Raw genomic sequence first — 57,671 nt, forward strand, 5'->3', positions numbered from 1 at the left:
TAGGGATAGGTGGGGCGTTGATGAGACTTTCATCCGATGCGGGAGAAGGCAGGTTGCGCGCGTCAGAGTTGCTGACAGGTGAGCGTCGAGCGTGCCCCAAGAAGCCAACCTTTGGCGCTGCGATCCGTCACACCACCCTCTGGCCTGCCGGCTATCTCCCCCATAAGGAGGGAGATTAGTCACGTCGCCGGCGGCGCTCGTCCTGAGAAGTTGCAAGGACTGCCCGTGCTGTCGGCTATGTTGGTGATTGGTTGCAGGGCAGATGACGCCCTGATCTCCGCCCTTGTGGGGGAGATGCCCGGCAGGGCAGAGGGGGGGGGGGGGGGGGGGGGGGGGGGGGGTGTGAGAGGATCGCGGCTAGGCGTTCTGCGGGAGTTCCGCTTGGCGATTGGTGTTCAAAGAGCGAGCGAGGAGAACCTCGCCACGCTCTCACCTGGTCAAACCGACGGTGTCACCTGCCCGTCAAGTTCCTCCAACCGCCCGCCCCTCACGCCTCCGGCGTAATGTCGTGCGCGCCTGAAGTCGCGCCCTTGCCGAGGCTGATGACCGGTTCCATGGCGTCGAAGGCGCTGGGCGGGAGGTGGCACTTGATCTGGTGGCCGTCGCCGAACTCGCGCACCGGCGGCACCTGGGTTTCGCAGAGATTGCCCGGCACCTGGCTCTTGTAGCGGCAGCGGGTCTGGAACGGGCAGCCGGACGGCGGGTTCATCGCCGAGGGGATGTCGCCTTCGAGCACGATGTGCTTCTTCACCACCGACGTGTCGGCGATCGGGATCGCCGAAAGCAGTGCCTCGGTGTAGGGGTGATAGGGCGGGGAAAATATCTGGTCGGTGGTGCCCTGCTCGACGATGTGGCCGAGATACATGACCACGACGCGGTCGGCGATATAGCGCACGACGCTGAGATCGTGGCTGATGAACAGCATCGTTGTCTTCGACTTGCGCTGGATGTCCATCAGAAGTTCGGTCACGGCCGCCTGAACGGAGACGTCGAGTGCAGAAACCGGCTCGTCGGCGACGACGACCCTGGCTTGGCCCGCGAAGGCGCGGGCGACGCCGATACGCTGCTTCTGCCCGCCCGACAGCTGGCGCGGCATGCGTTCGGCGAAAGCGCGTGGAAGCTTGACGAGGTCGAGCAGCTCCAGCATGCGCTGCTTGCGGTCGCCGGCGGTCTTGCCGACCTTGAACTTCTCCAGCGTGCGCACGATCTGCGAGCCCACCGAATGGCTGGGGTTGAGCGTGTCGAACGGGTTCTGGAACACCATCTGGATCGACGCGACGGTGGCGACGTCGCGGTCCTCGATGCCGGTAGACTGGATCTCCTTGTTGCCGAGCAGCACCTTGCCGGAACTCGCGGTCTCAAGGCCGAGCAGCACCTTGGCGAGCGTCGACTTTCCGCAGCCGCTTTCGCCGACGATGGCGACGGTTTCGGATTCGCGCGCCTCGAAACTGATGGTCTCGTTGGCCTTGACAACCCTGCCCTCGGCTCCGCCGAAGACCTCGTTGCCGCCGACGCGGTAATATTTTTTGAGGTCATCGATCTTGAGCACCGGCGCGCCCGGCTTGACCGGCTCGTGCTTCTTTTCGGCGCCCGGCGGCATCGCAGCCCAGTCGATCTCGTTGAAGCGCACACAGCGGCTGAAATGGCCGTCATGGCCGGCCACAGGGATCATCGGGATCTCGGCGGCGTTGCAGACGCCTTCGACGAAATGGTGGCAGCGCGGGCCGAAATTGCAGCCCTTGGGACGCTGGTGCGGCAAGGGCAGCTGGCCGGGAATGGCAACCAGCGGGCGCGAGTTCTTGTCGGCGCCGGGCAGCGGGATCGAGCGGAACAGCCCTTGCGTATAGGGGTGGCGCATCCGGTCGAAGACGTCCTTGATCGAGCCGGTTTCCACCGCCTCGCCCGAATACATCACCGTGATGCGGTCGCAGGTCTCGAGGATCAGGCCGAGATTGTGCGACACGAAGATCATCGAGGTGCCGAACTGCTTGCCCAACCCCTTGACCAGTTGGACGATGCCGGCCTCAACGGTGACGTCGAGCGCTGTCGTCGGCTCATCGAGCAAAAGCAACGCCGGATTGGACAGCAGCGCCATGGCAATGACGATGCGCTGCTGCTGGCCGCCGGAGAGCTGGTGCGGGAAAGAGCGCATCATGCGCTCGGGGTCGGGCAGCTTGACGGAGCGGACCATTTCGAGTGCGCGTTTGTAGGCCTCCTCCTTCGACACCTTGTCGTGGATCATCGGCACTTCCATCAGCTGCTGGCCGACCTTCATCGCCGGGTTCAGGCTGGCCATCGGCTCCTGGTAGATCATGGCGATCTTGTTGCCACGGATGGAGCGCAGCTCGTCCTCGGACATGTCGCCCATGTCCTTGCCTTGGAACTTGATGCGGCCGCCGACGATCTTTCCGATGTTGGAGAGGTCGCGCATGATGCCGAGCGACACTGTCGACTTGCCGCAGCCGCTTTCACCGACGATGCCCATCGCCTCGCCCGGCATGACGGTGCAGGAGAAGTCCATAACGGCGGGGATCTCGCCGCGACGGGTGAAGAACGAGATCGACAGGTTTTCGATCTCGATGATCGGTTCCTGGGCGGTGGCGTTTCTGACGGTCTCGTTCATGACGCTCTCCTTCAGTCCTTCATCGATTGTTCGCGCAGCGCATCGGCAAGAAGGTTGAGGCCGAGCACGAAGGACATCAGCGCGATTGTCGGCGGCAATGCCGGGTGGATGAAGGAGCGCAGCAGGCGGCTGGCGTCCTTGATCGCGGTACCCCAGTCCGGGCTTTCGGGTGCCAAGCCGAGGCCGAAATAGCCGAGCGTGCCGAGCAGGATGGTGGTGTAGCCGATGCGCAGGCAGGCATCGACGATCAGCGGCCCACGCGCGTTGGGCAGGATCTCCCACAGCATGATGTACCAGGGCGTCTCGCCGCGGGTCTGTGCGGCGGCGACGTAGTCGCGCGTCTTGATGTCCATGGTCAGGCCGCGGACGATGCGAAACACGCCCGGGCTGGAAGCGAAGACGACGGCCACGAAGATGTTGAGCTGGTTGGGATCGATCGAGATGATGCCGAGCGGGTCTGCGTTGAAGACCAGTCCGACATAGACCCAGCCGCCGAGCAGCAGGGTGAGCCCGAGCAGCAGGTAGATACGTTCGGGCCGGCTCTTGAAGCGGGTGTAGAACAGCACAGAAAAGAAGATGATCGGGAACAGGAAGAACACGCCGGCCATGGCATAGGGAATCGGCGTGTCCATGATGCCGGGGGTGACCAGCAGGTAGAACAGAAGGATCACCGGGAAGGCGAGCACGAGGTTGGCGAGGAAGGACAGGAACGAGTCGATCCGTCCACCATAATAACCGGCCGGCAGGCCGAGCGTGATGCCGACCATCAGCGCGAAGGCGGTCGCGGCAGGTGCGATGATCAGCACGATCTGGCTGCCAAATACCATGCGCGAGAACACGTCGCGGGCGAGCTTGTCGCCGCCGAACAGATAGACCTGCTTCGACGCGGGTTCGATGGCACCGGGCAGCGCGTCCTTCATGACAGGGATCTGGCTGAGCGGATCGAAGGGCGCAACCTTGGCGGCGAAGATCGCCGTGAACAGCCAGAAGAAGCAGATGCCGACGCCGGCGATACCGACGCCCGAATCGAAGAGCTGACCGTAGAGGCCGAGATGCTTGCGGAAGTTGAAGCTAGCGACCAGCACGATGGCCATCGCCAACCACACCGGCCAGAAGCGGGCGAGCACGCCGAGGACAACCTGGAAGGCGCCGATATATTCGAGCTGCATGCGGCTGTCTCCCTACTGAACGCGGATGCGTGGATTGAGGTAGGCGTAGCCGACATCCGAGATCAGCTGGGTGATCAGCACGATGAAGACCGAGACCAGCGAGCAGCCGAGCAACAGGTCGATGTCGTTGTTGCCGGCGGCTTCGACCAGCGTGTAGCCGAACCCCTGGTAGCGGAACATCACCTCGACGATGACGACGCCAGTGAGCAGCCAGGGGAACTGCAGCATGATCACGGTGAACGGCGCGATCAGCGCGTTGCGCAGCGCGTGCTTGACCACGACATTGCCGAAGGACAGACCCTTGAGCCGGGCGGTGCGGATATATTGCTGGGTCATCACCTCGACCATCGAGGCGCGCGTCATGCGGGCGATGTAGCCGATGCCGTAGATGGCGAGCGTCATGACGGGCAAGGTGAAGTTGTAGAAGGTGATACCCTGGCTGGCGGAGGCCGCCGAGCCGTTGAGCCAGCCCAGCCACGAGGCGAAGATGACGGTGAAGATGACGCCCGAGACATATTCAGGCGTCGCGGTCGTGGCGATCGAGGCGACCGACAGCGTCCTGTCGGTGCGCGAGCCCTCGCGCATGCCGGCGAGGATGCCGATCAACAGCGATATCGGCACCATGGTGACGAGCACCCAGAACATCAGGATGCCGGTGGCGCCGAGTGCGGGGAACAGCTTGGTCGCAACCGGCGTCTTGAATTTGGTCGAGCAGCCGAAATCGCCCTGCAGGATGCCGGAATAGGTCGGCTCCGCCGCCTCGTTGCAGAAGCGGAAACGCGGCACCGCCTGGCCGGTGGCCGGGTCGATATTGGGCTGTTTCTGGACGACGCCGAGCCACTGGCCGTAGCGGACGAAGAAGTTCTGGCGGTAGCCGTTGCGCTGCAGCCAGCTTTCGAGCTGTTCGGCCGTCGTGCGCATTTCGGTCTGGCTGATCGCCAGCTTCTTCAGGTTGGGCTCGAGATTGATGAGAAAGAACACCACGAGGGTCAGGCACAGCATGGTCAGTGCCATGGTGCCGAGGCGGCGCGAGATGAAGGATAGCATTGGCGTCCCCTGCCTTTGTGGGTTTGGGGTCCGTGGCGATCAACCCGGTTGCGGAAGGCGGGAGGGGTGCAGGACACCCCTCCCTGAATTGCGGCCCGGCTCAGGCCTCGTCGAGCCACACCTTGCCGTAATCGTGCTCGAAGGTCGGATGCATGCCGCCACCCTTCACCGCAGCGACCGAGTGGTTGTAGAGCTTGCGCCAGAACGGCTGGATGATGATGCCGGAATCCTGCAGGGTCTGTTCGATGTCCTTCATCATTTCCTTGCGCTTGGCGACGTCGGCGACGGCAAGTGCGGCGTTCAGCTTCTTGTCCCACTCAGGGTTCGACCAGGCGCTTTCGTTCCAGGCTTCACCGGTGCGGTAGGCCAGCGCCAGGACCTGCACGCCGAGCGGGCGCATGTTCCAGTTGGTCATCGAGAACGGGTACTTCGTCCAGTCGTTCCAGAAGGTCGAGCCGGGCAGAACGGTGCGCTTGACCTTGATGCCAGCCTCGCGCAGCTGGGCGGCGATGGCGTCGCCGGTGTTCTTGTGCCAGTCCTCGTCGACGGTGATCAGCTCATGCTCGAAGTCGGCCTGGCCGGCTTCCGCCATCATCGCCTTGGCCGCCGCCGGATCGCGGGCCTGCTTGGGCAGCTCGAAATATTCCGGATGGATCGGCGCGACGTGGTGATTTTCGGCGACGGCACCCGCATTGCCATAGCCGAGCTGCAGCACGACCGCGTTGTCGACGGCCTTGTGCAGCGCCTGGCGCACCTTCTGGTCGTCATAGGGCTTGTTGGCGACGTTGGTGCGGGCGACGATGGTCGCCGCGGTCACGACTTCCGACTTGACCAGACCGAGGCCGTCAAGGATCGACACGTAGTCGGCCGAGGTTTCGAAGTTGGTGTGGACTTCGTTGGCCTCGAAGGCGCTGACCATGGCGGCCGGGTCGGTGCCGTAGTCGATCAGCTCGACGCCGTCGAGATAGACCTCGCCGTTCCACCACTTGTTGTCCTCGCGGCGCTTGTAGACCACCTTCGAGCCGACGTCATAGGAGACGAGCTCGAACGGGCCGGTGCCGATCGGGCAGGCTTTGAAGTCGCCGCCCTTCTCATCGAAGGTCTTGTGGACGATGAGGCCGGGATAATCGCAGAGATTCGGGATGATCGAGATGTCGGAGGTGGTCAGCTTGAGCTTGACCGTCATGTCGTCGACCTTCTCAACCGAGCCCTCGCGCAGCTTGCCGGTCTTCTCGTCGACCAGCGTGCCGAGGCGGCCTGGCATCGAATTGCCTTCTGCGCTCTTGTCGGCCCAACGCGTGAAGTTGAAAATCACGTCGTCGGCGTTGAACGCATCGCCGTTCGACCAGGTCACGCCCGGACGGACATGCAGGACATATTCGGTGGCGTCGTCATTCACTTCCCAGCTGGCCAGCAGATAAGGCTCGAAGGTGTATTTGTCGGTGTACTTGACCAGTGGCTCGATCGCCTGGCGCTCGGCATTGGCGATCTCGGACCAGTCCGCCTTGCGCGGATCCTTGGGGTCCTTGATCCACTGTGCGACCTTCAGGACGCCGCCTTTCTTGGCTTCCTGCGCCTGGGCTTCGACAGGCATGGCAAGACCGATCATGCCATAGGCCATGGCTGCGGATGCGCCGAAGGTCGTTGCCATCGCGAGGAACTCGCGACGGTCCATCTTGCCGTCGACGACAGCACTTGCCAGCTCACGGATGTGGCCGGGAACAAGATCAGAGTTGCTCTTGTAGAATGTCATTTCCGTCTCCCATTGCAGCTGTAACGTTACCATTTCGCATCCGATTGCCGTTGTCAAAACGGTCGGACGTCATCGTTCCCATAGGTAAGTCTGCAATTTTGAACGGAGAGCAGTTCGCGTGATAGCGACAGAGTTGGCGCAAAAATGGTAATGCGTTGCGGATTCGTCGGAATCTTCGCCCCAAGCTAATATGCCCGGGTTCCGACAATCGCCGGCAGTGCCACGACACATCGCCTGATATGTCAGTGCAGGGGTTACCCGAGCGGCAGCCCGCTCAGTATTCCTTCTCGTAGAAGATGCCGCCCTTGGCCTCGCCGGAGTCCGTCGCCTGGCCGCGCAGCTTGACGCCGCGGCCGACATTCAGGTCGATCGTCGCCTTGCCCGAGCCAGGCTGGTCGCCGGCCTCGATCGACAGATAGGTACGGTCGTTCAGATACTTGCCGACGGCAACCGAAGTATCACCTTGCTCGTTGGTCTTGATGTCGAGGTCGTCGACGCCGAGCGTCGCACGCAGGCTCGACAGCAGCGACGTGGAACCACCGATGCCGGCCATTTGGGCAGCGGCGTCGGCAAGCTGGGCGATCTGCAGCGGCGACAGGTTGGACATCGAACGGCCGAAGATCAGCCGCGCCAGCACTTCGTCCTCCGGCAAAGCCGGCACCGAGGAGAAGGCGAATTTCGGATTGTTGGCCTCGCCCGAGATGCCGATGGTGACGGTGGCGTCGCCGGCTGTCGTCTCGGCGGCGAAGTTGATCGTCGGCACGAGTGAGCCCGAAAAACCGACCGAACCCTGGGTGAAGTTGAGTCGCTTGCCCAGAATGGACAGGCGGCCACGGCGCAGCGTGAACTCACCCACCGCCTGCGGCGATGCCGACGAGCCCGACAGACGCAGAGAACCGCCAAGCTCGGCGTCAAGACCACGGCCCTGGACAAAGATCTGGTTGGGCGCGTTGACGGTGACGTCGAGCATCAGCGCGCCGCTGCCGCCGCTGGCCTTCGCCGGCGGACGCATCGCGTCCTGCTGGGCGACGACCGCCTTGGGCGCGTTTTTGTGCTTGACGTCGACGGCGGTCAGCGCGCCGGGGAACTTTTCCGGAATGCTGATGACGGTGCGTGCCAGATTGATTGTGCCCGACAGCACCGGCGCCGAAACCAGCGGTCCTTTGATCGCGATGTCGCCGCCAAGATTGGCGGTGACGACGCGGCCGTCGGTGTAGCGACCGTCGGTCAGCTTGATGGAGATGTCGGCCGGGAACCCCTGCGCCGCATTGGTGCCGACAGTACCGCTCGCGGTGAGCTGGCCGCCCGTCGACAGCGCGCCGGTCAGGCGGTTGATGCGGGCAACGCCGGCGGCAATGCCGATGTCGAGATTGATGTCGTTGATGGCGATGCCCGACTGGGCAATCAGAAGCCGCGCACCGGAAGCGCGGATGCTGCCGCCGATGACAGGTGACGTGGCGGGGCCGCGCACCTGGACGTTGACGTCGGCGGAACCGTTCAGCGCCATGCCCTGGGCGGCCAGCGTGCGGCCAAGGAACTGGAATGGCACGGGCCCCTGGAAATTGAGGTCGAGCGCCACCGGCTTGGCAGTGGTGACGACACTGCCGCCCCCCTTGATCGCGAGGCCCGACCCTTCGCTGATCGTCGACTGGAAGGTGAGCTTGCCACCGGCGAAAGTGCCGGTCGAGCCGATGTTCATGGCACCGAAGCCGGCCCCCGTTGTCTGTGCGGTCGCGGCACCCGCGACCTTGAGGTCGTAGCCGACTGTCGGATTGGCGGCAGCGCCCGAGACCTTGACCGTACCCGAGATCGAACCGGCGGCACCAAGACCAGACGCAAAGGAATTGGCAAGCGAAGCCGGCACATTGGCCAGCGTGGCGTTGAGGTTGAGCGCCGAGCCCGCCGTGCCGGAGACAGTCGCCGTGCCGCCGCCGAGATTGAGCGCAAGCTTGTCGAGGCTCGTCGTACCGCCTGATATCGAAACCGTCGTCGGCCGCGCGATGGCGGCCTTGATGCCACGCATGACGGCTTCGCCCGAGGCGAGCTCGATGGTGGTGGTGCCGCCAGCGAGCTTGACGCGACCGGCGGCCTTGGCCGGAATGTCGGCAACGGTGGCGCCACCGGAGAAGCCTGTCCATTCGCCATCACGCTTGAGGTCGACATCGATGCCGGAAATGACCGTCTTGCCCGAGGTCACCGACTTGGCCTTGATCGTACCAGAGATCGCCGGCGCCTTGAGGTAGTTGAGGATGTCGGCGTTGATGGAAACGCCATTGGCGGCGAGATCGCCACGCTTGAGCGAAGCGGTGCCCAGTTCAAGGCGCGCCTGCGGGACATCGGCTGAACGCGTGAAGTCGATCTTGCCGCGCAGATCGCCTTCGGCCTTTTCGAGCGCAAGTGCTGCAAGTGGGCCGATATCGGGCATGTTGATGGTGACGGTGCCGAGCGGCGCGAAATCCTGGTCGAGGACCAGGTCGCCCGACAGCTTGTTCTCGCCCAGCGACAGCGACAGGCCCTTGATCTCGCGCTTGCCGTCTGATGTGGCGAGCACGGCACTGCCCTGGAGTGGTTGACCGGCGACGTTGCCCGAAAGTGCCACATTGGCGGCCGGGTTGGCCGGGTCGACCTTGCCTGTTGCCTTCAGGCTGAGCCCGGTGATTTCGCGCGCCGCCGCTTCGATGCGGTCGCTGGTGACGGTCAGTGAGATGTCGGGGGCGGTGCGCGCGCCCTTGGCGGTCAGGGCGAAATCCACCGCACCCTTGGCATCCTTGGACAGAAGCGAGATGTCGGCGAAGGAACCCTTGAGGTCGGCATCGACATCGGTACCTTTCATGCGGGCCGTGCCGCTGGCGGTGAGCGCGCCCGAGGTGAATTCGATGGCGTTGGCGGCGAAGCTGCCTTCGGCATCGCGGCTCGCGGTGGCCGAAAACTGCGTGCGCTCGGCGAGCGCAATACGGACGCCTGCCGGCAGCGCGCTGGAAGCTACGTCGGCCCTGACGCCGAGTTCGAGCGACAGGTCAGCCAGGTTGAGCTTGGCGTTCAGCGCGCCGTTGAGCGTGTCGCTGCGGATCGTGCCTTCGTCGACGGCGACCTGATCCTTGCTGATGGAGCCCGCCATGTCGACCGCGACACGGCCGGCGACCAACGGTGCAAGCGTGGCGACATCGGTCTTGAGTTCGGCGACGCCGAGCTTGATCGACAGCGGGCCGCTGCGGTTGGCAATGTCGAAGCCTTCGGAATGGGCGGAGGCGGCGATGTCGCGCAGCTCGGTATTGCCGGCGATGACCGACAGCAGCGAGGCGCTGAAATCGACCCCCGGCTCCTTGCCGTCGCCGAAGGCGCGCAGGCTGGCGGCGTTGATGGCAACCGTGACCGGCTGGGCATCGCTGCCGAGGCTGAGCACGATCGGCCCCTCATTGGCCTTGACGTCGAGCGACAGGTCAGCGGCACCTTCCGGATCGAGCGAACCGGCTGCTGTGGCCGTCAGCGCGCTGCTGGCGACGGTGGCGCGTTCGATGTCGAGGCCGCCCGTCGTCGTGCGCGTGCCGGCGACGTCGAAAGTGGTGTTGCCGGCGAGCAGCGGCTTGAGCGCTGCGGGCAGGAAATCCTCGAAGGCGCCGTCGCCCTTGGCCGAAATGACGTTGCCGTTGTCGGTCAGCTGATGGGTGCCGGAAATCCGGGTGACGACCTTGCCATCGACGGCGAAGGTGCCGTTGCCGCTCCAGTTGGCAGCAGGCCCCTCACCCGCAACGACGAGTTCGACCGCCGGCTGGTTGGGCAGCTTGAGGATATTGGCGATGATGCCGCCAGCGGGCTCAGAGGCGCGAATGTTGAGCGCGATGCGGTTGTCGGCGGGCGCAAAGGCGATGTCGGCGTCGACGACGCCCTGCTTCCCGTCGCTGCGCGAAACGTTGAGCTTGGTCTCGATGCCCAGCGGCGAACGGTCGGCGCGCAGCATGCCCTTGGCGGCAAGCTCGGCGATGCCGGTTCCAGCCAGCGCTTCGCCGAGCGCGATCTCGGGCAACTCGATCGCCTTGATGTCGACGGAAACCGGCAACGACAGGCCGCCACCGCTGCTATCCTTCTTCGTGCCGCCCTGCGGCAGGCGGGCAAGCTCGATGCGGTCGGCGGCGATCCTGCCGGCGCGGAAGGTGCGCGACAGAAGCGCCAGCGGCGACCAGTCCACAGAGACGCCGCGCAGAGCGAGCCATGCGCCCTGGGCGTCTTCGATGACCACGTTGTCGAGCCGGAGATTGCCCGACCAGATGCCGTTTAGTCCGCTCAGCCTGATCTTTTGGTCGGGCGTCGAGGCGACGCTGGAGATCAACCCAGCGAGGTTTTCGCGGCCCTTCGAGGTCAGCGTGAAGACGGCGGTGGCGCCAATGACGAAGGCCAGCACGACAAGAACCGCGGTGCGGAGGATGCGCAGGATTTTCTTCAGCATAACCATCGCGGTCAGAACGCCTGGCCGACGCCGGCGTAGAAGCCATAGCTGGGGTCGCCCGGCCCCGGATTGAGCGGCACGGCGACGTCGACACGCAGCGGGCCGAATGGCGTGAGATAGCGGACGCCGATGCCGGCGCCGACCTTGACGGTTCCGAAATCGGGGAACTGCCTGGCGGAAACCGTGCCGGCGTCGATGAACGGCACGATGCCGATCTTGTCGTTGTAATTGTAGCGGATCTCGACCGAGGTCTCGGCATAGGACAGGCCGCCCGTCGGCTTGCCGTTGATCTCCGGGCCGATGCCCTGGTAGGCGTAGCCGCGCACCGAGCCGCCGCCGCCGGAATAGAAGCGCCGGTCGGCCGGCACGTCGTCGAGGCCAGCGCCGAGGATCGAACCCATGGCGACGCGGCCGGCGAGAACGAACCGGTTCTGGTCGCCAAGGCCGTAATAGGCCGAGCCCTCGCCCTTCAGCTTGACGAAGGCGTTGCCGTTCAGCGCGTCATAGGTCGGCTCGACATAGGCGAGCGCGCGGAAACCGCGTGTCGGGTTGAGCTTGTCGTCGCGATTGTCGAAGGCATATTGCAGCGGTGTCGAGACCAGCAGGTAGCGCTTGCCATCCGGATTGAGTGCGTCCTCGATGTCGGAATAGTCGACAGCGAGCGAGGCCGAGACGGTCTGCTGCCTGGTCAGCTCGTAGGAGACGCCAGCATTGCCCTTGACCGAGAAGATGTCATAGGCATCGGGGTGCTCATAGGACGCCTTGAGGTTGGCGAAGAACTTCGAGGCAGGCCCGATGACGCCAGGCTTCTCGAACATGATGCCGGCATTGTAGTTGAGCTTGCCGAGTTCGGTGGTGTCGCTGATGCGGCCGATCGAACCGCTGATGCGCAGCTTTTCGGCACGGCCGAACAGGTTGCGGTGGCCCCAGTAGCCTTCGAGCCCCGCACCTTCGGTGTTGGAATAGGTGGCGCCGGCCCCGAAGTAACGCATCTTGCGCTCGCTGACGCGGACGTCCATCGGGATGTTGCCGGTCGGATCGAGCGCCAGCGCCTCATTGATCGACACCGAGCTGAACACTTCGAGCGCCAGGAGGCGGTTGCGTGCCTCCTCGATTTCCTTGGGCGAGTATTTCCGGCCGGGTTCCAGCCCCGTCATGTAAACGGTGAAGTCGCGATCGACCGCCTCGGTGCCTTCGACCGTCGTTGCGCCGTAACCGGCGATCGGGCCTGCGGCAACGTCGAGGGTGACGTCGAGCGTGGTGGTAGCGTGATCCGCGACGATGGTCCGGCTGGTCACCTTGGCGAGCGGCCTGCCCTCTTCCTTCAGCGCGCGCACGATGCCGGCCTCGGCCTTCAGGATGGCGTCGGAGGCGGCATTGCCGCCCGCGATCAGGCCGAAATCGGCGCCCCTGATGTTGGCGGCATCGCCCTTGAGCACAATATCGCCGAGCGTGAACATCGAGCCGGGCTGGACCGTAATGCTGACCGGGACGGGCTGTGGCCCGTCGAAGACGGCGTCAGGAGCGAGGTCGTCGAGATTCTTGCCGGCGATGGAAATGGTGACGACGCCATCATAGTGCGCCTTGGAGAACAGTGCGGCGACAAGGCGCTCGCGGTCGTTGCGCGCCTTGGCGAGCAGGCCGAGCGAGCCGGAGACCGGCCGATCCTCCTCGCCCTTCAGCAGCGAGGCGTTCTCGATCGCTTCCTTCAAGTCATCGTCAGTGGTGTCGACTTCGAAGGTAACGGCATAGTCGAGCGGGTCGACAACGTCGGCGTCGTCTTCCTTCGACGAGCCCCACAGCTTGATTCCGAAGATTTCGAAGGCTGAGGCGCCCTGGGTCTCCACGGCCAGGATGCCTGAAGACAACAGCATTGCAACCGCCGCGCGCGGAAGCGCACGGGCGATCGTTGGTCTGTCGAATCCACGCAAACGCCGCACAAACATCAAGGCACCGTAACCTCCAATCCTAAAATTGGAATGAAGTTTCTGGCATTTCGTAAAGCAGCCACATTCGATATGTCAGAATTCATTGGGCAAATGAACGACAGCCGGGCCAGGGATTCGGGTGTTGTCATCGGAGCGAACCGCATGGGCGGGCAATACCATGCACGGCGTCCAAGACAAGTATTAACGTAGCAGGCGGTGCCTGCGTAGCTGCAGTATTGACTGGACTGTGGCAAGCTTAACATGTCGTCTAGAGCGACGATCAGGGTGGTGGAGGGAATTGGCGATGCGTGCGCTGCGGGCTTTTCCGGTATTCGTTCTTCTCGTTTTGGCCATGGCATTCGGGCTGGCCAACACATTCGAGGCTGCGGCGGTCGAAGCCCGGCGCGTCGTGACGACCGACAACTCCGACTATTTCGGTTTCGACCTGCGCTCGGAGCAGAATGTCAGCCTCGACCAGTGCCAGACCTCGTGCATGGGCGACCAGTCCTGCCGCGCTTTCACCTACAACACCAAGGCGAAATGGTGCTTCCTGAAATCCGACTTCGCCACGATCAAGTCGTTCACCGGCGCGGTTGCCGGAAAGGTCGTGCCGGTCAGTGGCGAGCCTGACATCGGCGCGCCGGCCGAACTTACGTTCTTCCCGGCGTCGATGGTGGACGAGGCGCGCCAGTATCGCAGTGCGCTGACCACCAATGCGACGGTCGATCCGGCGCTCGGCCTCGCCGCGCTGATCGATGCCGGCGAGCAGGCGCTCCTGGGCGGCGACGGCCGCACGGCGATGCAGAAGTTCCGCGCTGCAGCGATCATCCTGCCCGACGACGCCGCGATCTGGACGCGCCTCGCCCGCGCCACGCCGATGGTGTCGCCGATCAACGGCGAAGAGACCGCGTCGCTGCAGCGCGACACGACCTCGACCGCCTACAACGCCTATCTTTTGTCGCGCTCCGCGACCAACCGTGCCGAGACACTGGCGTTTTTGGCGCGCGGCCTCGACAAGCGCGACATGTTCCGACCCTCGCTGCAGGCTTATGAAGCGAGTCTCGCACTCGACAATTCGGCCTCCATCCGCGCCGAATATGAAGACCTCAAGGCACGAAAAGGCTTCCGCGTCGTCGAGCACACCATCGACGCCGACACGACCTCGCCGCGCGTCTGCGCTCAGTTTTCCGAGGCGCTGGTCAAGACGGGCGTCGACTACGCCCCCTTCGTCACGATAGACGACCAGGCGCCGAAGAGCGTCGAGGCCAAGGACCAGCAGATCTGCGTCGAGGGTCTGCAGCACGGCCAGCACTACCGCGTGACCTTCCGCTCCGGCCTGCCGGCAGCGCTCGGCGAGGTGCTGGAAGCACCCGTCGTGCTCTCTGTCTATGTCCAGGATCGCGGCCAGTCTGCCCGCTTCACCGGCGACAGCTTCGTTTTGCCGTCGACCGCCCGCCGGGGCATCCCCGTCGTGACGGTCAACATGGAAGCTGCCGACATGAAGCTCTCCCGCATCGGCGACCGCTCGCTGGCGCAGTTGCTTTCCGGCTATCAGTTCCTGCGCCAGCTCGACGGCTATGACCTGTCCTCGATCGCCGACCAGATGGGTGAGCCGGTGTGGGAAGGCCAGTTGGCGATCACAAACGAGCTCAACAAGGAAGTGACGACCTCCTTCCCAGTCGACGAGGCACTGCCCAACCGCAAACCCGGCGTCTATGTGCTGACCGCCCAGCCTGTCGACGACAAGAGCGACACCTGGGCGACCAAGGCGACGCAGTGGTTCGTTGTCTCCGACATCGGGCTTTCGACCTATACCGGCCAGGACGGGCTCAACGTCTTCGCCCGCTCGCTCGCCTCGGCCAAGCCTATCGCCGACGCGGAACTGACGCTGCTTGCCCGCAATAACGAAATCCTCGGCACCGGCAAGACCGACGCCGAGGGCCGCGCCACCTTCAATCCGGGCCTGACCCGCGGCAATGGCGGCCTGGCGCCGGCTGTGCTGATGGCGAGGCAAGGCGACGCCGATTTCGTCTTCCTCGACATGACCCGCGCAGGCTTCGACCTGTCCGACCGTGGCGTCACCGGACGCGCCGCACCGGCTGCGCTCGACATTTATGCCTGGACCGAGCGCGGCATCTACCGCGTCGGCGAAACCGTCCATGCGGCAGCCCTTGCCCGCGATAATGCTGCCAATGGCGTCGACAACCTGCCGCTGACCTTCATCTTCACCCGCCCCGACGGCGTCGAGGACCGGCGCGTCGTCAGCCAGGGCGGCAATTCAGGCGGCCACAGCGTCGACCTGCCGCTGTCGTCAGCCGCCATGCGCGGCACCTGGACGTTTGCCATCTACACCGACCCGAAGCAGCCGGCGGTGTCGAGCCAGATGTTCCTGGTCGAGGATTTCGTACCCGACCGCATCGAGTTCACTCTAACTTCCGACCGTAACGAGATCGCCGCTGGCGAAACCGCCGAAGCCACCGTCGACGGCCGCTTCCTCTATGGCGCACCCGCTGCGGGCCTGGCACTCGAAGGCGAGCTGACACTGTCGACCAAGCGCCAGTGGGACAGCTTCAAGGGCTACTATTTCGGCCTCGCCGACGAGCAGGAAGGCGAAGCTACACGTATTCCGCTGGCCGACCTGCCTGTCGTCGGCGATGACGGCAAAGCGACCTTCCCCATCTCCGTCGACCAACTGCCGTCGACGACGCGCCTGATCAATGCAGCACTCAGCGTGCGCATGCGCGAGACGGGCGGACGCGCCGTCGAGGAAAAGCTCGACATCGGCATCCGTCCGCAGGCAACGATGATCGGCATCCGGCCCGACTTCTCAGGCGAGGAAGTGCCGCAGGGTGGCACCGCCAAGTTCAGCCTGATCGCCGCCGAACCCGGCGGCAAGCGCACCGAGCTCAAGGGCGCGCAGTGGTCGCTGGTCAAGGTCGAGCGGAACTACCAGTGGTACCGCTCCGGCAATTCGTGGAATTACGAGCCGGTGACCTTCACCAAGTCGGTGGCATCAGGCCAGGTCGATCTCACCGCTGGCGCCGAAGCAACCGTTTCGCTGCCCGTAGACTGGGGCCGCTACCGCCTCGAAGTCGAGACGGCCGATCCGGCCGGCCCGGCGACAAGCTATGAGTTCGACGCCGGCTGGTATGTCTCGGCGACCTCGACCGAGACGCCCGACGGCCTCGAGGTCGCGCTCGACAAAGAAAAGTATGTGGCTGGTGAAGTCGCCAAGCTGCAGGTTTCGCCACGCTTTGCCGGCGAGCTCCTAGTGACCATCGGCGCCGAAAAGCTGCTCAAGACCGTGACCGCCTCGATCCCGGCGGAAGGCGGTACCGTCGACATCCCTGTCGGCGAGGACTGGGGCGCAGGCGCCTATGTGACCGCAACGCTCTACCGGCCCGGCGACGCGCAGGAATCGCGCATGCCGGCCCGCGCCATCGGCCTGAAGTGGCTGGCGGTTGATCCTGCCGACAAGAAACTCAACGTTACACTTGCACTGCCCGAGAAGACCGAACCGCGCAAGGCGCTGTCGATCCCGGTTTCGGTGACCGGCGCCGCAGCAGGCGAAAAGGCCTATGTCACGGTCGCGGCCGTCGATGTCGGCATCCTCAACCTGACCAACTACAAGGCGCCGGACCCGGAAGGCTGGTACTTCGGCCAGCGCATGCTGGGGCTTGAACTGCGTGACCTCTATGGCCGCCTGATCGACGGCTCGCTAGGTGCAATGGGCAAGCTGCGCACCGGCGGCGACGGTGCGGCACTGACCTCGCAAGGCAGCCCCCCCAAGGAAAAGCTCGTCGCCTTCTTCTCAGGTATCGTCGAGCTCGACGCCGACGGCAAGACGACTGTCGATTTCGACATTCCGCAGTTCAACGGCACGGTGCGAGTGATGAGCGTGGCCTGGACCAGAACTGCTGTCGGCCACGCCACCGGCGACGTCATCGTGCGCGATCCGATCGTGCTGACGGCGGGCATGCCACGCTTCATGGCACCGAGCGACTTCGCCGAAATGACGCTCGACATCGCCAACACCGACGCGCCGGCGGGCGATTACAGCCTGTCGGTCGCAACGACTGGTGATCTTGCGACCGGCGACGCCGCCCTGCCCGAGAAGCTGACGCTCGAACCAGGCAAGCGCCAGACGATCAGGATCCCGCTGATGCCTGTCACCGCCGGCACCGCCGGGCTGACCGTCAAGCTCGCCAATGGCGACGGCCTCGAGGTCGAGCAGGAGCTGTCGCTGCCGGTGCGCCCGGGCCAGCTGCCGGTGACCACTCGTATGGTCGTCGACCTCAAGCCCGCCACCTCACTGCGCGTCGACAAGGAACTGCTGGCGGCTAGCCTGCTCGACGACGCCCATGTCAGCGTCGGTGTGTCTCTGGCCTCTGCCTTCGACGTACCGTCGCTTTTGATGACGCTCGACCGCTACCCCTATGGTTGCGCCGAGCAGACGACGAGCCGGGCGCTGCCCCTGCTCTATGTCAGCGAGCTCAGCGCCGAAAACGGCATGGCCGAGGATCCCGAGCTGCGCGAGCGCATCCAGGGCGCGGTCTACCGCGTGCTCAACTACCAGTCCTCGTCGGGCAGCTTCGGCCTGTGGGGGCCGGGTTCGGGCGATCTGTGGCTCGACGCCTATGTCACCGACTTCCTGACCCGGGCACGCGAGAAGAATTTCGACGTGCCGCAGCAGGCGATGATGCAGGCGCTCAACAACCTGCAGAACGCGATCGGCTATGACGTCGACGTCGAGGACCGCGGCTCCGAGATCGCCTATGCGCTCTATGTGCTGGCGCGAAACAAGAAAGCCTCGGTCGGCGATTTGCGCTACTTCGCCGACACCAAGCTGGAGGCCTTCTCCAGCGCGATGGCAGTGGCCCAGCTCGGCGCGAGCCTCGCGCTCTACGGCGATGCCCAGCGTTCGGAAAGCCTGTTTGGCGCTGCGCTGCAGATCGCCAGGACGACCACCGAACACGACTGGTACCGCTCCGACTATGGCTCACGCCTGCGCGACGGCGCCGCCATGCTGGCGTTGGCCGCCGAAAGCAAGCCGTTGCCTTCGGTGGTGCCGGCACTGGTCCAGATGGTGGCGGCGGATCGTGCCGCGGCACGCTGGACCAGCACCCAGGATGATGCCTGGATGCTGCTTGCGGCACGCGCGCTGAAAGCCGGCAACGAGGCGATCTCGATCGACGTCAACGGCACGGCCCATAACGGCGCCTATTCCGAGCGCGTCGACGGGGCCGAGCTTCTGACCAACCCGATCGTCATCGCCAACACCGGCAAGGACGCATTGCAGGCCGTGGTGACGACGGTCGCCGCACCAGCCCAGCCGCTGCCCGCCGGCGGCGACGGCTTCACCATCGAGCGCACCTACTACCGGCTCGACGGCAGCGAGGCCAACGTCACCGAGGTCAAGCAGAACGAGCGCTTCGTCGTCGTGCTCAAGATCAACGAGCTCAACGACTGGCCCTCGCGCGTGGTGGTGGCCGACATGCTGCCGGCAGGCTTCGAGATCGACAATCCGGGGCTGGTCAACAGCGCCAACCTGTCGAACTTCTCCTGGCTGGAACAGACGGAAGCCGCCCATCTCGAATTCCGCAACGATCGCTTCGTCGCCGCCATGAACAGCGGCGAAGGCTCGGACCAGGAATTCACGCTGGCCTATGTCGTGCGCGCCGTGACGCCCGGCACCTATGCCCATCCGGCGGCCAATGTCGAGGACATGTACCGGCCGCAATATTCGGCACGAACGGCGACCGGCATGATGGAGGTGAAGGCAGAATAGCATGCCTGCTTTCAGCCCAGCAGCGACTTCTGCGGAGGGACCGCCCCACATCCGCCTGCCGACACCGGCTCCCCGTCATGACGGGGAGAAGGAAGACGGTCGCGACGTCGACGCCCCCCTCTCCCCGTTGTTCACGGCGAGAGGGTAAGGGTGAGGGGCAGAGCCATGCTCTCCGCAAGGACCACGCGCAGGATCGCTCTCTCGGCAATAGGCGCTGCCAGCCTGGCCGCCCTCGCCTTTGGCGGCCTGTTCGCGCTCGACCGCACCTTTCCGCCGCCCTTGCCCGAAAAACTGACTGTCTCGGCCGAAGTGCTCGACCGCGACGGGCAACTGCTACGCGCCTATGCGACACCGTCGGGTCACTGGAGGCTTGGCACGGACCTCGACCAGGTCGACCCGCAGTTGCTGAAGATGCTTGTCGCCTATGAGGACAAGCGCTTCTGGGACCATGAGGGCATAGACGTGCTAGCGCTCGGGCGCGCCGCGTGGCAGTTCCTGAGCAACGGCCGCATTGTCTCCGGTGGTTCGACGCTGTCGATGCAACTGGCACGCCTGATCGAGCCGCGCGAAAGCCGCAGCCTCAGTTCCAAGCTCAAGCAATTGGCCCGCGCCGTCCAGATCGAGCGGCGGCTGCCCAAGGAAGAAATCCTCGAGCGCTACCTGACGCTGGCGCCTTATGGCGGCAATCTCGAAGGCGTGCGTGCGGCGGCGCTCGCCTATTTCGGCAAGGTGCCGAAGCGGCTGACAGTTTCCGAAGCAGCCCTTCTTGTCGCCCTGCCACAATTGCCCGAGCGCCGCCGGCCCGACCGCAACCCCGCAAATGCCCGAGCCGCGCGCGATCGCGTGCTCGACCGCATGGTGTCGGCAGGCCTGCTCGGCGAGACCGAGGCGGCGCGGGCATCCTTGGAGGCAGTCGCCGCCACCCGGCTTGCCTTGCCGCAGCTTGCGCCGCACGCCTCGGACACGGCACTTCGCAGCCAGCCAGGCCTCATCAGTCATCGCCTGACCTTGCGCAGAGACGTGCAGCAAGGGCTGGAGGTCGTGGCGCGCGAGGCCGCGACCCGGCTCGGCCCGAAAATCTCGGTCGCCATGGTTCTGGCCGACGCGATGACGGGCGAAATCCTCGGCGAGGTCGGCTCGGCCAATTTCTTCGACGCCTCGCGCTCTGGCTGGATCGACATGACGCGCACCGTGCGCTCGCCCGGCTCGACGCTGAAGCCCTTCATCTACGGCCTTGCTTTCGAACAGGGGCTGGTGGCTCAGGAGACGATGATCGAGGACCGGCCGGCCGATTTCGGCGGCTACCGGCCCAAGAATTTCGACATGAGCTACCAGGGTGACGTGTCGGCGCGCCAGGCACTGCAACTGTCGCTCAATGTGCCGGCGATACGGCTGCTCGACGCGGTCGGGCCACAGCGGCTGACGGCGCGCTTCCGCCAGGCCGGTGTCACCCCGCAACTGCCGCCGAATGAGGTGCCCGGCCTCGCCATCGGCCTCGGCGGCGTCGGTGTGACGCTCCGCGACCTCGTCCAGCTCTACACCGGGCTCGCCAATGGCGGCCGCGCCAAGATGTTGCGCGACGGAGCGGAGGCGGCCGTCCCTGCCCCGCTTGCCAATGGCACCATCCTGGAGGAGCAGGCCACCTGGCAGATCGCCGACATCCTTGCAGGCGTCAAGCCGCCCGAGGGCGCCGCGAAACGCACAATCGCCTACAAGACCGGCACCTCCTACGGCTACCGCGACGCCTGGTCGATCGGCTACGACGGTCGCTACGTTCTCGGCGTTTGGGCCGGCCGTCCCGACGCTGGTGCGGTGCCCGGACTGTCGGGCTACGTCTCGGCCGCCCCCATCCTGTTCGAGGGCTTTGCCCGTTCCAGCCTGCCATCGATGCCTTTGCCACGTCCGCCGGCCGGCACCCTGCGCACCGCACGCGCCGACCTGCCGGTGACGCTGGAGCGTTTCTCGACCGCCACCGAACTGCCGGTCGTCGCAGCCGTTATTACCGAACCGGCTCCGCAGATCGTCTTTCCGCCCGACGGCGCCCGCGTCGAACTGGGTGCCGCGACGTCAGCCGCCTCGCCGCTGGTGCTCAAGTTGCAAGGCGGCCGCGCGCCATTCCGCTGGCTCGCCAACGGCAAGCCGCTTGCCGCCCTCGCCCGCCGCCGCGAGGCGACCTGGCAGCCCGACGGCACCGGCTATTCGACGCTGACCGTCATCGACGCGGCAGGCCGCGCGGCGAGTGTCAGGGTGTTCGTGGAGTAGGCGCCGACTTTTTTGTTTGTGTGCAAATTGTCACAACCCACAACCGAGCAAGTTGATCACCCGTTCGGTTGTTGACTCGTCCATTAGCCTGCCAGCATAAACCACCTGTTAAGTTTCAGGGTTGGGGAACCATGGGTAGGGCAAAAGTACTGAAGGTCGCATTCGGCGCGGCCGCGGCGTTTATGGCGTCGCAGATCCACGCAAATGCGGATCAGGTGATTGCGGACGATCTCATCGTCCAGGGCAGCACCTGCGTCGGGTTCGATTGCGTCAACAACGAGAACTTCGGTTTCGACACCATCATCCTGAAGGAAAACAACACCCGTATCTTCTTCAACGACACCAGCACCTCGGCCGGCTTTCCGGCGAATGACTGGGCGATCGAGATCAACGATTCGGCGTCGGGCGGCAGGTCGCATTTTTCGATCGTTGACCGAACCGCGGGCCAGACCCTGCTTCGCCTCTGCGCGGTGGCCGACACCGATTGCACGCCGATCCTGCCCGGTGCGGGCCTGGACCCGCAGACCGCGATCAACACCGCCGACATCGCCACCAATACCGCCAACATCGCCTCAAACACGGCCCGCATCGGCTCGCTGGAACAGACCGTCGGCAACCTGCAGGAAGAAAACCAGACCAACAAGGAAGGCGTTGCCATGGCACTTGCCATGGGCGGCGGTGGGCTGGCTTCCGACGAGAACTACGCGCTGAACTTCAACTACGGCAATTTCGACGGCGCCAGCGCCGCCGCCATGTTCGGCAGCGCCCGCCTCGACGACCGCTGGTCGCTGAACGGCGGCATCGGCTACGGCTTCGGCAACCAGTCCGTCGGCGGACGTCTCGGCGTGCGCGTCGGCTGGTAGCTTTGTCTCGCATGCACTGGCGCACACTCACCTTGGCTTCGCTCGGCCTGTGCGCCATGCTGCCGGCGGCAGCACAGGAAAAGGCGGGGCCGGTTGCGGAGACGCCAGCGACAGCGGCATCTGCGCCGTCGGCCTCGGCTCCGGCCGGCAAGGCCGAGGACGTCAAGCCGAAGGCCGAGATCGTGACCGAGCCCAAGGCAGCATGGGACGTTTCGTGCAAGCCGGACGCCGCGGGCGTCAGGATGGCTTGCGTCATGTCGCAGGCGCTGACCCTCGCCGACACCAGCCGCCGCCTGCTGCGGGTCGAGATCGTGCCGCCGAAGACGATCGGCAACGACAACGCGTTGATCAAGCTCAGCCTGCCGCATGGAACCCTGCTCCAACCGGGTGCTGAAATTCGCGTCGATGGCAGCCAGAGCTTCCGCGTGCCGTTCCAGGTCAGCGACGCCGACGGCGTCTACACGACGCAGCCACTCGGCAGCGACCTGATCGCCACGATGAAGCGGGGCTCAAAGCTTTTCGTCACAGCAACGTTCTCGGACGGCAAGAGGCGAGAGATTCCGGCCTCGCTCGCAGGCTTCAGCCTCGCTTATGCGAAGATCGCGGAGTAGGAAGGCCGGAGCCCTGCCGCACCGGCTTCCATGGCTGTCATCGGAGCGCCGCAGGCCGGGCGGCGAGCGTCAGGGTGTTCGTGGAGTAGATGAGATGATCTCGCGGCAGGACATGTTCGACGTGCTTCTGGAAGTCGATCCGACATTCCAGCCGGTCTGGGACGCGTTTGCCGACAAATGGCGCGAGCAAATCGAACTGCCGCTTTACCTGGCCCTGGGGGATCTGGCTCGCCACGTGGTCGGCAAGCTGGAGAGCGGCCGGACCGATGAGCTTCAGCAAATCTTCGCGGTCGTCGAGCGTTGGCTCGCCGACGGCGATGAGCTGGTACAGGAAGCGGCGACCATCGGGCTGCTGGAAGACCTCCAGAACCTGAACGTTCACAAATCCACGTCGCCGGATCAGCTGAAACAATGGCTGGGCCCGCTCGCTGCGGGGCGATGGATCGAGGCCGAACGATTCTGGTCGGGGCAGATCGCCAAGGCCTGACGGCCCCCTTGCCGCCCCCAGCAACTCCCCTAGCTGTCATCGTTCGTGTCGAACGTTTCGATCGCGCCTGCGGCGCAGGACTTTTTAAGCGAGCAAAAAAATTTCCGGCACCTCGGCAGTTCGCACGAAATTTGCCCATGCGGCGCGAAATTCGGAACATTCGCCGCATCTAATTTCTACCAGTTCGATAGAATAGAACCATATTCGAACGGAGGCGGAAATGACGACTTCACGCAGAACACTCCTGCTCTCGGCCGTGCTGGCCGGCGCAGTCCAGCTCGGGGGCCTGGGCCTTGCCTATGCCGATACGACGCTCCTCAACGTCTCCTATGACCCGACGCGCGAGCTCTACAAGGACTACAACGAGGCCTTCGCCAAGCACTGGAAGGCGGAGGGCGGCGAGGCGGTGACGATCCAGCAATCGCATGGCGGCTCGGGCAAGCAGGCCCGCGCGGTGATTGACGGCCTCGACGCCGACGTGGTGACCCTGGCGCTCGAAAGCGACATCAACGCGATCGTCGAGAAGTCAAAGAAGATCAATCCCGACTGGCGCTCGAAGCTGCCCAACAATGCGTCGCCTTACACCTCGACCATCATCTTCCTGGTGCGCAAGGGCAATCCCAAGGGCATCAACGACTGGGGCGACCTGATCAAGGACGGCGTCCAGGTGATCACGCCGAACCCGAAGACCTCGGGCGGCGCGCGCTGGAACTATCTCGCTGCCTGGGCCTGGGCCAATGGCCAATTTGGCGGCGACGAGGCCAAGATCAAGGAATTCGTCGGCAACCTCTACGCCCATGTGCCGATCCTCGACACCGGTGCCCGCGGCTCGACGGTGACCTTTGCCGAGCGTGAACAGGGCGACGTGCTGCTCGCCTGGGAAAACGAGGCCTATCTCGCCCTCGACGAATTCGGCGCCGAAAAGTTCGACATCGTCTTTCCGCCGCAGTCGATCCTGGCCGAGCCGCCGGTCGCCGTGGTCGACGCCAATGTCGACGCCAAGGGCACCCGCAAGGTCGCCGAAGCCTATCTCAACTACCTCTATTCGGCGGAAGGCCAGACGATCGCCGCCAAGCATCACTACCGCCCGTCCAAGCCGGAGCTGGTTCCGGCCGGGGACCTGCAGAAGCTGCCCGATCTGAAACTGGTTTCTATCGACGACCCGATTTTCGGCGGTTGGAAGAAAGCGCAGCCCTATCACTTCGGAGATGGTGGTATATTCGACCAGATCTACAAGCCGGCCCAGTAAGCCAAGGTAAGACCAGGACGATATGACCACAGCACCCGCCAAGGCAGGGTGGCGGTTCAGACAGCCGAGCGTCATTCCGGGATTCGGATTGACGCTCGGCTTCTCGCTTGCCTACCTCACGCTCATCATCCTCATCCCGCTCTCGGGGCTCGTCTGGCGTTCGGCATCGCTGGGCTGGACCGATTTCTGGGCCATCGCCACCGACCGCCGCACAGTCAAAGCGCTGGAGATCAGCTTCGGCACGGCCTTCATTGCAGCAAGCATCAACGTGGTGTTCGGCACCATCGTTGCGTGGGTGCTGGTGCGCTACCGTTTTCCCGGCCGCCGCGTCATCGACGCGATGGTCGATTTGCCTTTTGCCCTGCCGACGGCCGTCGCCGGCATCGCGCTGACCACGCTCTATTCGCCCAAGGGCTGGATGGGCGCGCTGTTGGCGCCGCTCGGCATCAAGGTCGCCTACACCCCGCTCGGCATCGTCATAGCACTCGTCTTCATCGGCCTGCCCTTTGTCGTGCGCACGGTGCAGCCGATCATCGAGGAGATCGACAAGGAGGTTGAAGAAGCCGCAGCCACCTTGGGCGCCAACCGCTTCCAGACCATCTTCCTGGTGCTGTTTCCGGGGCTGGCGCCGGCGGTCGTGACAGGCTTCGCGCTCGCTTTCGCGCGCGGCGTCGGCGAATATGGCTCGGTCATCTTCATCGCCGGCAACCTGCCCTACATTTCGGAAATCGCACCGCTGCTGATCGTCATCCGGCTCGAGGAGTACGACTACGCGGCGGCCACCGCGATCGCCACGATCATGCTGGCGCTGTCGTTTGCGATGCTGCTCGTCATCAACCTTATCCAGTCATGGACCCGCAAACGCTATGGCTGATCCAGAGCTTTACCCCGCCGACGTCCATCACGAGCACGCCTCGCTCGCGGTTACCGAACGTCCGCTGGCGCGCGCGGCCCTGATGCTGCTCGCCTTCGGTTTCCTCGCCGTCTTCCTGCTTCTGCCGCTGGTGGTGGTGTTCGAGCAGGCGTTCTCTCGCGGCATCGGCGCCTTCCTCGACGCCATCAACGAGCATGACACGATTGCAGCGATCAGGCTGACGCTTCTGGTCGCAATCATCTCGGTGCCGCTCAACCTGGTGTTTGGCGTCGCCGCCGCCTGGGCGATCGCCAAGTTCGAGTTCAAGGGCAAAGCCTTCCTGATCACGCTGATCGACCTGCCCTTCTCGGTCTCGCCTGTTATTTCGGGCCTTGTCTATGTGCTGTTGTTCGGCGCATCGAGCCTGCTCGGGCCCTGGCTCAAGCTGCACGGCATCGTCATCCTGTTTGCCGTACCGGGCATCGTGCTCGCGACTGTCTTCGTCACCTTCCCCTTCGTTGCCCGCGAACTCATCCCGCTGATGCAGGAACAAGGCACCGGAGACGAGGAGGCAGCCCTGTCGCTCGGCGCCAATGGCTGGCAAACCTTCTGGCATGTCACCTTGCCCAACATCAAATGGGGCCTGCTCTACGGCGTGCTGCTCTGTAACGCACGCGCCATGGGCGAGTTCGGCGCGGTGTCGGTGGTCTCGGGCCACATCAGGGGCATGACCAACACCATGCCGCTGCATGTCGAGATCCTTTACAACGAATACAATGCCGTCGGCGCCTTTGCCGTGGCGTCCGTGCTCGCCGGCCTCGCGCTTGTAACGCTTGTGCTCAAAACCCTTCTCGAGCTCCGCTACGGTGCCGAGATCGCCGCCACGCGCGGACACTGACAGAGGTCGACTGATGGAAGTTCGCGTTTCAAATGTGCGCAAGGAATTCGACCGGTTTCCGGCGCTGCGCGACGTCTCGCTCGACATCAGGTCGGGCGAGCTGATCGCGCTGCTCGGCCCCTCTGGCTCCGGCAAGACCACGCTTCTGCGCCTCATCGCCGGGCTCGAGCGGCCGACGCGCGGCACGATCTTCTTCGGCGACGAGGATGCCTCGAACAGGACGATCCAGGAGCGCAATGTCGGCTTCGTGTTCCAGCACTACGCTTTGTTCCGCCACATGACGGTGGCCGACAATATCGGCTTCGGCCTCAAGGTCAGACCCTCGGCCAAACGGCCGACCAGGGCCGAGATCCGCCGCCGTGCCTCCGAACTGCTCGACCTTGTGCAACTCGGCGGACTGGAAAAACGCTATCCGGCGCAGCTGTCGGGCGGCCAGCGCCAGCGCGTCGCGCTGGCCCGCGCCATGGCTATCGAGCCCAAGGTGCTGTTGCTCGACGAGCCGTTCGGCGCGCTCGACGCCCAGGTCCGGCGCGAACTTCGACGCTGGCTGCGCGAAATCCACGACGCCACCGGCCACACCACCATATTCGTCACCCACGACCAGGAAGAGGCGCTCGAACTCGCCGACCGCGTTGTGGTGATGAGCCAGGGCCGCATCGAGCAGATCGGCACCGCCGACGAAGTCTACGACACGCCGAACTCGCCCTTCGTCTACGGCTTCATCGGCGAGTCGAGCTCGCTGCCGGTCAAGGTTGAGGACGGCCAGGTGTGGATATCGGACCGCCCGATCGGGCTGGCGACACCCGAGCTCGCCGATGGCGAGGCGACCCTCTATTTCCGCCCGCACGACATCGAACTGCTGGAGGAGTGCAATGGCTGCATTGCCGGCACGGTGGCGGCCAGCCGCCGCGTCGCCGGCACCCGCCGTGTCGAGCTGGAAGTCGGCGGCAGCCGCCAGCGCATCGAGATCGAGCTGCCGGTCGGTCACCCCGCGGCGCAGAAGAGCCGGGTCGCGTTCAGGCCAAAGCGCTGGAAGGTGTTTCCGAAACCGGTCGAAGGCTGAAAACGAGACTAAGGCCCCTCGCCCACTGGATGTGCGAGGTGTCACCGCCAGCGGCGACACCTCGATAATTGCGGGATGGGGAGAACTGAAGTCGCACGATACAGCCTGTGGATCAGGCCCGATCGGTCAGTCCATGATGTAGACGACCTTGCGCGTCTGCGGGTCGATGAGAACAGTACGGCCGTCCATCACGACATACTGATACTTGTTGTCGGCAAGTGCGCCTGGCTTCAAAATGTCCGGTATGATCGCGCCAACGACAAGTTCAAAGTTGGATGGACGTTCGACGATCACCGGATTGGTCTTCACATATTCGCGGACGACAACTTGTTCTTCGGGAGTAATGACCACAGTCTGGGCAGCGGCGAACGCGGTTCCGGCGAGCAGCATGGTTACAGCAAGTGTGCTTCGGAAAGTCATATCACTAACCTCCTCGGTTGATGGGGTAACAACTGGTGGGGAGGGAAACAGTTCCGTGCAGGGTGTGGCAAACGTCAGCCCTTGCCTGCGCCGTCCAGCGCACAGCAGTGTGGTAAGGGCGTTCTCAGGGACACCATTTTCTGCGGGAACCTTCAGCGACTTGATCCATTCCCTCCCTGCAATTTCCCGCAAGGAGCGACATCAATGAAAACGCTGAACGAAATTTTCGAGCACACGCTCGAGGACATGTACTTCGCCGAGAACGCCATCACCAAGGCACTTCCCAAGGTAGCCAAGGCAGCCAAGGACGCCAAACTGAAGAAGGCTGCCGAGGAAAGCTCGAACAGGTCTTCAAATCGATCGGCAAGAAGGCATCGGGCGAGAAATGCGACGCCATCGAAGGCCTGATCAAGGAGGCCGACGGTTTGATAGAGGAGGCATCGGGCACGGCTCTGGATGCCGGCCTGCTCGCGGCCTGCCAGGCGGTGGAGCACTACGAGATCGCGCGCTACGGCTCGCTTCGCGAATGGGCCAAGGATCTTGGCCACGACGAGGCACATACATTGCTGAGCGAAATTCTCGACCAGGAAAAAGCGACCAACAACAAACTGACGAACTTGGCTGTGACGGCTATAAACAAGGCGTCACCCGCGGCCAGGGCGGCTTAGACCGGAGCCGCCGGTTGGCCCCGCCCCTCCTCCTGCGGGCGAGGCCTTGCTGGATGGGAAATGGGACCGGCCCCTTAGCGATACGACGTGTTGAATTGCCGCTCGAGGAACCGGCTGTAAGCTCCCATCAGCGCGCTGAACAGAAAGTAGACCGCAGCGGCAAAGACATACCCCTCAAGCACGGCGATGCCTTGCCAGTCGGGGTCGCGGAGCGCGGTGCGAACTGTATCGAGAAAGTCGAGCAGGCCGATGATGGTGACAAGCGTGGTGTCCTGGAAGAAGGCGATGAACAGGCTGACCAGCGCCGGAATGACCTTCTTCAGCGCCTGCGGTAGGATGATCTTGAGCATCACCTGCCAGTAATGCAGGCCGAGCGCACGGCCGGCTTCGAACTGGCCCGACGGCACATCCTGCAGGCCGCCGCGCACGATCTCGGCGATGTAGGCGGCGGCAAACAGGATGATCGCCACCTGGGCGCGCAACAGCTTGTCGATGGTGACACCGTCCGGCATGAACAGCGGCAGCATGACGGCGGCCATGAACAGGATGCTGATCAGCGGCACGCCGCGCACGAGTTCGATTAAGCCGACACCAAGCACGCGGATAGCCGGCAGATGCGAGGCGCGCGCAAGCGCCAGGCCGATGCCGAGCGGCAAGGCGAAGGCGAGGCCGACAAAGGACAGCATGAAGGACAGCGGCAGGCCGCCCCATTTCGAGGTCGGCACGGCGGTGAGGCCGAGGACGCCGCCGGCCATGAGAACGTAGAGTCCGGGCAGGATGACGATCGCCCAAGCAAGCAGCAGCCCCCTGCCCCAGACACGTGGGACCATCGACACGCCGCAGGCGCCGAGGAACAGGCAAAAGGCCACCAGCGGGCGCCATTGCTCCTCGAACGGATAGAAGCCGAACAGCATGTATCGCAGCTTGTCGGCAAGGAACGGCCAGCAGGCGCCGGAGCTTTGCTTGCAGGCGTCGGCGCCGCCGTCGAAGACGGCATTCACGAACAGCCAGCCGAGCGCCAGCTTGGCAAGCAACAGGATGAGTGCACCGCAGACGAGCGTTGTGAGCGCGTTGCCCGGCGTGCCGAAATAGGCTTTGCGCCACTCGGAACGCCGCGCCGGGCGGGCGGTGGGGTTGACGGTTGCGGCAAGGACCTGGGTGTCGCTCATCTCAGCGCGCCTTCAGCGCGACACGCGCATTGTACCAGTTCATGAACAGCGAGATTGCCACCGACAGGCCGAGATAGATGCCCATGAAGATGGCGATGGTCTCCATCGCCTGGCCGGTCTGGTTCATGATGGTGTTGGAGACCATGACAAGGTCGGGATAACCGATGGCGATCGCAAGCGAGCTGTTCTTGAACACGGTGAGATAGGTGTTGGTCAGAGGCGGGATGATGACCCGGAGTGCCTGCGGCAACACGACGAGCCGGAGCGTGCGCGAGCGCGGCAGTCCGAGCGCCTGGGCGGCCTCCCACTGGCCCCGGCTTACCGCCTGGATGCCGGCGCGGACGATCTCGGCGACGCTGGCAGATAGATTGAGCATCAGGCCGACGAGCAGCGCGACGAATTCCGGGCGGATCTGCAACCCTCCGGTGAGGCGGAATCGCCCGGCCTCGGGCGCGCTCCAGCTCAGCGAGACCGCGCCGCTGGCCCCTACGGCAAGCACCGGCAGAACGAGGAGGACAAGGGCAAAAATCCAGCCGGCATTGGCCTTGCCGCTGACAATGCGCCGGCGCTGGCTGATGTTGCGCACGACGAGTGCGGCGACTATGCCGAATGCGAGCGCTGCGAACGTCAGCCCGAAACCGCTCTGCCATTCGAGCAATGGCATTGCGAGGCCGCTATTGGAGAGAAAAAAGCCGGGAAACAGCTGGATCGCCTGGCGCACCGGCGGGAACACCAGGATGATCAGGAAGTACCACAGGAACAGATAGAGCAGCAGCGGCACGTTGCGCAGCAGCTCGACATAGGCAAGCATCAGGCGGCTGAGCAACGGGTTGGTCGACATGCGGCCGATGCCGACAAGCACGCCGATGATGGTGCCGAAGAAGGCTGCGAGGAACGACACCTTGATGGTGTTGATGAGCCCGACGAGGATGGCGCGGGCAACCGTGTCGGTCGGACCGTAAGAAATCGAGCTTTCGCTGATGGCGATGCCGGCCTGTCGCGACAGGAAGTCGAAACCTGTGGCGATGTCCTGCTTGGCAAGGTTCGCGCTCGCGGTCGCATACATCGCCCAGGCGGCGAGCAGCACCAGCGTAATGGCAACGAATTGGTAGAAGACTGCGCGAAACCGCGCGTCGTTTAAAAAAAGCATGGGCGCGCCGACGTCAGGAAAACCGATGGGACAAGAAAAGGTCCGCGCCGGATTTCGGCGCGGACCTTGCATCTTCTTAGCGGACCGGCGGAGCGTAGAGCAGGCCGCCGGCATTCCACTGCGTGTTGGGGCCGCGCGTCATGCCGAGTTTGGTCTTTTCGCCGAGATTGCGGTCGAACACCTCGGCATAGTTGCCGACGCCCTTGATGACGTTGTAGCCCCACTTGTTGTCGAGGCCGAGCATCTTGCCGAGCTCGTCGGCACCGCCCAGCATGCGCTGGATCTCGGGGTCCTCGCTCTTGGCCATCTCGTCGACATTGGCCTGGGTGATGCCTTTCTCCTCGGCGGCCATCAGCATGTAAACCGACCAGGAGACGATGTCGCGCCAGTTGGAATCGTTCTGGCGCACGGCCGGCGCCAAAGGCTCCTTGGAGATGGTTTCGGGCAACAGCACATAGTCGTCGGGATTGTTGGCGACCGCGCGGATCGAGGCGAGGTCGGAACGGTCGGAGGAGATCGCCTCGCAGCGGCCGGAATAGAACGCGGCGCGGTTTTCGTCGGGGCTCTCGAAAACCACCAGCTCGAACTTGCCGCCGACGGTGCGGAAGAAGTCTGTCAGGTTCTGCGAGGTGGTTGTGCCAGGCAGCGTGCAGATCGCAGCGTCGGTCAGCTCCCTGGCGGAGGCGACGCCGAGCGACTTGGGCACCAGGAGGCCCTGGCCGTCATAAAACACGGTCGGGCCGAAATCGATGCCGAGCGAGGCTTCGCGCGAGAAGGTCGCAGTCGTCTGGCGCGACAGGACGTCGATCTCGCCCGACTGCAGCGCCTGGAAGCGTGTGTTGATGTTGGTCAGGACGAAGTCGACCTTGTCGGGATCGCCGAACACGGCTGCCGCGATCGAGCGGCAGCCGTCGGCATCGAACCCCTGCATGCGGCCCTTGTCGTCGGCGGCGGCGAAGCCCGGCGTGCTGAGCGAGACGCCGCAGATCAGCTTGCCGCGTGCCTTGACGGTTTCGAGCGTGGTGGCTGACTGTGCCGCGCTCGCCCCCACCATCAGCGCAGCCGTTGCGGCGCACAGCGCCAGGAATTTACGTTTCATGCTTTCCCTCCCTTGATTTGACCGCAGGCCGCCATGCCATGTCTCCCCCGGCACGGCGTCACCTCGATCTGTCGCGGGACTATGTATGCATGTATTGTGTACGATTTGGAAGATTAATGTTGGGAGATATGTATACAATTATCCGGAGGTCTGGATTGGACTTGGCCTGACTGGCAGGGCGCATTGGAAGCCGCCTAGCGAACGACAAGCACCGGCGTATGGGCGTATTGGACAACTTTGGCCGTCTGGCTGCCCAGCAGCAGGCGGCCGACCCCGCGACGACCATGAGAGGCCATCACGATCAGGTCGCATCCAAGCTTCTGAGCCTTCTCCACGATCGCTTCCGCGGCAGAATCGGCAGTAACCTGAACAAGGTCGGGGGCGATGCCGATTTCGTCGGCGACTTGTCTGGCCGATCCCAGGATTGTCTCGGCAAATTCCTTCTGGCTGGCGTCGTAGCGTTGAATGTCATTGTCCCCTGCAACCCAGCCCGTCACCGTCGTGCCCAGCAGCGGAAATGGCTTTGTCACGATGACGACAGTGGCCTTGCTTCCGATGCTCTTGGCCAGCTTGAGGCCGTGCTCGACACCCTTTTGTGAGATGATCGATCCATCGGTCGCAACAAGAATGTGGCTGTACATGCAATTCCCCTTTCTCGATGCCTTCGAGACAAGGTGTAGCACTCACAGCCGTTTCGGTTTTGACATAGGTCAAATAGCGGTGCAGGTCGCATGACCAAAGTCTGCTCCGGGCCGCGCTCTTTCGGAGGCGAGCGCGTGTAGCCTTCGACGAAGGCCTCCTTACGGCGTGTTTCCAGTGACGATGGTGTCGCCTGCCGTTGTCAGAACACCGCTGTTGCCTCGCCCGACGAGGCGATTGTCGCGTACGGCCACGCCGGAGGACCAGACATAAACGCCATGCGGACCAGTTGACGTCACGGTGTTGTTTTCCACCACCCCGTTGTGGCTGTTGAGGCCTATGGATACGCCATACGAATAGTCCGGGCTCGTGGTCGTCAGGGTATTGCCGCTGACTGTGTTGGAGGTCGACCCCACCAGGGCGACGGCCGTTGCGTTCTGGCCATTGGTCGTCACTGTGTTGCCGGAAACGGTGCTGTTTGCGCTATAGCGCAGAAGGATGCCGGTAGCGCCGCTCGCGCGCGTCGTCACAGAATTGCCGCTCACCGTCAGGTTGTCGCTTCCTTCGGTCATGATGCCGAAGGCCGCCGTGTTGAGCGACAGGTAGGTATCGTTCGTTGTGTTGGTGGCCACGGTGTTGCCGGAAATGGTGGCGCCGTCGCTGTCGATAAGGCGTATCCCGCGGCTCATGTAGTTGTTGGTGGTCACCTTGTTGCCGGCAATTGCGATGCCGGCGCTGCCAGTGACGTTGATGCCGTTGGCCAGTTCGCCATTGATGGTAATGGTGTTGTTGGCAATCGTCAGGCCGCCGCTGTTGCTGACCGACAGGCCATGGGCCGGGCGCGCCAACGAATGGGCGTCGTTGTAGCCGCTGCCATTGCCATTGGTGGTGATGGTGTTGCCCTCGATACGGCCCGCGACATTGTCGGCGACGATGCTGATGCCGCTGGTGCCATTCTGGACGATGGTGGCGCCGCCGATGCTGACCCCGGTACTGTCGGTGATGGCGATGGCGCTGCCTTTGGCGGCAGTGATGCTGCCGCCCTGAAGGGTGAAGTTCGCTGTGCCGTCGACCCTAACCCCGTTGGCAGCCGAAATGACCGACACGTCGCGCAGGCTGGCGCCGCTGGCACCTGATATGGCCCAGGAGTTGGCATTCGACGAGGTGTTCTCGACGGAGATCCCGCGCATGGCGCTGTCCGTGGCCATCCTGACCAGGGTGTCGGTGGCCGCACCGGAAATGCGGCCCGCACTGCCCGCTGCAGCATAGTCGACGGCAACGCCGCTGGTCGCGCCCTTGAGCTTGAGCACTGTGCCGCCGCCGACGAGCAACTGCTTGTCGTTGAGGGAAATGGCGCCCGTCGCAGCGAGGTTGCCGTTCAAGAGCACGATGCCTTGGGCCCCGACGCTGTCGAGCGCGGCCTGGAGGGCGGTCTGATCCTGGGTCGTGCCGTCGATCCGCACGACCGAGGTTATGGTCTTGCCGTTCCACGCGTTGACCGCATCTTCGGACGAGGTGAGCGTATCGTACTTCGACCTGGTTCCGTTGCGGGTGGTCGAGACGATATCGACGTCGCGCACCACCGTGTCGGTCATGCGCCGTTCCATGTAGGAAAGCGGCTCGCGCCCGGCGGATGAGGCTGCCTGCAGGGGAATGCGCAGCCGCGCCTGGGTGATCCACTGCTCGCCGCGGACATCGTCATGCTGGAAGGTCAGCCCGGCGGTCAGCTTCACGCCGGGAAGATCGATGAAGTCTGCGGCGGTGAATTCGAGCCGCGCGCGTGGGCCGGCAATCGCCTCCACGTCGGAGCCGCCGAAATAATAGCCGCCGACAAAGGCGCGCATGTCGAAGCCCGAATCCGGCTCGAACACCGGCAGCCTGATGCCGATCTCGGCGTCGGCGCCGGCCAGCGCCTTCTCGACCCTGTAGCTGGTGGTTGTCGTCTGCACCGCCTGGTGTTGGATCGCCAGCGACGTGCCGGTCAGCACGGCCTGGCTGCTCCAGGGACCAACTGTCGCGGTCGCGCCGAGGTCCATTCGCCGCTCGGTCTCGCCGACCGGCAGGTAGGCGTTGGCGCGCAGATCGAAGACCTCGCCCAGGGCCTCAGCGCCGAGCGTCAGCTGATGGAAATTGTTGCCATAGGGCGAGCGGCGGATGTCGTAATAGCCATAGGCTCCCAGGTTCCAGCCGGACGGCAGCATGTGCCTGATGCCGAGGCCGAAATTGCCCTCGACGGAATCGTTGTTGTCGAACTTGCCGCGCAGATCGGTGAAGACAAGCGTGTCGCTGTTCTGGAGTAGCGGGACGAACAGGTTCACCTCGCCAAGCGAGCGTCCACTGCTGAACTGCCCGCCGGTTTCGACCCACGGCCCCCATCGCTTGGCCAAGGCATCGTCCGCGTAGACTGGTGAAGCGGCACAGATCGCCAACAGAGACGCTGAAAGAGCCCATCTCGAATGCATGAATAGATGTCCAGCAGATGCAAAGATCTGCTGGTTGCCACGGGGCACCGGTCACGGCTAGCCGGTCAGGGCGATGATACCAAAGTTGGTTCGTGAGCATCGCCGACCGGTTGGACTGACGATGTCGACGAACAGGGACTGACCAACGCCTAGAGCTTCGTCCACGCTGCGTTCTTCTTCGAAGAGCGCACGCATGCCTCGACGAAGGCAACGCCTTCGACGCCGTCCTGCACCGTCGGGTAGATGACGTCCTTGCCCGGCTTGCCGCCCTTCCTGCGTGCAGCGCGGATGGCGCGGGCGGCTTCCTGGTAGATGTTGGCGAAACCTTCGAGATAACCTTCGGGATGGCCTGAGGGCACGCGGGTGACGCGCGCTGCGGCCGGGCCGGCGCCGACGCCGCCGCGGGTGATCAGCTGCTTAGGCTGACCGAAGGGCGTGTACCAGAGATAGTTCGGATCGGCCTGCACCCATTCGATGCCGCCCTTCGAGCCGTACACGCGCAGTTTGAGCCCGTTCTCATGCCCCGGCGCCACCTGGCTTGCCCAGATCATGCCCTTGGCTCCGCCCTTGAAGCGCAGCATGACGTTGACGTTGTCGTCGAGCAGCCGGCCCGGCACGAAGGCGTCGAGATCGGCCGACAGGCTGTCGAGCTCCAGGCCGGTGACGAAGCGGGCGAGATTGTAGGCATGGGTGCCGATGTCGCCGGTGGCGCCGCCGACGCCCGACTGTTTTGGATCGGCGCGCCAGGAAGCCTGCTTCTGGCCAGTCGCGGCGAGATCTTCAGTCAGCCAGTCCTGCGGGTATTCGGCCTGGACGACCCTGATGTCGCCGAGCTGACCCTTGGCAACCATCTCTCGCGCCTGCCGGATCATCGGATAGCCGGTGTAGTTGTGGGTGAGCACGAAGACCTTGCCGGTCTTTTCGACCAGCGCCGCAAGTTTCTTCGCCTCGGCCAGCGTCGCCGTCAGCGGCTTGTCGCAGATGACGTGGATGCCGGCTTCGAGGAAGGCTTTGGCGGCGGGATAGTGTACGTTGTTGGGCGTGACGATGGCCACCGCCTCGATGCCGTCGGGCCGTTTCGCCTCGGCCTTGGCCATCTCGGCATAGGAGGTGTAGCTGCGCTCGGGATCGAGGCCGACCTCGGCGGCGGAGACCTTGGCTCGCTCCGGGTTGGACGACAGCGCACCCGCAACCAACTGGAAGTCGCCATCCATGCGGGCGGCGATGCGGTGGACTGCACCGATGAAAGCGCCCTGCCCGCCGCCGACCATGCCGTAGCGGATCGGGCCAGCGCCGTCTCCGGATTTCGATGCACCGACCATGTGTGTCCTCCCTTGATATGTTGGCGCCGCCCCTCATCCCCCTGCCGGGACCTTCTCCCCGTGAAGGGGGAGAAGGAGGCTACGCGATCCCCATCATCTTCCGCAGCATCGCCCGGTCGCTCGACCCGCCGGCAAAATCGTCGAACGCCTTGTCGGTGACGCGGATGATGTGGCTTTCGATGAAGGGCGCGCCTTCGGCGGCACCGTCTTCCGGATGCTTGAGGCAGCATTCCCATTCGAGCACCGCCCAGCTGTCGTAGCCATATTGCGCCAGCCTGGAAAAGATGCCGGTGAAATCGACCTGGCCGTCGCCCAGGGAACGGAAGCGCCCGGCGCGGCCGAGCCAGCCCTGATAGCCTGAATAGACACCCTGGCGGCCGTCGGGATTGAACTCGGCGTCCTTGACGTGAAACGCCTTGATGCGCTCGTGATAGATGTCGATGAAGGCCAGGTAGTCGAGCTGCTGCAAAAGAAAATGCGACGGGTCATAGTTGATGTTGCAGCGCTTGTGGCCGCCGACGGCGTCGAGGAACATCTCGAAGGTCGCGCCGTCAAAGGCGTCCTCGCCCGGATGCAGCTCGAAGCAGAGATCGACGCCGGCCTCGTCATAGGCGTCGAGAATCGGCGTCCAGCGCTTGCCGAGCTCGGCAAAGGCCTCTTCGATCAGGCCTGCAGGGCGCTGCGGCCAGGGATAGAGATAGGGAAAGGCCAGCGCGCCGGTGAAGGAGACGCAGGCCGTGAGCCCGAGATTTTGCGACGCCCTGGCGGCGAGTTTCATCTGCTCGACCGCCCATTGCTGGCGCGCCTTGGCATTGCCGTGCACTTCGGCAGGCGCAAAGGCGTCGAACTGCACGTTATATGCCGGGTGGACGGCGACCAGCTGGCCCTGCAGATGGGTCGACAGCTCGGTGATCTCGACACCCGCATCGGCGCAGGTGCCCTTGATCTCGTCGCAATAGGTCTTCGACGTCGCAGCCTTCTGAAGATCGAACAGGCGCGCGTCGGGCGTCGGGATCTGCACCCCCTTGTAGCCGAGACCACCTGCCCACGATGTAATCGATTTCAATGAATTGAACGGCGCAGCGTCGCCGGCGAACTGGGCGAGGAAGATCGCGGGACCCTTCATTGTCGATGTCATGGCAAACTCCTCGTCCGATTCCGGCCTGCAACGTTGTAGCGGCCAGATGACCATTATTCAGGCCAGCTCCGCAAGAGGCCAGCAAACCTCCGACTTAACGGGCATCGGCACGGCGATAGATGGCGGTGACAGGGTTGCGCGAAAAGCGCCCGCTCTCGAACAATTCGCGCCTCAAAAGGGCCCAGTCGCCGAAGCTGTGGTAGCGCTTGAGGACGTCGTTGACCTCGCGCTCGCTGTAGTCGCGTCCGGTCTCGAATTTTGCGACGAGGAAATCGAGCACCACCAGCCGGTCGGCGGCCTTGGCCGGCCAGCGCGTGACGACGCCGTCGTCGGTGATCAAACCGGTCATGGCCTATCCCTAAGCAGTGCCTCGACGGCAAGGCCAGCGGAAAGCAGTCGGCGGTCGTGGCCATGGCGCGCCATCAGCATCAGGCCGGACGGCAGCGCCGTACCGGCCATCGGCAGCGACAGGGCGCAGAGGTCGAACTGGTTGGCGACCTGGGTATTGCGCAACAACAGCCCCTCGATGCGGTTGGCGTGTGCAAGGTCGGCCAGCATGTCTGACATCGGCTGTGCCGGCACGGGCGTCGTCGGCAGCACGACGAGATCATGCGCCGACAGCCGCGCGTCCATGGCGGCGGCAAGCTCGACGCGGCGGTTCATCGTCCTGATGTAGCTGACCGCCGGAACCTGCATGGCGCGGCCAAGCGCGCCGCTGACATTGGGGTCGATGGGCACAGACGCACCATTGGCCAGCCAGTCGGCGTGGATCGAGGCCCCCTCGATCGCAGCGATGGTGCCGGTCCGTGTCGCGGCGCGGAAATCGGCCAACAGGTCGTCGATCTGGCAGTCGCCGATCACCGCACCGGCAGCCGAAAGCAGGTGCAGCGCGCGCTCGAAGCTGGCCGCCAGGCCAGGCGCCATGTCGTCAAGCAGCCGGCCACGCGGCATGGCGATGCGCAGGCCGGCGAGCGACAGAGCTGGCAGCGAAAAATGCTCCTTGCCCGACATGACCGCATCGGTGGCGATGCATTGCGCCACTGTGTTGGCGAGCGGGCCGATGGAATCGAGCGACGGCGACAGCGGGAACGCGCCATCAAGCGGAATGCGCCGTGCCGTCGGCTTGAAGCCGACGACACCGTTGAGGGCGGCGGGCACCCTGACCGAGCCGCCGGTGTCCGAGCCGATCGAAATGTCGGAGCTGCCTTCGGCGACCGAGACTGCGGCGCCCGAGGACGAGCCGCCCGGGATCAGCCTGGAATCGGCGGCGTTGCCCGGCGTGCCGTAATGCGGGTTGATGCCGAGCGCGGTGAAGGCGAACTCGGTCATATGGGTCTTGCCGATGATGACAGCACCGGCGCGGCGCAAGCGCTTGACCACCAGCGCGTCGTCCCGTGCCGATTCGGCATCGCGCCGCAGCACCGAGCCGGCCAGCGTCGGCTCACCAGTGACGTCGAACAGGTCCTTGATCGAGACGATTGTGCCATCCAGTGGCCCGAGCATCAGCCCTGCCCGGCGGCGCGCATCAGCGGCATCGGCGGCGGCGCGCGACACATCGGCATAGAGCTTCATGAAGACTCGTTCTTCACCAGCGCGCGCAGCAAGCCGCGAAAGGATCGCCTCCAGCCGGTCCCTGGTCGTGGTCATCCACCCCTCCGATTCGCCATTGCCGCCGTTGGGCCGCGGCAGGGTCGCGACTGTTAGCACGGTCTGGCCCCATGCAACACGGTTGCCCGCCCCGTCAAACATCTTACAGTCGCCTTACCAAGCCCAGGAGCCGTCATGACCGCCCATCTGTTTTCGCCGATCAAGCTCGGCACGCTCGATTTCCCCAACCGCATCGCGGTTGCGCCGATGTGCCAGTATTCCGCCGACGACGGCTCCGCGACCGACTGGCACCTGCAGCACTGGATGAACCTCGCCATGTCCGGCGCAGGCATGGTCACCGTCGAGATGACTGATGTCGAACGGCGCGGCCGCATCAGCCATGGCTGCATGGGGCTCTATTCCGATGCCAACGAAGCGGCTGCGAAACGCGCCCTCGACGCAGCGCGGCGGGTGGCGACGCCAGGTGCGAAGTTCGGCGTGCAGCTTGCGCACGCCGGCCGCAAGGCCTCCAATCACAGGCCATGGGACGGCTCGGGCCCGCTCAAGCCGGAAGAGGATGCATGGCCTGTGGTGTCATGCTCGGCGCTTGCCTATGCCGATGGCTGGCAGGTGCCGCATGCGCTTGATGAAGACGAGATCGAGCAGACCATCGGCCATTTCGTCCAGGCGGCGCAGCGGGCCGAACGCGCCGGCTTCGACTTCATCGAGCTGCATTCGGCGCATGGCTATCTGCTGCACCAGTTCCTGTCGCCGCTGTCCAACCACCGCAGCGACCGCTGGGGCGGTTCGCTCGAAAACCGCATGCGCTTTGCCATGACGATCGCCCGCCGCGTCAAGGAAGCGGTGCCAAGCCTGATGCTCGGCGCCCGCATGTCTTTGACCGACTGGGTCGATGGCGGCTTCACCCTCGAGGAGGCGATCGAAGTCGCCAAGGCCTATCGTGAGGCGGGCGTCGCTTACCTATGCTGTTCGAGCGGCGGTAATTCCCCACACCAGAGCCTGCGTACCGGCCCCGGCTACCAGGTCCACCTCGCCGAGGCGGTGAAGAAGGCGACGGGCATCCCGGTCCGCGCCGTCGGCATGATCGACCAGCCTGAGCAGGCCGATGCCATAATCCGCGAGGGCCAGGCCGACATGGTGGCGCTGGGCCGCGCATTGCTCGCCGATCCGCGCTGGCCGTGGCGTGCCGCAGCCAGGCTCGGCCACGAGTTCCATCCTGCCCCGCAGTTGGCCCGCTCGGCGGCGCTGATGAAGCAATGGGGCTCGGCGGCCTGAGGAGTGGCGACACGTCTGGAGCTGCGGCTGCGGCGCGCTGGACCATGACACACCACCTCGGCTCTGGTGAATCACCAGCCGAGCGGTTAGGCAGCAGTCGAAGCATCGAGGGACATGGCATGGAAAAATCGGTCGAGACGATCAGGGGCGACAGCGAGGGCATCGCCTACGAATTTGCGCTCTACCGCATTTCGGGCACCTCGTCCGAAGCGCCCTCGGCCTACATCCAGGCGGCCCTGCATGGCGACGAACTCCCCGGCGTCGTCGCCATCGACGCGCTGATGCCAATACTGCGCAAGGCGGAAAACGAAGGCCGCGTGCGTGGCAACGTCACAATCGTGCCGCGCGCCAACCCGATCGGCGCCAATCAGTTGCTGTTCGGGGCGTCGCAAGGCCGCTTCGACCTCGGCACACGCGTCAACTACAATCGCGATTTCCCGTTGCTCGACAGGCCCGACACCGCGCTGTTGCCGGGTGACGAGGTACCGATGTCGTCGGACCGGCGGCTGAAGGCGCGCCTGCTCAAGCTGTCGCTTGGCCACGACATCGTGCTCGACCTGCATTGCGACGACGAGGGTGTCGCCTATCTCTACGTGCCCGACGAGCTGTGGCCGGCGATGGCCGACTGTGCCGCCAACATGGGCGTGGACGCCGTCATCCTGTGGAGCGGCCAGTCGGGCTCATCCTTCGATGAAGCCTCGCTGCATCCCTATCTCAAGATGCCGCGCAAGGAAGCAAGGCTCGAAAGCCGCGTCGTCACGACAGTCGAGTATCGCGGCGTCTCCGATGTCTATGCCACCGTTGCCGAAGCCGACGCTCAGGGCCTTTATCGCCTGCTTGTGGCGCGTGGCGTGATCGAGGACACGTGGATCGAAACTCAGAAGACGTTCGCCGGCGTGGTAGCGCCGATCGACCATATCGAGATGGTGCCCGCCCCTTGCGCCGGCGCCATCCTCTACCACGTCAATCCGGGCGACACCGTCAAGGCGGGAGCCCATATCGCGACGATCGTGCGCGCGGCCGGCGAGGACGGCGGCAGGGTCGAGGTGCTGGCACCGCAGGACGGATTCATCCTCACCCGCCGCTCGCACCGCGCCACGCGCGCCGGCGACGACCTCGTCAAACTGGTCGGCGTAGCCCCCAGCAGCGATGCGCGAACAGGCGCGCTGGAGGCGTAACCTAAGCTGGCGAGCCGAAATGCAAGCAGGCAGCGGACCAAACGTGAAGGAGCCCTGCCCGCCGAAGCGGGCCTTACGCCTCAGCCGCTCTTTGCCTTCTTCGGCGCGCGGGCAGCCTTGACCGACATGTTCAGCGCCACCGCCGCCTGAATCAGCGCCTTCAGCGCCGTTTCATCGAGCGTGTCGCCCTCATGGATGTCGATGGCGCGGCGGGTGTTGCCATCGAGGCTGGAGTTGAACAGGCCGGACGGGTCTTCGAGCGACGCGCCCTTGGCAAAGGTCAGCTTGACCACGCTCTTGTAGGTCTCGCCGGTGCAGATGATGCCGGCGTGCTCCCAGACGGGAACGCCCCGCCACTTCCACTCCTCGACCACTTCGGGGGCGGCCTGTTTGATCAAAGCGCGGACGTGGGCAAGCGTCTCGCCGCGCCAGTCGCCCAGGTCCTTGATCCGTGCATCGATCAGTTGCGAGGGCGTCGCGCCCGAGTTGCTGTCCATGGTCATCTCCTCATTTCCATGATCGTCGTCCACGATCTGGGCGTCCGCCAACGCCCAGATCGCAAGCTTCGCTCGCCTGCCGGCCAGCTCGTTGCCTTATGCCCCGTAAACCAGCCTGTCCTGCCTTGCGCGCAGCTCGGCGATCTTCGAACCTGGCGCAACGGCGGCGTTGGCCGTGGTGATCAGTTCGCCCTTTTTGATCGGGGCGGTGACGGTGCCGCCCTGCAGCAGGCCGCAGGGGATGGCTTTTGCCGCACGGGCCTCGCCCGCCGTCATGATCCAGGCGCGGTAGGTGTATTCGCCGATGGCATCGAGCGCGTCGCCGGGCGCAAGATCCTTCTTGGCCACCGCACAGACGTCGGCCACCGGCTTGGCCAGCGGCACCATGTCGGCCTTGCCGTAAAGCACCACACGGGCACAGGTCAGCGGCACCTCGAGCGAGGTCAGGTGATAGGGCCGGTGGAAGGTGAAATACGGGCCATGGCCCATCTTCAAATCTTCCATGCGCTCGCGGATGCGCGGATGCGACATGTCGGCGATGACGAACACGCCGGGGGCAACCCCCTTGCCGATCGAATAGTCGACGACGCCGACCTTGGAGAGAACACCGCCGTCCTTCTCCGGGACCAGCACCTTGTTGAGCTCCGGCAAGGTCGCGGCCGGGCCGTGCATGCCGGCCTTGTCCGGCACCAGACCGGTGGCATTGGCGATCGCCGCCATCTCGACCATGGTCTTGGAGCCGTCGACGAACTCGACAAGCATACGCACGTTCATGTTGCGGCGGGCCGCTTCCTCGGCATAGTCGTGCGGCACCGCGTCGATGTTGAGCGGGTTGTTCTTGCCCTTGCCGGCAGCGACGATGGTGTGGCCCATCGCCGAGACGAACTCGATCAGCTCCATGCAGGACGACGGCTCGTCGCCGGCGCCGAGCGAATAGGTGACGCCAAGCCTGTCGGCCTCTGACTTGAGATAGGCACCGATGGTGACGTCGGCCTCGACATTCATCATCACCAGATGCTTGCCATGCTCCATGGCGCGCAGGCCGATCTCGGCGCCGACGGCAGGAACGCCCGTCGCATCGATGACGACGTCGATCAGGCCGCTGTTGAGGATCAGGTCGGCATCATTGGTGACCGCGACCTTGCCGGCCTCGATCGCCTCGTTCAGCGCCGAACCGGAGGCAACTTCGCGGGCGTGACCCTTCTCCTGATAGGCGATGTCGACGGCGCGATGCGCGTTGGGCAGGTTGAGCTCGGAGATCGCGCCGACCTCGATGCCGGGCATGTGCGCCACCCGCGCCACAATGTCGGTGCCCATCTCGCCCGAGCCGATCAGGCCAATGCGGATCGGCTTGCCGGACTTGCCGCGCTCGGCAAGATCCCGCGCCAAGCCGACAGGGGCTACGTTGATGGTCATCCGATGGTTCCTCCCGAGCACGCTGATATGTCCAACCTAAAGCGCGACGGGTATTGAATTATGGCGCCCTGTCAACTCGAATGTCGCCGGCACAGTCTGGGCTGCCGTTTGTCAGGAGCATGGCAGCTCAATCTGGCCCGCCTGCCGCTTTGCCGCTATGGTCAGCTGTCTTTGTCAGCATCTGGATCATCCCCGGGAGGAGCCGGGATCCCGAGCCGGCATTGCCGGGAAAAGCCAGTGTTTGAAATGCGATAGCAGCCGATCCGGAATCGATCCCTGAAGATCGGCACTGCGGGAGGAGAACATGGCAGAGAAAGTGCTTGTCCTGCTCGGCACCAAGAAAGGTGCCTTCATCGCCGAAAGCAATGCGGCACGGCAGAGCTGGAAACTGCGCGGACCGTTCTGCGAGACCTGGCCGATGAACCATGTCGTCGCCGACCAGTCGACCGGCACCATCTGGGGCGCCGGCGGCAATGAGTGGTTTGGGCCGGCGGTTTGGAAGTCGACCGATCTCGGCGAGACCTGGACGCATTCGTCGGAGGGGCTCGCATATGCCGAGGGCGAAGAGCCGATCAAGGCGGTGTGGAGCCTCGCCAAGGGTAATGGCAGCCTTTATGCCGGCGTGCAGCCGGCCGGCCTGTTCCGCAGCGACGATTCCGGCCAGAGCTGGCAGCACATAGACGGCTTGCAGCAACACCCGTCCCGGCCACATTGGAACCCCGGCGGCGCCGGCCTCATCCTGCATTCGCTGGTACTCGATCCCGACGACCAGGACCGCATCTGGATCGGCATTTCGGCGGCCGGCGTGTTCTACACTGGCGATGGCGGCGCGACCTGGGAGCCGCGCAATCTCGGCACCCGCGCCGATTTCATGCCCGAGGGCGAAAACTACCCAGAATTCGGCCAGTGCGTGCACAATCTGGTGATGGCGCCGGGCATGCCCGACCGGCTCTACCAGCAGAACCATTGCGGCATGTACCGGTCAGACGATGGCGGCAAGCGCTGGGTGAGCATCGAAAAAGGCCTGCCCTCGACCTTCGGCTTTCCGGCCGCGGCGCACCCGCGCGATCCCGAAACGCTCTATCTCGTGCCGCTCAACGGCGACAGCGCCGGCCGCTACGTGCCCGACGCCAAGGCCGCCGTCTGGCGGACGCGCAACGGCGGCCGAGAGTGGCAGGCGATGCGCAACGGCCTGCCGCAGGAAAACGCCTATATCGGCGTGTTGCGCCAGGCGATGGCAACCGACAGGCTCGACCCCGCCGGCGTCTATTTCGGCACCAGTTCGGGCGCGCTGTTTGCCAGTGCCGACGAAGGCGAGAGTTGGGTCAACGTCACCCAGCACCTGCCGGCAATCCTGTCGGTCGAAACGTTGGTCGTAGACTGAGCGGCGGCCGTGGACAACAGCCCTGCCCCGGAAAGCCGAAAAGCAGCGCTCGCCACCGTCGTGGTGCGCCTGCCCGGGGTGCTGGTCGATCTGTTTCCGGGTGCTTCGAGGCGCGTCGAAGTTCCGGCTGAAACCGTCCGCGACATGGTCGACGAGCTCGACAGCCGCTGGCCCGGTATGCGCGACCGCATCTGCGACAGCCGCCCGGCTATCCGCAAGCATATGAACGTCTTTGTCGAAGGCGAACGCGCCACGCTGACAACCAGGCTCAAGCCCGGTGTCGAAGTCTTCGTATTGACGGCGATCAGCGGCGGTTAGGGCTTCCGTCGAAACTGGATTACTCTGTGCCGGCACATCGGCTAACATCCCCAAGCTATTGATCCAGCGGGGATACCAGATGCGGAAACTCGGTCTTCTCTTTGCAGTGATGCTGACCTTTGCGCCTGCCGTGCCGCAGGTCGTGGCAGCCCAGGAGCGCATGGAAACGCTGCGCATGCGCCCTGGTGCTACGCAGACGACGGTGCGCGGCATTGTCTTCGGCCCGATCAGCGCCTCCTACCGGCTCGAGGCGCGAGCCGGCCAGCGCATGAGCCTCGACCTCAATTCGCGCAACACCTTCCTCTATTTCAACGTGCTCGACCCGCGCGGCCGCGCCATAGCGCGTGAGCAGACGCGGTGGGACGGACGCCTGCCCGCCTCCGGCCTCTACACCATCCAAATCTATTTGGTGCGTGCCGAAGCGCGGCGCAATCGGCCCGCCCCCTTCTCGCTCAGCGTCTCGATCTTCGGCCGCGGTAGCGAGCCCGGCCCGGGCCCGAACCCGGGTCCTGGCCCCGGGCCCGATCCGCGCTCCTGGCGTGTCGTCGGCGTGACGCCCAACGACGTGCTCAACATGCGCTCGACGCCTTCGCCGCGCGGTTTCTTGATCGCCGAAATCCCGTTTGATGCCAGCGGCCTGCGCAATCTCGGCTGCCAGGATCGCCAGAGCTGGTGCAAGGTGCGCTATCGCGGCCAGGAAGGCTGGGTTAACGGCCGCTTCCTGCGCCCGGAATAAGATCAGTCGCGGAAAGGGCCACCGGCGAAACGGTGGCCTCCATCAGGCGCCTCAGATCTCCGGCACGGGATCGACGAGAAGCGGGCCGCTGTGCAGGTAACGCGTCGTCTTGCGCTTGGAGGCGATGTCGGTCCAGACGCGGCCAACCTGCTCGGCGGTCAGCCCGGCAGCACGGCCGACTTCTTCCGCCGCAATGCCGTTGTTGAGCCCGTAGAGGCACAGGTCCATGCGATCATATGGCAAGGAGAAATAGAACTCCTCCTGCGTCTGCTGCAGCGAATAGGTGTCGGTGGTCGGCGGCCGCCGGCGGATTTCCTCCGGCACGCCGAGATGGGCGGCCAACTGGTAGACCTGCGACTTGTAGAGATGGGCGATCGGCTTGACGTCAGCGGCACCGTCGCCGTTCTTGACGAAGAAGCCTTGGTCGTATTCCAGCCGGTTCGGTGTGCCGATGACGGCGTAGTTGAGTCGGTCGGCGTGGAAATATTCGACCTGCTTGCGCGTCCGCTGCTTCATGTTGGTCGAGGCGACGATGCCGAGATAGACATGCGGCGGCATGCGCAGCTTGGTCTGCTTGCCCTCGGGATCCTGCACCACCAGCGACGAAATGTTGTAGCCTTCGTTGGTCAGCGCATTGGCGATGACGATCTTGCACGCCCAGCCGGCGCCGTATTCGGGCACCAGTTCACGGATGAAGGCGTCGCGGCGCTCGTAGCAGCCCATCGCCTTGAGCGTCGGGCCGATGTTCTCAACGACCGCGGATATCCCGAAGGTTTCGGCGACGAGGCGTCCGAGACGCAGGCTTTCGGGATCGGAATCGTCCTCCGGCATGAACAGAGCAAAGACGTTCTTGGCGCCGACGGCGCGCACCGCGAGGGCAGCACTGACGCTCGAATCGACGCCGCCCGACAGGCCGAGCACAAGCCCGCGCCGGCGGAGCGTGCCGGTCAGTTGGCTGCGCAAGGCGGCTGATATTCTCGTCGCTTCGGCTTCGGGATCGATGGTCAGCGTCGCCGCGCCGAAACTGCCGGTTTGCGCCAATGGCATGTTCATTGCGTCGGCTCCATGGATTCGGCGGCGAGACGCCGGCTGACCTTGCCGGTGTCGGTCCGGGGCAATTCGGATCGGAACTCGATGATCTTGGGCACCATGAAATCCTCGAGATTGGCTTGGCAGTGGCGCAGGATTTCACGCTGGGTCAGGTTGGGATCGGAGAGCACGATCAGCGCGCCGATGGCGTGACCGAGGATAGGGTCGGGTATGCCGATCACCACCGCCTCGGCGACACCGGGACAGGCGTGAAGAACGGCCTCGACCTCTTTGGGCGCCACCTTTTCACCACGCGTCTTGATGATGTCGTCCTTGCGCCCGACGAAATAGAGGAAACCTTCGGCGTCGCGGCGGAACAGGTCGCCGGTGTAGAGCAGCTTTTCCCACGGGTTGAAGCCCGGGCGCAGCATGCGGTTGGTCGCTTCCGAATTCTCCCAGTAGCCCTGCATGACATGCGGCCCGCGGATGACCAACTCGCCCGGTGTATCAGGCGGCACCGGCTGGCCGAGATCGTCGACGACGAAGGCTTCGGTGTTGGGAATGGCGATGCCGACCGATCCGGGGCGCCGGTCGAGCTCCGCCGGCGGCAGGTAGGTGCAACGCTTGCACTCGGTCAGGCCATACATGGAATAGAGCCGGGCGCCGGGGAACAGCTCGCGCAGCCGTGCGATATGGGCCGGCGGCAGGGCGGCGGCGGTGTTGGTGACGTAGCGCAGGCTGGGCAGGAAGCCCGGTTTGATGTCGCGCATCTGCAGGATCAGCGCCGCCATTGTCGGCACCAGCGGGAAGCCGGTGACGTTCTCGGCGCGGATGACGTCGAAGATCGCCTGCGGGAAGGAGAACGACTTCTCCAGCACCAGCGTCGCGCCCATCTTGATCGACATGATCAGCTGGTAGAGCCCGTAATCGAAGGCCAGCGGCAGGACGTTGAGGATGATGTCGTCTGGTGTGTTCTCGAGATAGGTGGTGATCGAACCGGCCGCCGCCTCGATGTTGCGATGGGTCATCATCACGCCTTTGGGCCGGCCGGTTGAGCCCGAGGTGTAGATCAGCATGGCAAGGTCGACGTCGATGCCGCCATGAAGGGGCATTGCGGCACTGCCTTGCAGGCATTCTTCGAATGAGACCGCACCTTCCGGTGCCTTGCCGCCGGCAGCCGTTGACACGACGATCAGTTCGCCGCCGTCATTCGCCTCGGTGACGACCGGCAGCAGCCGGGCCTGGGTCAGCACGGCGCGCGCGCGGCAGTTGCCGATGATGAAATCGAGCTTGTCGGCTTTGGTCGACGGGTTGATCGGACTGAAGACGGCACCGGCCTTGGCAATGGCGAACACCGACACCGCGGCTTCCCAGCAATTGTCCATGAAGACCAACACGCGATCGCCACGGCCGACGCCAAGATCGCCGAGCCTTGCTGCCAGCCGGTCCGACATGCTGTCGAGTTCGGCGTAGGTCAGGCGCATGTCGCGGGCAATCAGCGCGGTCTTGTCGCCCCGCAACCGTGCACTGTCGCGTAAGAACTGCTCCAGTCGCATTGCCCCCTCCCAAGCGCCTCAGGCGGCGCCAGCTGCCTGCTTTACCGGTTGCGCTGCTGCCTGCTTCGCCTCGATGAAAGCCGCGATCCGCACCAGCGAGTCGAGATTGGCCGGAACGATGTCGGAATCCGCCATTTCGAGCCCGAACTGGTCCTCGATATAGGTCACCAGTTCCAGCACGCCGGTGGAGTCGATCACGCCGCTTTCGATCAGCGAAACGTCATCGGCGAGCGCGTAGGACGTGTCCCCGAACAGGAAGTTGTCGATGATGAAGGCTTTGACCGTGTCCTTGATCTGCTGCGTCATGCTCTCTCCTTTTGTTTCATCGTCAGGCGGCCTCGGTGACATCGGATCTGGATCCGGCGAACGACCGGTGCCACAGCTGCGTCGACAGGATGCCGACAAAGGCAGCGTTGTCCCGGAAGCCCGTCACCGCCTGCTGCCGGCACTTTTCGGTCAGCTTCCTTACCGTCGAAACGTCGAAGAATCCTGAATCGGCGATCGCCTCGGAACTCATCGCATCACGCAGCCACGGCTGCTCGCCAGCGCCGACGAAAGATTGCGAATCCGGAGCGCGGTAGGGCTGCTTCGTGCGTTGGCCGATCGACGGCGGCAACAGGTCCTTGGTCGCCTCGCGCAAGATGTGCTTTTCGACCAGCCCCTTGAGCTTCATGCCGGGCGGCAGCCGGCTGGCGAACTCGACAAGGCGATGATCGAGGAACGGGAAGCGGCCCTCGATGCCATGCGCCATCGACATGCGGTCACCCTGGCTCGACAGGATGTAGCCCGGCAACAGGTAGCGGCTTTCGAGATATTGCGCCTGGTGCAGCGGATGCCAGTGGGCGAAACGCTCCGGCAGTTGCGAGGCGAGCTCGGCTGCCGCGTCATAGGATGCGAGTTTGGCGCGCAGGTCGCCGGAGAAGAACAGATTGGCAGCAGCCGTGTTGCGCATGCGCGGACGATGCGAATAGAGCGGATCGTCGAGGCTGTCCTTGCCGGCGCCGAAGAAGGCGGCGAGATAGGACGCCGACTGCTTCTGCAACCCCGGCAGATAGGGGTAGAGCTTGCGGAACAGATGCGGCCGGCTGGCCGAACCGGGCTGGCGGTCGCAGAAGCGCCGCACCAGCGTCTCCTTGAAGATGTCGTAGCCGGCGAAGACCTCGTCGGCGCCCTCGCCCGTCAGCACCACCTTGATGCCCTTGGCGCGCACCAGCCCGGAGAGCTGATAGAGCGGCGCCGGTGCCGTGCGGATGACCGGCCGCTCCGTGGCATTGATCACCTCCGGGAAGATCGAGGCGATGTCGCCGGGCCCGACATTGACCGCGCTGTGGTGCGATCCGATGGCCAGCGCCATCTCTTCCTGGAACTCGCTTTCGTCATGCTCGGCACTGTCGAAGGTCACCGAGAAGGTGCGCAAGCCCCCGGTCGCCATCGGTGCTGCCAACGCCGAGACGATGGAGGAATCGAGACCGCCCGAGAGGTAGGAGCCGACGGTGACGTCGGCGCGCATGCGGATGCGGGTCGCGTCGGTCAGAAGCTCCCGGAGTTCCTCCGCCGCCTGCCTCTCGTCGCGCGGCGCCCGGGATGCTTCGGCATCGGGGAAATCAAGCTGCCAATAGGGACGCGTCACCAGCCCGCCCTTGTCGGCGATCATGATGTGCCCGGGTTCGAGCTCGTAGACATTCTTGAAGGCGGTGCGCGGCGCGATCGGCGCCCACAAGGTGAAGATCTGGTCGAGCGCGATTTCGTCGAGTTCGGCGGTGAAATCGGGCACCCTGGCAAAGGCCTTGACCTCTGAAGCGAAATACAATGTGCCGCCGACTTCGGTGTAGAACAGCGGTCGCACCCCCATCCGGTCCCGGGCGAAGAACATGCGCTGCCGCGGCGCGTCCCAGATGGCGAAAGCAAAGTCGCCATTCATCAGGTCGACGCAGTCGGGGCCCATCTCCTCATAGAGATGCAGGATCACTTCGGTGTCACTGCCTGTGCGAAACCGGCGGCCGCGCGCCTTCAGCTCGTCGCGCAGTTCGACATAGTTAAAGATCTCGCCGTTGAAGGCGATGTGGAGGTCGCCCGAAGCGCTGGCCATCGGCTGCTGGCCGTCGCCAAGGCCGACGACCGACAGGCGGGCATGGCCAAGGCCGGCCGAAGGACAGACGAACACGCCCTGCTCGTCGGGACCCCGATGGGCGATGCTGCCGGTCATGCGCCGCAGCAGCCCGTCAGCCGTTGCTGGCTCGACATTCCCGAGATACCCGACAAATCCACACATACGCCGGACTCTGTTTCGCTAGTGCGACAAGCGCACGTGTTTAGCGCAAGTTAACCAATGGCAGGAAAGCACACTTCCGATATCAAAACACATCACAAAGCCGATAGTCTCGGTTTCGCAACCGTCGATACGATAGTAGATATTGATAGAAGGTTCTTTGTGTAACGAATTGTATGAACAAGTCATGTTGATGACAATCGCACCCGGGAGAAGCATTGATCGGTTGACGATCCGGGGCGCTGGGGTTGTCATGGAGCGGGCAAAGGACTTGGCGAGGGCAACCATGCATATCGTTGAGAACAACGGCGACAAGTCTGGCATCAGGCTGCACAAATTCATGGACATCGAGCTCGAGCTCGGGAGCGACGTGCTCGTGCCGCGCGAGGAAACCGAAATCCTCGGCCGTGCAGCGCTCGGCCTGCTCTACGGCCGCGGCGCCGACGCCAGGGTAATCGACATGTGCTGCGGCTCCGGCAATCTCGGCCTGGCGATCGCCGCCAAGATGCCGGGCGCGCGCGTCTGGAGCGCCGACCTGACCGACAGCACCGTCGCCACCGCCCGTCGAAATGCCGACCGTCTCGGTCTGGCCGACCGGGTGACCATTGCCCAGGGCGACCTGTTCGGCGCCTTCGACGGGATGGACCTAGCCGGGTCCATCGACCTTGTCGTCTGCAATCCGCCCTACATCTCGTCTGCACGCCTCGAAGGCGATCGCAGCGAATTGCTGGCCTCCGAACCGAGGGAAGCCTTCGACGGCGGCCCCTACGGTCTGTCGATCCACCAGCGGTTGATCCGCGATGCGGTGACCTTCCTCAAGCCCGGCGGCTGGCTCGCCTTCGAATTCGGCGTCGGCCAGGACCGCCAGGTGGCAGCCCTGCTTGCCCGGGCGCGCGTCTATGCACCGGTGGAATTCGTGTCCGACGCCGCCAAGACACCGCGCGCGGCGATCGTCCGCAAGCTCGATCCCGCGTGACCGGGAGCCCGACCTTCACCCTTCCTAGATGTTTCCCGCCTAAGCCATTGCTGCCGTGACATGACCGAGGCTTCGCCCGATGCCTGAAATTCGTCCATTGCAGGCCGCTGATATGGCGGTCGTCGCAGACATGTTCCAGCGCGTGCTGCGCAAGCGGCGCACGCCGACGCCCGCCTCGCTGCCCGGCTATCTCCAGCGCCTCTATCTCAGTTCCACCGACGCTACGGTGGGGTCGCCATCCCTGGTCAATGTCGCCGACGACGGCAGCATTTCGGGCTTCATCGGCGTGACGTCACTGCCCATGCGGTTTGGTGACAGGAAGCTGAACGCTTCGATCTGCGGTTCGCTGATGGTCGACGAGGACCAGCGCAACGACCTGTCCGGCGCAAGGCTGCTCAAGGCATTTCTCGCCGGTCCGCAGGACCTGTCGTTCAGCGAGACGGCAAGCGACGTTACCGCCAATATGTGGACGACGCTGCGCGGCTCGATCCTGCCTGACTACAGCCTCGACTGGATCAAGGTATTCAGACCGGCAGCCTTCGCCGTTGCCGGTGCCAGACAGCGCCTGCCCATCGCACGCCTCGGCGCGCCGCTGGCCCGCGCCGTCGATGCCTGTCTCGGCCTTCGCCGCAGCGGGGAGTTTTCGCGCTGGTTCGGCGCCGGCGACGCGGCGGCCTCGCAAGGCCGCTACACAGTGGCAAGCATCGATGCCGACGGCTTCGCCGTACTGCTCGGCAAATTCACCTCGCGCTTCGCCATTCATCCGGATTGGAACGAAAACGCACTGTCGCGCATCATGTCGGATGCCTCGGCCAAGACGGATTTCGGCGACATCTGCCGCTGTACGGTTGCGGCGCGCACAGGTGCCGTGATCGGTGCCTTTGTCTATTTCGGCCGGCCCGGTGGCATCGGCCATGTGCTCCAGGTTCTGGCCTTGCCCGGCCAGGCTGGTGCCGTGATCGACTGCCTGATCAACCATGCCGCCGGCGTCGGCCTCGCCGGTCTCAGAGGCAGGACCCAGCCAGCCCTGCTGGAAGCGATGCTCGGCCGGCGCATCATCTTCATCAACGTCAACTCGACGGTGGTGCATTCGCGTGATCCCGAGCTCGTCCGGCAGTTCCAGACTGGTGACGGCTTTTTCAACGGGCTGGTGGGCGAGCATTGGAGCCGCATCTTCGGCGATCATTTCGACTGACGTAATCTAGAACGCGTAGGACAGGACGTCCCCGGCCTGGCTGCTCATCGGGCCAAAGCGGCAGGCATTGGGCAGCGACCTGGCCGCGCAAAAGCGGCCGACCGCGCGCGTCGTGGAGCCGCTGAGCACGCCGTTGACAGGCCCGTTGTAATAGCCGGCCTGCTTGAGTTGCTGCTGCGCCAGATAGATGTAGCCGTTCGGATGGGTCGTCCGCATCATGCGGACCAGCGACTGGCGCTGCTCGGCAGAGAGTTCGTGCATGCGCGCCACGATCGACTGGTAGCCCTTGGTGTCATTTGCGGCGGCGGCAAACAGCATCTCCTCGACGAGGCGATCGCCGCGCGACAGCCATGGCGACACGCCTGTCATCAGCTGCTCGGCGCGTTTGGCATCGGCCTTGATGAAGGTGGTGCGGCCATAACGGCGGCCGTCACGATAGTAGCTGATCAGATGACGCGCCGCCGCGACGTTGCCGGTGCCGGCTGCCTGTTCAAGCAGGGCTACGGCTGCCTTGGCGTCACGCTTGGTGCCCATGCCGTAAAGCATGGCGTCGGCGAGCGCGGTCGCAGCATCGTCCAGACCCGTTGCTTCGGCCTCACGCAAGGCGGCAACTCCGTCGGCCGGCTTGCCCGCATTGCGCAACAGGCTTTCCGACAGCGCCGAGCCGAGGATGAGCAGCCCGTAAGCATCGCCTGCCTCGGCCGCCTGGCGATAATAGCCGGCGGCCTTCTTGCCGTTGCTCTGCAGCAGCTTGCCTTCGCGATAGAGATCTCCGAGCCTGATCAGCCCTTGCGTCCGCCCGAGCGCCGCCGCCTCGGCATACCAGCGCATTGCTGCCTGGACATCGGGCGGGCCGCCATCGCCCCGGCTCAAAAGGTCGCCCATCACGATATGCGCCTCGGCTTCGCCGCTCTCGGTCGCAGCCTTCACCATAGCCCGGCCGGCAGCGACATCCTGGGCTATGCCTTGTCCGCGCGCCAACATGGCGCCGGCGCGGACGGCCCCAATGACATCGCCGAGCCCGGCGGCCTTGCTGTAATAGTCGAGCGCCTTGGGCAGATCCACGGCAACGGTCATGCCGTCGCTGTAGAAGTCGCCCAGGCGCACCAGCGCCTCCGGTTCGCTCAGACCCGCCGCACGTTCATAGGCTGCAACGGCGCCGTCTGCATCGACGGCACCCGACTGCGGCTCACGCAGCAGGTCACCAAGGCTGATCAGTGCCAGCGGATTGCCCGCATCGGCGAGCCGGCGAACCATGTCGCGCCCACCCGAGACGTCGCGCAACGTACCCAAGCCATGCGCCGTCATCTCGCCGACCCTCAGGGCCGCCCGCGTGTTGCCGGCGTCGGCAGCACGCTGGTAGTAGGCGAACGCCGCAAGAGAATCCTTTGCGACCGGCGCTGGCGTGGCTCCGCTGTAGACATCACCAAGGAAGCTCAGTGCTTCGGCGTCGCCGCCATCGGCCAGTTCCTTGATCGACGCCAGTCCGCCCTCGACGTCCTGCCGCGTGCCCTGACCACGGAATGTCAGTTCGGCGACGCGCAGCCTGCCGACCTGCTGACCGGCCTCGGCAGCCTTTTCGTAATACCCGAACGCCTTGGCATAGTCGGGCTTGCCGGCGCGGCCACTGCCGAAAAGATCGCCGAGGCGCAGCAATGCGTCGGGATGCCCGAGTGCGGCTGCCTTGGCATAGGCTGCCTCCGCCGCTGGCATGTCGGGCACGCCGGCATCGGCATCGCTCATCAGGTCGCCCTGGGAGACCAGCGCATAGATGTTGCCGCGATCGGCAAGCGACCGCACCAGCGCCAGCCCAGCTGCGCTGTCCCTGGCGATACCTTGGCCGCGCGCCAGCATCTCGCCGCTGCGCAGGATGCCGGTTTCGTTGCCGGCCGCGGCGGCACGGCGGTAGTAGTCATAGGCGCGCGGCAGGTCGAGCGGGATCGCCCTGTTGTCGGCATGGCTGTAGAGGCCGCCAAGCGAGGCGAGTGCTGCGCCGTCGCCGGCCGATGCCACCTCCTCGATGGCCAAAAGCCCAGCGCTGATGTCGCGTTCGGTGCCTTCGCCCAGCACGCGCATTTCACCGACGCGGAGCCGCGCCGCAGCACTGCCGGCATCCGCCGCCTGGCGGTAATAGTCGAACGCCTTGGCCGGATCGCGGTTGGCGTTGTCGGCATTGCTGTAGAGATCGCCGAGCCGCAACAAGGCGTCGGCGTTGACCGCACGCTCCCGGGTAACAGCGCCTGGCGTGGCCGGCGCGCCCGGGTCGGGCGCGGTTTCCGCCGACAAGGCGGTACTCGCCGAAAGTGCGGCGAACACCGTCATCAGAGCCACATGGCAGATACGCGACAATGCCAACTCCCTGACTGGCGCCTGGCAAGCGGCGCCAGCAAAACTCAGTTCTGCACATCTCCCGCTGAAGCCGCCGGATTCTCCGCGTCGACTGCCTTCAGATAATATTCGGCCGCCTTGCCACCGTCGGCCGGAACGCCTTTGCCGTCACGGTAGAGGTCACCGAGCCTGAGCAAGGCATCGGCGCGTCCCTTCCGGGCCGCATTCTCATAGGCCGCGACAGCGGCAGCACCATCGACCCGCCCGACCGCGCCAGACAGATGCAGGTCGCCAAGCACGACATAGGCGTAGGGATCGCCTGCGATGCCGACCTGCCTGACCAGCTCGAGACCGGCCGGAATGTCCTGGCGCGTGCCTTCGCCGCGTGCGGTCATCTCGCCCTGACGCAGCCTGCCGGTCTCGTCGCCGGCCATGCCGGCGCGGCGGTAATAGTCGAACGCCTTGGCGGGATCGGCTGGTATCGTCCCGCCTAACCGATAGATGTCGCCGATGCGCACCAGAGCATCAGGACGCCCCAGCGCCGCTGCCTTCTCATAGGCCAGCACGGCTTCCGTCGCGTCGACCTTGCCGGTCGAGCCGTCGGCCAGAAGGGCGGCCAGCGACATCAGCGCCTCGCCATTGCCGGCATCCGCCACCGCCTTGACCATCTGCAGGCCGCCCACGACGTCCTTTGACGTCCCTTGTCCGCGCACCTTCATTTCGCCGGCATGGACAGCGCCCATCACGCTGCCGGCCTCGGCAGACTTGCTGAAATAGCCGAACGCCGTCACCGGATTGGCCGGCAGCAATCCGCCTATGCCGCGCTGGTAAAGCCCGCCGAGCAGGTTCATCGCATTGGCATCGCCTTCGTCGGCGAGCGCGTTCATCTGCGCCAGGCCGGCGGCGACATTGCGGTTGGTGCCCTGCCCGAGAACCGTCATTTCGCCGACGCGCAGCTTACCGGCCAGATTGCCGGCCCGGGACGCCCTGACATAATAAGCGAATGCCTTGGGTGGGTCGGAGGCGATCGCGCCGTTGCGGCTGTAGAGATCACCGAGCCTGACAAGTGCGTCGCTGTGGCCGAGCGACGCCGCCTTTTCATAGGATGTGACGGCAGCGGCAAGGTCGACGGGGGCGACCGCCGCATCGCTGAGCAAATCGCCGAGCGCGATCAGCGCAAAGGTATCGCCATGATCGGCAAGACCGGTCAGCATCGCCCGCCCAGCCTGATAGGACTGAGCAGTGCCGCGTCCCCGCGCCAGCATCTCGCCGGTGCGCAGGATGCCGGTCTCGTCGCCGCTGTCGGCGGCGCGGCGGAAATAGCCGAAGGCCTTGCCGAGATCGATGGCAATGACACCGCCATCGGTGCGACTGTAGAGTGAGCCGAGCAGGACGAGCCCTGCCGGGTTGCGCGTGCGCGCCACCACCTCTTCGATCATCGCGAGCCCGGCCTGGACGTCCTGCGTCGTGCCCTGGCCGGTAGCTGTCATCTCGCCGACGCGCAGCTTGCCGACGTCGTAGCCAAGGCTGGCGGCCTTGCGGTAATAGTCCAGCGCCTTGTCCGGCTCCATCGCGACCATGCCCTGGGCGCCGGGGCGATAGAGGTCGCCAAGCAGCACCAACGCCTCGGGATTGCCGGCATCGGCGAGTGCTGCGATCATCGCCAGCCCCTTGCCAGTGTCGCGCGCAACACCTTGCCCGCGCGCCAGCATCTCGCCGACACGCAGCTTGCCGTCAGCGTTGCCGGCCTTGGCGGCCTGGTCGTAGAACAGATAGGCGCGCCTGGCGTCGGCCGCGACCACCCTGCCCTCGCGATAAAGGTCGCCGAGCCGCATCAGGGCTTCCGAGCTGCCCATATTCGCCGCCTGCAGATAAAGCTTCGATGCCGCGAACGGATCGGCTGGCGCGTCCTTGACGACGCCGATCAGGTCGGACGGTGAGATGACTGCGTAGATCGCGGCAGGACGGCCTGGGTTGTCGAGGCCGCGATAATAGGCAAGCGCGGCCTCCGCCGCCGCGGCCGTGGTCTTGCCGTCGCGGTAGAGGTCGCCCAAGGCGATGTAGGACGCCGCAAGCGCCAGCACAAAGCCATCCCGGCTTTCTTCGCTGGGCTTGGCGGCCTGGATTGCCCGGGGTACATCAGGGGACGCGAAGCCCAGCGCCGGCAATGTTGGAGCCTGTCCGGCGGGACTGGCTTCAGCACTTCCCGACACAACAACGCTGGCAACCAACAACCAGCCGATACGCATGGGCCCGCGCTCCCAACAGCGCTGGCGCATCCAGGATGCGCCGCAGCTAATATGAAACAGTCATTGCATTTTTCCGGCAAGAGCATTCTTGAGCAGCACCGTTCACGAAGCCGTATCCTCCGATGTGACCGGCCGCTTCTTCATGTTCATGCTTCGCCGCCTTCATTACTTGATCCACTCGCCCATCCCGATTCCCTGTTCGTTTGGCGCAAAGACGCTCGCGTCGGCCGTAGCGCGCACCAGGCGGAAGCGCGCCGAGCCGCGCAAGGCTTCTTCGATCGCGTCGAGCGAGCCTTTCGGCATCACGCCGAGATCGTCGATGTAGGCCTTCTGGCTGCGCGTGATGATGATGAAGGCGGAGCCTGCCGGCACCGCACGCAACCAGTCCCCGAGCTCGGTAGCCGGATCGGCGAGAACCGCTGAAATGGATTGCTTGCTCTCGTTGGAGATCGGCACATAGGTGAAGTTCTCGTAGTTCATGAACTGCTCGGGATAGTTGGGCGCGCCCTCGACAAGCACCGAACCGGCCGGCGCGTTGCTGTAGAGCCATTC

Annotated in this window: 41 protein-coding genes and 1 pseudogene (1 of these 42 cut by a window edge); 17 read left to right on the plus strand and 25 right to left on the minus strand. The window is 64.6% G+C overall.

Features of this window, described 5'->3' with window-relative positions; genetic code table 11:
* Positions 1 to 487: 487 nt before the first annotated feature.
* From Amn_RS18825 to Amn_RS18850, 6 genes are all read right to left on the minus strand, one after another.
* Positions 488 to 2,623 (minus strand): dipeptide ABC transporter ATP-binding protein, encoded by a 2,136-nt coding sequence (locus tag Amn_RS18825; RefSeq protein ID WP_154386328.1) that lies wholly within the window; start codon positions 2,621 to 2,623, stop codon positions 488 to 490.
* Positions 2,624 to 2,634: 11 nt separating this feature from the next.
* Entirely contained in the window at positions 2,635 to 3,792 is a 1,158-nt protein-coding gene (locus tag Amn_RS18830) for an ABC transporter permease (RefSeq protein ID WP_067960251.1), read from the minus strand.
* A gap of 12 nt (positions 3,793 to 3,804) precedes the next feature.
* Positions 3,805 to 4,839 carry an ABC transporter permease gene (locus tag Amn_RS18835; protein ID WP_154386329.1) on the minus strand — a complete coding sequence of 345 codons (1,035 nt, stop codon included), beginning with the start codon at positions 4,837 to 4,839 and terminating at the stop codon, positions 3,805 to 3,807.
* Positions 4,840 to 4,939: 100 nt separating this feature from the next.
* On the minus strand, positions 4,940 to 6,592 hold the full coding sequence (locus Amn_RS18840) for an ABC transporter substrate-binding protein (protein WP_263006595.1): 1,653 nt from the start codon (positions 6,590 to 6,592) through the stop codon (positions 4,940 to 4,942).
* Between the two features lie 274 nt (positions 6,593 to 6,866).
* Positions 6,867 to 11,036: a translocation/assembly module TamB domain-containing protein gene (locus Amn_RS18845; protein WP_353622409.1), complete on the minus strand. Its 4,170-nt coding sequence runs from the start codon at positions 11,034 to 11,036 to the stop codon at positions 6,867 to 6,869.
* An 11-nt stretch (positions 11,037 to 11,047) separates the two neighbouring features.
* A complete protein-coding gene (locus tag Amn_RS18850) occupies positions 11,048 to 12,982 on the minus strand; it encodes an autotransporter assembly complex protein TamA (RefSeq protein WP_067960239.1) in 1,935 nt (644 codons plus the stop codon).
* A gap of 334 nt (positions 12,983 to 13,316) precedes the next feature.
* On the opposite strand from Amn_RS18850, the gene Amn_RS18855 reads away from it, so the two are divergent.
* From Amn_RS18855 to Amn_RS18895, 9 genes are all read left to right on the plus strand, one after another.
* The gene (locus Amn_RS18855) at positions 13,317 to 18,752 is read left to right on the plus strand and encodes an alpha-2-macroglobulin family protein (RefSeq protein ID WP_502874770.1); all 5,436 of its coding nucleotides are present in this window, start codon (positions 13,317 to 13,319) and stop codon (positions 18,750 to 18,752) included.
* A gap of 165 nt (positions 18,753 to 18,917) precedes the next feature.
* Positions 18,918 to 21,014, plus strand: coding sequence for a penicillin-binding protein 1C (gene pbpC, locus Amn_RS18860; protein ID WP_286290900.1), 2,097 nt, complete (start codon positions 18,918 to 18,920; stop codon positions 21,012 to 21,014).
* A 131-nt stretch (positions 21,015 to 21,145) separates the two neighbouring features.
* Positions 21,146 to 21,877 carry a YadA C-terminal domain-containing protein gene (locus tag Amn_RS18865; RefSeq protein ID WP_083948547.1) on the plus strand — a complete coding sequence of 244 codons (732 nt, stop codon included), beginning with the start codon at positions 21,146 to 21,148 and terminating at the stop codon, positions 21,875 to 21,877.
* 11 nt (positions 21,878 to 21,888) lie between these two features.
* Positions 21,889 to 22,488 carry an invasion associated locus B family protein gene (locus Amn_RS18870; RefSeq protein ID WP_286290901.1) on the plus strand — a complete coding sequence of 200 codons (600 nt, stop codon included), beginning with the start codon at positions 21,889 to 21,891 and terminating at the stop codon, positions 22,486 to 22,488.
* Positions 22,489 to 22,582: 94 nt separating this feature from the next.
* Complete coding sequence (locus tag Amn_RS18875; RefSeq protein WP_286290902.1) at positions 22,583 to 22,975, plus strand: DUF7674 family protein; 393 nt, start codon at positions 22,583 to 22,585, stop codon at positions 22,973 to 22,975.
* Positions 22,976 to 23,195: 220 nt separating this feature from the next.
* On the plus strand, positions 23,196 to 24,224 hold the full coding sequence (locus Amn_RS18880) for a sulfate ABC transporter substrate-binding protein (protein ID WP_286290903.1): 1,029 nt from the start codon (positions 23,196 to 23,198) through the stop codon (positions 24,222 to 24,224).
* A gap of 22 nt (positions 24,225 to 24,246) precedes the next feature.
* Positions 24,247 to 25,098 (plus strand): sulfate ABC transporter permease subunit CysT, encoded by an 852-nt coding sequence (cysT, locus tag Amn_RS18885; RefSeq protein WP_115731359.1) that lies wholly within the window; start codon positions 24,247 to 24,249, stop codon positions 25,096 to 25,098.
* Entirely contained in the window at positions 25,091 to 25,975 is an 885-nt protein-coding gene (cysW, locus tag Amn_RS18890) for a sulfate ABC transporter permease subunit CysW (RefSeq protein ID WP_269441459.1), read from the plus strand. The genes cysT and cysW overlap by 8 nt, the downstream gene beginning before the upstream one ends.
* Before the next feature lie 13 nt (positions 25,976 to 25,988).
* The gene (locus Amn_RS18895) at positions 25,989 to 27,038 is read left to right on the plus strand and encodes a sulfate/molybdate ABC transporter ATP-binding protein (RefSeq protein WP_286290904.1); all 1,050 of its coding nucleotides are present in this window, start codon (positions 25,989 to 25,991) and stop codon (positions 27,036 to 27,038) included.
* Between the two features lie 126 nt (positions 27,039 to 27,164).
* Here the strand turns inward: Amn_RS18895 and Amn_RS18900 are convergent, their stop codons facing one another.
* Complete coding sequence (locus Amn_RS18900) at positions 27,165 to 27,650, minus strand: DUF1236 domain-containing protein (protein ID WP_286290905.1); 486 nt, start codon at positions 27,648 to 27,650, stop codon at positions 27,165 to 27,167.
* Between the two features lie 12 nt (positions 27,651 to 27,662).
* Between Amn_RS18900 and Amn_RS18905 the strand changes: the two are divergent.
* Positions 27,663 to 28,126: pseudogene (locus tag Amn_RS18905) on the plus strand (YciE/YciF ferroxidase family protein).
* A 74-nt stretch (positions 28,127 to 28,200) separates the two neighbouring features.
* On the opposite strand, the gene Amn_RS18910 reads toward Amn_RS18905, so the two are convergent.
* From Amn_RS18910 to Amn_RS18950, 9 genes are all read right to left on the minus strand, one after another.
* Positions 28,201 to 29,295, minus strand: coding sequence for an amino acid ABC transporter permease (locus Amn_RS18910; RefSeq protein ID WP_286290906.1), 1,095 nt, complete (start codon positions 29,293 to 29,295; stop codon positions 28,201 to 28,203).
* A 1-nt stretch (position 29,296) separates the two neighbouring features.
* Positions 29,297 to 30,445 carry an amino acid ABC transporter permease gene (locus Amn_RS18915; protein ID WP_286290907.1) on the minus strand — a complete coding sequence of 383 codons (1,149 nt, stop codon included), beginning with the start codon at positions 30,443 to 30,445 and terminating at the stop codon, positions 29,297 to 29,299.
* 76 nt (positions 30,446 to 30,521) lie between these two features.
* Positions 30,522 to 31,544 carry an amino acid ABC transporter substrate-binding protein gene (locus Amn_RS18920; protein ID WP_286290908.1) on the minus strand — a complete coding sequence of 341 codons (1,023 nt, stop codon included), beginning with the start codon at positions 31,542 to 31,544 and terminating at the stop codon, positions 30,522 to 30,524.
* Positions 31,545 to 31,738: 194 nt separating this feature from the next.
* Complete coding sequence (locus Amn_RS18925) at positions 31,739 to 32,185, minus strand: universal stress protein (RefSeq protein ID WP_286290909.1); 447 nt, start codon at positions 32,183 to 32,185, stop codon at positions 31,739 to 31,741.
* A gap of 159 nt (positions 32,186 to 32,344) precedes the next feature.
* Positions 32,345 to 34,570 (minus strand): right-handed parallel beta-helix repeat-containing protein, encoded by a 2,226-nt coding sequence (locus Amn_RS18930; RefSeq protein ID WP_286290910.1) that lies wholly within the window; start codon positions 34,568 to 34,570, stop codon positions 32,345 to 32,347.
* Positions 34,571 to 34,794: 224 nt separating this feature from the next.
* Positions 34,795 to 35,967 (minus strand): Gfo/Idh/MocA family protein, encoded by a 1,173-nt coding sequence (locus tag Amn_RS18935; protein WP_263006578.1) that lies wholly within the window; start codon positions 35,965 to 35,967, stop codon positions 34,795 to 34,797.
* Between the two features lie 79 nt (positions 35,968 to 36,046).
* Positions 36,047 to 37,105 carry a sugar phosphate isomerase/epimerase family protein gene (locus tag Amn_RS18940; protein ID WP_286290911.1) on the minus strand — a complete coding sequence of 353 codons (1,059 nt, stop codon included), beginning with the start codon at positions 37,103 to 37,105 and terminating at the stop codon, positions 36,047 to 36,049.
* A gap of 94 nt (positions 37,106 to 37,199) precedes the next feature.
* Complete coding sequence (locus Amn_RS18945) at positions 37,200 to 37,454, minus strand: DUF2087 domain-containing protein (protein WP_263006576.1); 255 nt, start codon at positions 37,452 to 37,454, stop codon at positions 37,200 to 37,202.
* A complete protein-coding gene (locus tag Amn_RS18950) occupies positions 37,451 to 38,752 on the minus strand; it encodes an amidase (protein WP_286290912.1) in 1,302 nt (433 codons plus the stop codon). Before Amn_RS18950 ends, Amn_RS18945 begins: the two co-directional genes overlap by 4 nt.
* Before the next feature lie 135 nt (positions 38,753 to 38,887).
* Here Amn_RS18950 and Amn_RS18955 point away from each other — a divergent pair, with 135 nt between their 5' ends.
* Both Amn_RS18955 and Amn_RS18960 read left to right on the plus strand, forming a co-directional pair.
* On the plus strand, positions 38,888 to 39,988 hold the full coding sequence (locus Amn_RS18955; protein ID WP_154386343.1) for an NADH:flavin oxidoreductase/NADH oxidase: 1,101 nt from the start codon (positions 38,888 to 38,890) through the stop codon (positions 39,986 to 39,988).
* Positions 39,989 to 40,107: 119 nt separating this feature from the next.
* Positions 40,108 to 41,166 carry a M14 family metallopeptidase gene (locus Amn_RS18960; RefSeq protein ID WP_154386344.1) on the plus strand — a complete coding sequence of 353 codons (1,059 nt, stop codon included), beginning with the start codon at positions 40,108 to 40,110 and terminating at the stop codon, positions 41,164 to 41,166.
* A gap of 80 nt (positions 41,167 to 41,246) precedes the next feature.
* On the opposite strand, the gene Amn_RS18965 is transcribed toward Amn_RS18960, so the two are convergent.
* Both Amn_RS18965 and Amn_RS18970 read right to left on the minus strand, forming a co-directional pair.
* Positions 41,247 to 41,663 (minus strand): DUF1801 domain-containing protein, encoded by a 417-nt coding sequence (locus tag Amn_RS18965; protein WP_286290913.1) that lies wholly within the window; start codon positions 41,661 to 41,663, stop codon positions 41,247 to 41,249.
* Between the two features lie 96 nt (positions 41,664 to 41,759).
* Positions 41,760 to 43,079, minus strand: coding sequence for an NAD(P)H-dependent oxidoreductase (locus Amn_RS18970; RefSeq protein ID WP_286290914.1), 1,320 nt, complete (start codon positions 43,077 to 43,079; stop codon positions 41,760 to 41,762).
* 304 nt (positions 43,080 to 43,383) lie between these two features.
* Here Amn_RS18970 and Amn_RS18975 point away from each other — a divergent pair, with 304 nt between their 5' ends.
* The 3 genes from Amn_RS18975 (at position 43,384) to Amn_RS18985 (ending at position 45,517) form a co-directional block, all read left to right on the plus strand.
* Positions 43,384 to 44,463, plus strand: a complete 1,080-nt coding sequence (locus Amn_RS18975; RefSeq protein WP_067960172.1) for a WD40/YVTN/BNR-like repeat-containing protein — start codon at positions 43,384 to 43,386, stop codon at positions 44,461 to 44,463.
* A gap of 9 nt (positions 44,464 to 44,472) precedes the next feature.
* Positions 44,473 to 44,781: a MoaD/ThiS family protein gene (locus Amn_RS18980; protein WP_067960169.1), complete on the plus strand. Its 309-nt coding sequence runs from the start codon at positions 44,473 to 44,475 to the stop codon at positions 44,779 to 44,781.
* A 79-nt stretch (positions 44,782 to 44,860) separates the two neighbouring features.
* On the plus strand, positions 44,861 to 45,517 hold the full coding sequence (locus Amn_RS18985; RefSeq protein WP_286290915.1) for an SH3 domain-containing protein: 657 nt from the start codon (positions 44,861 to 44,863) through the stop codon (positions 45,515 to 45,517).
* A gap of 51 nt (positions 45,518 to 45,568) precedes the next feature.
* Here the strand turns inward: Amn_RS18985 and nadE are convergent, their stop codons facing one another.
* The 4 genes from nadE to asnB are packed head-to-tail and all read right to left on the minus strand — an operon-like array spanning position 45,569 to position 50,374.
* Positions 45,569 to 46,570, minus strand: a complete 1,002-nt coding sequence (nadE, locus tag Amn_RS18990; protein WP_067960163.1) for an NAD(+) synthase — start codon at positions 46,568 to 46,570, stop codon at positions 45,569 to 45,571.
* Positions 46,567 to 48,102 carry a class I adenylate-forming enzyme family protein gene (locus Amn_RS18995; RefSeq protein WP_067960160.1) on the minus strand — a complete coding sequence of 512 codons (1,536 nt, stop codon included), beginning with the start codon at positions 48,100 to 48,102 and terminating at the stop codon, positions 46,567 to 46,569. Before Amn_RS18995 ends, nadE begins: the two co-directional genes overlap by 4 nt.
* Positions 48,103 to 48,120: 18 nt before the next feature.
* Positions 48,121 to 48,408, minus strand: a complete 288-nt coding sequence (locus Amn_RS19000; RefSeq protein ID WP_067960158.1) for an acyl carrier protein — start codon at positions 48,406 to 48,408, stop codon at positions 48,121 to 48,123.
* A gap of 22 nt (positions 48,409 to 48,430) precedes the next feature.
* A complete protein-coding gene (asnB, locus tag Amn_RS19005) occupies positions 48,431 to 50,374 on the minus strand; it encodes an asparagine synthase (glutamine-hydrolyzing) (RefSeq protein WP_286290916.1) in 1,944 nt (647 codons plus the stop codon).
* A gap of 283 nt (positions 50,375 to 50,657) precedes the next feature.
* Here asnB and Amn_RS19010 point away from each other — a divergent pair, with 283 nt between their 5' ends.
* Together Amn_RS19010 and Amn_RS19015 are read left to right on the plus strand one after the other, a co-directional pair.
* A complete protein-coding gene (locus Amn_RS19010; protein WP_286290917.1) occupies positions 50,658 to 51,347 on the plus strand; it encodes a N5-glutamine methyltransferase family protein in 690 nt (229 codons plus the stop codon).
* A gap of 79 nt (positions 51,348 to 51,426) precedes the next feature.
* Positions 51,427 to 52,542, plus strand: coding sequence for a hypothetical protein (locus Amn_RS19015; RefSeq protein WP_286290918.1), 1,116 nt, complete (start codon positions 51,427 to 51,429; stop codon positions 52,540 to 52,542).
* A gap of 6 nt (positions 52,543 to 52,548) precedes the next feature.
* Here Amn_RS19015 and Amn_RS19020 read toward each other — a convergent pair whose 3' ends face one another.
* The 3 genes from Amn_RS19020 to Amn_RS19030 form a co-directional block, all read right to left on the minus strand.
* Positions 52,549 to 54,891 (minus strand): SEL1-like repeat protein, encoded by a 2,343-nt coding sequence (locus tag Amn_RS19020; protein ID WP_286290919.1) that lies wholly within the window; start codon positions 54,889 to 54,891, stop codon positions 52,549 to 52,551.
* Positions 54,892 to 54,935: 44 nt separating this feature from the next.
* On the minus strand, positions 54,936 to 57,119 hold the full coding sequence (locus tag Amn_RS19025; RefSeq protein ID WP_286290920.1) for a tetratricopeptide repeat protein: 2,184 nt from the start codon (positions 57,117 to 57,119) through the stop codon (positions 54,936 to 54,938).
* A gap of 165 nt (positions 57,120 to 57,284) precedes the next feature.
* Positions 57,285 to 57,671, minus strand: partial view of a hypothetical protein gene (locus Amn_RS19030; protein ID WP_157097057.1) — the 3' end only. 1,509 nt of this gene lie beyond the right edge of the window; 387 of the gene's 1,896 nt are visible here — the last part of the coding sequence; its start codon lies off the right edge, out of view — the gene reads right to left on this strand; the stop codon is at positions 57,285 to 57,287.

This window comes from Aminobacter sp. Y103A (assembly GCF_030294925.1).
GTDB classification, from domain to species: domain Bacteria; phylum Pseudomonadota; class Alphaproteobacteria; order Rhizobiales; family Rhizobiaceae; genus Aminobacter; species Aminobacter ciceronei.

Excerpts from the sequence above, each read along its gene's own strand:
- Amn_RS18825 (WP_154386328.1), bottom strand. The coding sequence starts at position 2,623 with ATGAACGAGACCGTCAGAAACGCCACCGCCCAGGAACCGATCATCGAG.
- Amn_RS18830 (WP_067960251.1), bottom strand. The coding sequence starts at position 3,792 with ATGCAGCTCGAATATATCGGCGCCTTCCAGGTTGTCCTCGGCGTGCTC.
- Amn_RS18835 (WP_154386329.1), bottom strand. The coding sequence starts at position 4,839 with ATGCTATCCTTCATCTCGCGCCGCCTCGGCACCATGGCACTGACCATG.
- Amn_RS18840 (WP_263006595.1), bottom strand. The coding sequence starts at position 6,592 with ATGACATTCTACAAGAGCAACTCTGATCTTGTTCCCGGCCACATCCGT.
- Amn_RS18845 (WP_353622409.1), bottom strand. The coding sequence starts at position 11,036 with ATGCTGAAGAAAATCCTGCGCATCCTCCGCACCGCGGTTCTTGTCGTG.
- Amn_RS18850 (WP_067960239.1), bottom strand. The coding sequence starts at position 12,982 with ATGTTTGTGCGGCGTTTGCGTGGATTCGACAGACCAACGATCGCCCGT.
- Amn_RS18855 (WP_502874770.1), top strand. The coding sequence starts at position 13,317 with ATGGCATTCGGGCTGGCCAACACATTCGAGGCTGCGGCGGTCGAAGCC.
- pbpC (WP_286290900.1), top strand. The coding sequence starts at position 18,918 with ATGCTCTCCGCAAGGACCACGCGCAGGATCGCTCTCTCGGCAATAGGC.
- Amn_RS18865 (WP_083948547.1), top strand. The coding sequence starts at position 21,146 with ATGGGTAGGGCAAAAGTACTGAAGGTCGCATTCGGCGCGGCCGCGGCG.
- Amn_RS18870 (WP_286290901.1), top strand. The coding sequence starts at position 21,889 with ATGCACTGGCGCACACTCACCTTGGCTTCGCTCGGCCTGTGCGCCATG.
- Amn_RS18875 (WP_286290902.1), top strand. The coding sequence starts at position 22,583 with ATGATCTCGCGGCAGGACATGTTCGACGTGCTTCTGGAAGTCGATCCG.
- Amn_RS18880 (WP_286290903.1), top strand. The coding sequence starts at position 23,196 with ATGACGACTTCACGCAGAACACTCCTGCTCTCGGCCGTGCTGGCCGGC.
- cysT (WP_115731359.1), top strand. The coding sequence starts at position 24,247 with ATGACCACAGCACCCGCCAAGGCAGGGTGGCGGTTCAGACAGCCGAGC.
- cysW (WP_269441459.1), top strand. The coding sequence starts at position 25,091 with ATGGCTGATCCAGAGCTTTACCCCGCCGACGTCCATCACGAGCACGCC.
- Amn_RS18895 (WP_286290904.1), top strand. The coding sequence starts at position 25,989 with ATGGAAGTTCGCGTTTCAAATGTGCGCAAGGAATTCGACCGGTTTCCG.
- Amn_RS18910 (WP_286290906.1), bottom strand. The coding sequence starts at position 29,295 with ATGAGCGACACCCAGGTCCTTGCCGCAACCGTCAACCCCACCGCCCGC.
- Amn_RS18915 (WP_286290907.1), bottom strand. The coding sequence starts at position 30,445 with ATGCTTTTTTTAAACGACGCGCGGTTTCGCGCAGTCTTCTACCAATTC.
- Amn_RS18920 (WP_286290908.1), bottom strand. The coding sequence starts at position 31,544 with ATGAAACGTAAATTCCTGGCGCTGTGCGCCGCAACGGCTGCGCTGATG.
- Amn_RS18925 (WP_286290909.1), bottom strand. The coding sequence starts at position 32,185 with ATGTACAGCCACATTCTTGTTGCGACCGATGGATCGATCATCTCACAA.
- Amn_RS18935 (WP_263006578.1), bottom strand. The coding sequence starts at position 35,967 with ATGGTCGGTGCATCGAAATCCGGAGACGGCGCTGGCCCGATCCGCTAC.
- Amn_RS18940 (WP_286290911.1), bottom strand. The coding sequence starts at position 37,105 with ATGACATCGACAATGAAGGGTCCCGCGATCTTCCTCGCCCAGTTCGCC.
- Amn_RS18945 (WP_263006576.1), bottom strand. The coding sequence starts at position 37,454 with ATGACCGGTTTGATCACCGACGACGGCGTCGTCACGCGCTGGCCGGCC.
- Amn_RS18950 (WP_286290912.1), bottom strand. The coding sequence starts at position 38,752 with ATGACCACGACCAGGGACCGGCTGGAGGCGATCCTTTCGCGGCTTGCT.
- Amn_RS18955 (WP_154386343.1), top strand. The coding sequence starts at position 38,888 with ATGACCGCCCATCTGTTTTCGCCGATCAAGCTCGGCACGCTCGATTTC.
- Amn_RS18960 (WP_154386344.1), top strand. The coding sequence starts at position 40,108 with ATGGAAAAATCGGTCGAGACGATCAGGGGCGACAGCGAGGGCATCGCC.
- Amn_RS18965 (WP_286290913.1), bottom strand. The coding sequence starts at position 41,663 with ATGGACAGCAACTCGGGCGCGACGCCCTCGCAACTGATCGATGCACGG.
- Amn_RS18970 (WP_286290914.1), bottom strand. The coding sequence starts at position 43,079 with ATGACCATCAACGTAGCCCCTGTCGGCTTGGCGCGGGATCTTGCCGAG.
- Amn_RS18975 (WP_067960172.1), top strand. The coding sequence starts at position 43,384 with ATGGCAGAGAAAGTGCTTGTCCTGCTCGGCACCAAGAAAGGTGCCTTC.
- Amn_RS18985 (WP_286290915.1), top strand. The coding sequence starts at position 44,861 with ATGCGGAAACTCGGTCTTCTCTTTGCAGTGATGCTGACCTTTGCGCCT.
- nadE (WP_067960163.1), bottom strand. The coding sequence starts at position 46,570 with ATGAACATGCCATTGGCGCAAACCGGCAGTTTCGGCGCGGCGACGCTG.
- Amn_RS18995 (WP_067960160.1), bottom strand. The coding sequence starts at position 48,102 with ATGCGACTGGAGCAGTTCTTACGCGACAGTGCACGGTTGCGGGGCGAC.
- Amn_RS19000 (WP_067960158.1), bottom strand. The coding sequence starts at position 48,408 with ATGACGCAGCAGATCAAGGACACGGTCAAAGCCTTCATCATCGACAAC.
- asnB (WP_286290916.1), bottom strand. The coding sequence starts at position 50,374 with ATGTGTGGATTTGTCGGGTATCTCGGGAATGTCGAGCCAGCAACGGCT.
- Amn_RS19010 (WP_286290917.1), top strand. The coding sequence starts at position 50,658 with ATGCATATCGTTGAGAACAACGGCGACAAGTCTGGCATCAGGCTGCAC.
- Amn_RS19015 (WP_286290918.1), top strand. The coding sequence starts at position 51,427 with ATGCCTGAAATTCGTCCATTGCAGGCCGCTGATATGGCGGTCGTCGCA.
- Amn_RS19025 (WP_286290920.1), bottom strand. The coding sequence starts at position 57,119 with ATGCGTATCGGCTGGTTGTTGGTTGCCAGCGTTGTTGTGTCGGGAAGT.